At 50.6% G+C, this 57,671-nt stretch carries 56 protein-coding genes (1 of these 56 running past the window's edge); 25 read left to right on the top strand and 31 right to left on the bottom strand.

Annotation, left to right across the window (positions count from 1 at the left end; translation table 11 throughout):
- Nucleotides 1–818, bottom strand: the beginning of a protein-coding gene (locus tag B0I18_RS21955) for a tetratricopeptide repeat protein (RefSeq protein ID WP_181358577.1). Its footprint begins 976 nt before the window's first position; 818 of the gene's 1,794 nt are visible here — the first part of the coding sequence; the start codon lies at nt 816–818; its stop codon lies beyond the left edge, outside the window.
- Between the two features lie 29 nt (nt 819–847).
- Nucleotides 848–1,855 (bottom strand): sugar phosphate nucleotidyltransferase, encoded by a 1,008-nt coding sequence (locus tag B0I18_RS21950; protein WP_106524909.1) that lies wholly within the window; start codon nt 1,853–1,855, stop codon nt 848–850.
- A 209-nt stretch (nt 1,856–2,064) separates the two neighbouring features.
- Between B0I18_RS21950 and B0I18_RS21945 the strand changes: the two genes are divergently transcribed.
- Nucleotides 2,065–2,607 (top strand): NADPH-dependent FMN reductase, encoded by a 543-nt coding sequence (locus tag B0I18_RS21945; RefSeq protein WP_106524908.1) that lies wholly within the window; start codon nt 2,065–2,067, stop codon nt 2,605–2,607.
- Between the two features lie 78 nt (nt 2,608–2,685).
- Nucleotides 2,686–4,368: a hypothetical protein gene (locus tag B0I18_RS21940; RefSeq protein WP_106524907.1), complete on the top strand. Its 1,683-nt coding sequence runs from the start codon at nt 2,686–2,688 to the stop codon at nt 4,366–4,368.
- Between the two features lie 68 nt (nt 4,369–4,436).
- Here B0I18_RS21940 and yiaA read toward each other — a convergent pair whose 3' ends face one another.
- Together yiaA and B0I18_RS21930 are read right to left on the bottom strand one after the other, a co-directional pair.
- Entirely contained in the window at nt 4,437–4,883 is a 447-nt protein-coding gene (gene yiaA / locus B0I18_RS21935) for an inner membrane protein YiaA (RefSeq protein WP_106524906.1), read from the bottom strand.
- An 80-nt stretch (nt 4,884–4,963) separates the two neighbouring features.
- A complete protein-coding gene (locus B0I18_RS21930) occupies nt 4,964–5,527 on the bottom strand; it encodes a Crp/Fnr family transcriptional regulator (protein ID WP_106524905.1) in 564 nt (187 codons plus the stop codon).
- Between the two features lie 844 nt (nt 5,528–6,371).
- Here B0I18_RS21930 and B0I18_RS21925 point away from each other — a divergent pair.
- Nucleotides 6,372–8,723, top strand: coding sequence for a T9SS type A sorting domain-containing protein (locus tag B0I18_RS21925; protein WP_181358576.1), 2,352 nt, complete (start codon nt 6,372–6,374; stop codon nt 8,721–8,723).
- A 72-nt stretch (nt 8,724–8,795) separates the two neighbouring features.
- On the opposite strand, the gene ygiD is transcribed toward B0I18_RS21925, so the two are convergent.
- The 8 genes from ygiD to B0I18_RS21885 form a co-directional block, all read right to left on the bottom strand.
- A complete protein-coding gene (ygiD, locus tag B0I18_RS21920) occupies nt 8,796–9,653 on the bottom strand; it encodes a 4,5-DOPA-extradiol-dioxygenase (RefSeq protein WP_245882136.1) in 858 nt (285 codons plus the stop codon).
- A gap of 51 nt (nt 9,654–9,704) precedes the next feature.
- Nucleotides 9,705–10,655 (bottom strand): aldo/keto reductase, encoded by a 951-nt coding sequence (locus B0I18_RS21915; protein WP_106524902.1) that lies wholly within the window; start codon nt 10,653–10,655, stop codon nt 9,705–9,707.
- A gap of 40 nt (nt 10,656–10,695) precedes the next feature.
- Nucleotides 10,696–11,766 (bottom strand): NADH:flavin oxidoreductase/NADH oxidase, encoded by a 1,071-nt coding sequence (locus B0I18_RS21910; RefSeq protein WP_106524901.1) that lies wholly within the window; start codon nt 11,764–11,766, stop codon nt 10,696–10,698.
- A gap of 108 nt (nt 11,767–11,874) precedes the next feature.
- On the bottom strand, nt 11,875–12,501 hold the full coding sequence (locus tag B0I18_RS21905; protein ID WP_106524900.1) for an NAD(P)H-dependent oxidoreductase: 627 nt from the start codon (nt 12,499–12,501) through the stop codon (nt 11,875–11,877).
- A 47-nt stretch (nt 12,502–12,548) separates the two neighbouring features.
- Complete coding sequence (locus tag B0I18_RS21900; protein ID WP_106524899.1) at nt 12,549–13,121, bottom strand: YceI family protein; 573 nt, start codon at nt 13,119–13,121, stop codon at nt 12,549–12,551.
- A 58-nt stretch (nt 13,122–13,179) separates the two neighbouring features.
- On the bottom strand, nt 13,180–13,830 hold the full coding sequence (locus B0I18_RS21895) for an NAD(P)-dependent oxidoreductase (RefSeq protein ID WP_106524898.1): 651 nt from the start codon (nt 13,828–13,830) through the stop codon (nt 13,180–13,182).
- Nucleotides 13,831–13,903: 73 nt separating this feature from the next.
- A complete protein-coding gene (locus B0I18_RS21890; protein ID WP_106524897.1) occupies nt 13,904–14,305 on the bottom strand; it encodes an Rrf2 family transcriptional regulator in 402 nt (133 codons plus the stop codon).
- A gap of 59 nt (nt 14,306–14,364) precedes the next feature.
- Complete coding sequence (locus B0I18_RS21885; RefSeq protein WP_106524896.1) at nt 14,365–15,465, bottom strand: MFS transporter; 1,101 nt, start codon at nt 15,463–15,465, stop codon at nt 14,365–14,367.
- Between the two features lie 67 nt (nt 15,466–15,532).
- On the opposite strand from B0I18_RS21885, the gene B0I18_RS21880 reads away from it, so the two are divergent.
- Nucleotides 15,533–16,884 (top strand): IS3 family transposase gene (locus tag B0I18_RS21880; RefSeq protein WP_425444932.1). Its coding sequence is split into 2 segments (ribosomal slippage): nt 15,533–16,016 and nt 16,016–16,884, totalling 1,353 coding nucleotides; the frame shifts between segments, so codons are not numbered across the junction.
- A 64-nt stretch (nt 16,885–16,948) separates the two neighbouring features.
- On the opposite strand, the gene lon is transcribed toward B0I18_RS21880, so the two are convergent.
- Nucleotides 16,949–19,366 (bottom strand): endopeptidase La, encoded by a 2,418-nt coding sequence (gene lon / locus B0I18_RS21875; RefSeq protein ID WP_106524895.1) that lies wholly within the window; start codon nt 19,364–19,366, stop codon nt 16,949–16,951.
- Between the two features lie 209 nt (nt 19,367–19,575).
- Between lon and B0I18_RS21870 the strand changes: the two genes are divergently transcribed.
- Nucleotides 19,576–20,280: a porin family protein gene (locus B0I18_RS21870; RefSeq protein WP_146146839.1), complete on the top strand. Its 705-nt coding sequence runs from the start codon at nt 19,576–19,578 to the stop codon at nt 20,278–20,280.
- 54 nt (nt 20,281–20,334) lie between these two features.
- Here the strand turns inward: B0I18_RS21870 and B0I18_RS21865 are convergent, their stop codons facing one another.
- Nucleotides 20,335–20,994 carry a DUF2461 domain-containing protein gene (locus B0I18_RS21865; protein WP_106524893.1) on the bottom strand — a complete coding sequence of 220 codons (660 nt, stop codon included), beginning with the start codon at nt 20,992–20,994 and terminating at the stop codon, nt 20,335–20,337.
- A 137-nt stretch (nt 20,995–21,131) separates the two neighbouring features.
- On the opposite strand from B0I18_RS21865, the gene B0I18_RS21860 reads away from it, so the two are divergent.
- From B0I18_RS21860 to B0I18_RS21830, 7 genes are all read left to right on the top strand, one after another.
- Nucleotides 21,132–21,542 carry a DoxX family protein gene (locus B0I18_RS21860; protein WP_106524892.1) on the top strand — a complete coding sequence of 137 codons (411 nt, stop codon included), beginning with the start codon at nt 21,132–21,134 and terminating at the stop codon, nt 21,540–21,542.
- Nucleotides 21,543–21,595: 53 nt separating this feature from the next.
- Nucleotides 21,596–21,901 (top strand): DUF4286 family protein, encoded by a 306-nt coding sequence (locus tag B0I18_RS21855; RefSeq protein WP_106524891.1) that lies wholly within the window; start codon nt 21,596–21,598, stop codon nt 21,899–21,901.
- Between the two features lie 16 nt (nt 21,902–21,917).
- Nucleotides 21,918–22,616, top strand: coding sequence for a YjjG family noncanonical pyrimidine nucleotidase (locus B0I18_RS21850; RefSeq protein WP_106524890.1), 699 nt, complete (start codon nt 21,918–21,920; stop codon nt 22,614–22,616).
- 90 nt (nt 22,617–22,706) lie between these two features.
- Nucleotides 22,707–23,846, top strand: a complete 1,140-nt coding sequence (locus B0I18_RS21845; RefSeq protein ID WP_106524889.1) for a glycosyltransferase — start codon at nt 22,707–22,709, stop codon at nt 23,844–23,846.
- A 115-nt stretch (nt 23,847–23,961) separates the two neighbouring features.
- Nucleotides 23,962–24,747: a LiaF transmembrane domain-containing protein gene (locus B0I18_RS21840; protein ID WP_106524888.1), complete on the top strand. Its 786-nt coding sequence runs from the start codon at nt 23,962–23,964 to the stop codon at nt 24,745–24,747.
- A gap of 41 nt (nt 24,748–24,788) precedes the next feature.
- A complete protein-coding gene (locus B0I18_RS21835) occupies nt 24,789–25,895 on the top strand; it encodes a sensor histidine kinase (RefSeq protein WP_106524887.1) in 1,107 nt (368 codons plus the stop codon).
- Nucleotides 25,896–25,908: 13 nt separating this feature from the next.
- The gene (locus B0I18_RS21830; RefSeq protein WP_245882135.1) at nt 25,909–26,634 is read left to right on the top strand and encodes a LytR/AlgR family response regulator transcription factor; all 726 of its coding nucleotides are present in this window, start codon (nt 25,909–25,911) and stop codon (nt 26,632–26,634) included.
- A gap of 322 nt (nt 26,635–26,956) precedes the next feature.
- Here the strand turns inward: B0I18_RS21830 and B0I18_RS21825 are convergent, their stop codons facing one another.
- From B0I18_RS21825 to B0I18_RS21815, 3 genes are all read right to left on the bottom strand, one after another.
- Complete coding sequence (locus B0I18_RS21825; RefSeq protein WP_106524885.1) at nt 26,957–27,658, bottom strand: outer membrane beta-barrel protein; 702 nt, start codon at nt 27,656–27,658, stop codon at nt 26,957–26,959.
- A 147-nt stretch (nt 27,659–27,805) separates the two neighbouring features.
- Entirely contained in the window at nt 27,806–28,453 is a 648-nt protein-coding gene (locus B0I18_RS21820) for an ATP-binding cassette domain-containing protein (RefSeq protein WP_106524884.1), read from the bottom strand.
- A gap of 96 nt (nt 28,454–28,549) precedes the next feature.
- Nucleotides 28,550–29,188 (bottom strand): protein-L-isoaspartate(D-aspartate) O-methyltransferase, encoded by a 639-nt coding sequence (locus tag B0I18_RS21815; protein WP_245882134.1) that lies wholly within the window; start codon nt 29,186–29,188, stop codon nt 28,550–28,552.
- A gap of 300 nt (nt 29,189–29,488) precedes the next feature.
- Between B0I18_RS21815 and B0I18_RS21810 the strand changes: the two genes are divergently transcribed.
- Nucleotides 29,489–29,755 (top strand): class I lanthipeptide, encoded by a 267-nt coding sequence (locus B0I18_RS21810; RefSeq protein WP_106524882.1) that lies wholly within the window; start codon nt 29,489–29,491, stop codon nt 29,753–29,755.
- A 352-nt stretch (nt 29,756–30,107) separates the two neighbouring features.
- On the opposite strand, the gene B0I18_RS21805 is transcribed toward B0I18_RS21810, so the two are convergent.
- Together B0I18_RS21805 and B0I18_RS21800 are read right to left on the bottom strand one after the other, a co-directional pair.
- Nucleotides 30,108–32,738 carry a transglutaminase-like domain-containing protein gene (locus B0I18_RS21805; RefSeq protein WP_106524881.1) on the bottom strand — a complete coding sequence of 877 codons (2,631 nt, stop codon included), beginning with the start codon at nt 32,736–32,738 and terminating at the stop codon, nt 30,108–30,110.
- 45 nt (nt 32,739–32,783) lie between these two features.
- Nucleotides 32,784–33,119 carry a hypothetical protein gene (locus tag B0I18_RS21800; protein ID WP_146146838.1) on the bottom strand — a complete coding sequence of 112 codons (336 nt, stop codon included), beginning with the start codon at nt 33,117–33,119 and terminating at the stop codon, nt 32,784–32,786.
- Nucleotides 33,120–33,320: 201 nt separating this feature from the next.
- Here B0I18_RS21800 and B0I18_RS21795 point away from each other — a divergent pair, with 201 nt between their 5' ends.
- On the top strand, nt 33,321–34,694 hold the full coding sequence (locus tag B0I18_RS21795; protein ID WP_106524879.1) for an NAD-dependent succinate-semialdehyde dehydrogenase: 1,374 nt from the start codon (nt 33,321–33,323) through the stop codon (nt 34,692–34,694).
- Between the two features lie 35 nt (nt 34,695–34,729).
- On the top strand, nt 34,730–35,335 hold the full coding sequence (locus B0I18_RS21790; protein WP_106524878.1) for an SGNH/GDSL hydrolase family protein: 606 nt from the start codon (nt 34,730–34,732) through the stop codon (nt 35,333–35,335).
- A 51-nt stretch (nt 35,336–35,386) separates the two neighbouring features.
- Here the strand turns inward: B0I18_RS21790 and B0I18_RS21785 are convergent, their stop codons facing one another.
- From B0I18_RS21785 to B0I18_RS21745, 9 genes are all read right to left on the bottom strand, one after another.
- Nucleotides 35,387–35,800: a thiol-disulfide oxidoreductase DCC family protein gene (locus tag B0I18_RS21785; RefSeq protein WP_245882133.1), complete on the bottom strand. Its 414-nt coding sequence runs from the start codon at nt 35,798–35,800 to the stop codon at nt 35,387–35,389.
- A 156-nt stretch (nt 35,801–35,956) separates the two neighbouring features.
- A complete protein-coding gene (locus B0I18_RS21780) occupies nt 35,957–36,226 on the bottom strand; it encodes a class I lanthipeptide (RefSeq protein WP_106524877.1) in 270 nt (89 codons plus the stop codon).
- A gap of 251 nt (nt 36,227–36,477) precedes the next feature.
- Nucleotides 36,478–37,368, bottom strand: coding sequence for an FKBP-type peptidyl-prolyl cis-trans isomerase (locus B0I18_RS21775; RefSeq protein ID WP_106524876.1), 891 nt, complete (start codon nt 37,366–37,368; stop codon nt 36,478–36,480).
- Nucleotides 37,369–37,436: 68 nt separating this feature from the next.
- Nucleotides 37,437–38,435, bottom strand: a complete 999-nt coding sequence (locus tag B0I18_RS21770) for a DHH family phosphoesterase (protein ID WP_106524875.1) — start codon at nt 38,433–38,435, stop codon at nt 37,437–37,439.
- A 137-nt stretch (nt 38,436–38,572) separates the two neighbouring features.
- Nucleotides 38,573–39,070, bottom strand: coding sequence for a YkgJ family cysteine cluster protein (locus tag B0I18_RS21765; protein WP_245882132.1), 498 nt, complete (start codon nt 39,068–39,070; stop codon nt 38,573–38,575).
- Nucleotides 39,071–39,127: 57 nt separating this feature from the next.
- Complete coding sequence (locus B0I18_RS21760; RefSeq protein ID WP_106524874.1) at nt 39,128–39,772, bottom strand: DUF6563 family protein; 645 nt, start codon at nt 39,770–39,772, stop codon at nt 39,128–39,130.
- Between the two features lie 14 nt (nt 39,773–39,786).
- The gene (locus B0I18_RS21755; RefSeq protein ID WP_106524873.1) at nt 39,787–40,284 is read right to left on the bottom strand and encodes an asparaginase domain-containing protein; all 498 of its coding nucleotides are present in this window, start codon (nt 40,282–40,284) and stop codon (nt 39,787–39,789) included.
- A gap of 73 nt (nt 40,285–40,357) precedes the next feature.
- Entirely contained in the window at nt 40,358–41,281 is a 924-nt protein-coding gene (locus tag B0I18_RS21750; protein WP_106524872.1) for a phosphoribosylaminoimidazolesuccinocarboxamide synthase, read from the bottom strand.
- Nucleotides 41,282–41,337: 56 nt separating this feature from the next.
- Nucleotides 41,338–41,895, bottom strand: a complete 558-nt coding sequence (locus tag B0I18_RS21745) for a hypothetical protein (RefSeq protein ID WP_106524871.1) — start codon at nt 41,893–41,895, stop codon at nt 41,338–41,340.
- Between the two features lie 177 nt (nt 41,896–42,072).
- On the opposite strand from B0I18_RS21745, the gene thrS reads away from it, so the two are divergent.
- The 9 genes from thrS to B0I18_RS21700 all read left to right on the top strand — a co-directional run bounded on the left by thrS (nt 42,073) and on the right by B0I18_RS21700 (nt 51,256).
- On the top strand, nt 42,073–44,028 hold the full coding sequence (thrS, locus tag B0I18_RS21740; RefSeq protein ID WP_106524870.1) for a threonine--tRNA ligase: 1,956 nt from the start codon (nt 42,073–42,075) through the stop codon (nt 44,026–44,028).
- 78 nt (nt 44,029–44,106) lie between these two features.
- Nucleotides 44,107–45,243 (top strand): glycosyltransferase, encoded by a 1,137-nt coding sequence (locus B0I18_RS21735; protein ID WP_181358575.1) that lies wholly within the window; start codon nt 44,107–44,109, stop codon nt 45,241–45,243.
- The gene (gene rsmG / locus B0I18_RS21730; protein WP_106524868.1) at nt 45,234–45,857 is read left to right on the top strand and encodes a 16S rRNA (guanine(527)-N(7))-methyltransferase RsmG; all 624 of its coding nucleotides are present in this window, start codon (nt 45,234–45,236) and stop codon (nt 45,855–45,857) included. The genes B0I18_RS21735 and rsmG overlap by 10 nt, the downstream gene beginning before the upstream one ends.
- A gap of 74 nt (nt 45,858–45,931) precedes the next feature.
- On the top strand, nt 45,932–46,678 hold the full coding sequence (locus B0I18_RS21725) for an ABC transporter ATP-binding protein (RefSeq protein WP_106524867.1): 747 nt from the start codon (nt 45,932–45,934) through the stop codon (nt 46,676–46,678).
- A gap of 82 nt (nt 46,679–46,760) precedes the next feature.
- The gene (locus B0I18_RS21720; RefSeq protein WP_146146837.1) at nt 46,761–47,669 is read left to right on the top strand and encodes a YihY/virulence factor BrkB family protein; all 909 of its coding nucleotides are present in this window, start codon (nt 46,761–46,763) and stop codon (nt 47,667–47,669) included.
- An 86-nt stretch (nt 47,670–47,755) separates the two neighbouring features.
- Nucleotides 47,756–48,373 carry a redoxin family protein gene (locus B0I18_RS21715; RefSeq protein ID WP_106524865.1) on the top strand — a complete coding sequence of 206 codons (618 nt, stop codon included), beginning with the start codon at nt 47,756–47,758 and terminating at the stop codon, nt 48,371–48,373.
- 90 nt (nt 48,374–48,463) lie between these two features.
- Nucleotides 48,464–49,015, top strand: a complete 552-nt coding sequence (locus B0I18_RS21710) for an RNA polymerase sigma-70 factor (protein WP_146146836.1) — start codon at nt 48,464–48,466, stop codon at nt 49,013–49,015.
- Nucleotides 49,016–49,017: 2 nt separating this feature from the next.
- The gene (locus B0I18_RS21705; protein WP_106524863.1) at nt 49,018–49,989 is read left to right on the top strand and encodes a FecR family protein; all 972 of its coding nucleotides are present in this window, start codon (nt 49,018–49,020) and stop codon (nt 49,987–49,989) included.
- Between the two features lie 37 nt (nt 49,990–50,026).
- Nucleotides 50,027–51,256, top strand: a complete 1,230-nt coding sequence (locus tag B0I18_RS21700; RefSeq protein ID WP_146146835.1) for an STN domain-containing protein — start codon at nt 50,027–50,029, stop codon at nt 51,254–51,256.
- Between the two features lie 89 nt (nt 51,257–51,345).
- On the opposite strand, the gene darB is transcribed toward B0I18_RS21700, so the two are convergent.
- The 3 genes from darB to B0I18_RS21685 form a co-directional block, all read right to left on the bottom strand.
- Nucleotides 51,346–52,476: a dialkylresorcinol biosynthesis protein DarB gene (darB, locus tag B0I18_RS21695; RefSeq protein ID WP_106524861.1), complete on the bottom strand. Its 1,131-nt coding sequence runs from the start codon at nt 52,474–52,476 to the stop codon at nt 51,346–51,348.
- Between the two features lie 107 nt (nt 52,477–52,583).
- On the bottom strand, nt 52,584–55,982 hold the full coding sequence (locus B0I18_RS21690) for a DUF4175 family protein (RefSeq protein WP_106524860.1): 3,399 nt from the start codon (nt 55,980–55,982) through the stop codon (nt 52,584–52,586).
- Nucleotides 55,983–56,036: 54 nt separating this feature from the next.
- Nucleotides 56,037–56,519 (bottom strand): hypothetical protein, encoded by a 483-nt coding sequence (locus B0I18_RS21685; protein WP_106524859.1) that lies wholly within the window; start codon nt 56,517–56,519, stop codon nt 56,037–56,039.
- A gap of 20 nt (nt 56,520–56,539) precedes the next feature.
- Here B0I18_RS21685 and B0I18_RS21680 point away from each other — a divergent pair, with 20 nt between their 5' ends.
- Nucleotides 56,540–57,544 (top strand): acyl-CoA synthetase family protein, encoded by a 1,005-nt coding sequence (locus tag B0I18_RS21680; RefSeq protein ID WP_245882131.1) that lies wholly within the window; start codon nt 56,540–56,542, stop codon nt 57,542–57,544.
- Nucleotides 57,545–57,671 lie beyond the last annotated feature (127 nt).

The raw sequence follows: 57,671 nt of genomic DNA, 5'->3' as shown, positions 1-57,671 counted from the left end.
TACTGTACCAGTGCAAACTGGATATTGGAGTCGTCGGGAAACCGGGCTTCGGCATCTTTATAAGCTTTCAGGGCTTCTTTGTTCTTGCCGTTGTTATCATACAGTTCGCCTACAAGCAGCAGGTAGCGCGGCTCCTGGGGGTAAAAGCCCACCAGTTTGCGCACTTCGCGCACCGCGCCTTCCACATCATTCTGGCTCAGGTAGATCTGTTGTTTCTGTAGCAACAGTACTTCATCGTCCTGCCCTACATAGGTCGACAGCTTATCCAGCACGGTCAGCGCTTCTTTATCTTTCCCGGCCTTTTGCAGGAAGATGGCCTGGCGCTGGAGAAAGTCTTCGGGCGACTTTTCACGTGCCGCAAGCTGCCCCATAATACCGGCGGCCTTTGCATACTGGCCGTCTACATCCAGCAGGTTGGCATAACTGTTATAAAACCATTTATTGGTAGAGTCGCGTTGCAATGCGGCACGGATCTCCTCGATCGCTTTGGGAATGTTGCGCCGCTCGAGCCATATACGCGACAGCTCGAAATGGGCGGTGGCATTACCGGGATCGATGGCTGCAACGCGGGTAAACAGTTTGAAGGCATCCGGTTTGTTATCCGTTATCTTCGCCTTAACGGCATCTATAAATATGCCGTCGGTTGTTTCGCCTGCCCGTAATTTTTTGTCTATAATTACTGTTGTGGTACCCGTGTCTTTAGCAGGCGCTGCCTTTCCCGCCTGGCGCCGCGTTGCGGTACAGGAAGCGAACAGGAATATGCATAACGCGAAAATCAAAAACCTGTCCGGACGGTTCTGCCAGACAGGTTTTTTCAAATTTATCTTTAAAGACAAAAATAGGTCTATCATAAAATCACAGAAAAATCACCAAGGCTGAGCTCAGCGGCCTTGTCGCTGTAATTTACGTTTTTTCCCAACATGGAATTGGTTATGTGGGCATTTTTAACAGTTGTTTGCGCCTGGATAATACTATTGCTAATCAAAGCGTTTTCAACGGTTACACCGGCTTCGAGCGATACGTGCGGACCGACTACAGCATTGCTCACGCGTACGTTTTCGCCGATAAAACAAGGGGCGATGATTGTAGCATTTTCCAGCTTTGCAGAGGCGGCAACGAGTTGCTCTTTATCTTTCTTTATTTCCAGGATACGTTGGTTGGTATATACGGTAGCGTCTTTATTACCGCAATCCAGCCACTCTTCTACCTGGTCGCTGTAAAAGCCCAGGCCCTTATTGCGCATATTTTCCATAGCGGTAGTCAGCTGGAATTCGCCTTTATCGGTAATGTTGTTATCCAGCAGGTATTGCATTTCGGCACGCAGGTTCTCGCCGTCTTTGAAATAATACACGCCGATGATCGCCAGGTCGGAAACAAAAGTCTCCGGCTTTTCTACGAAAGCGGTAATGCGGCCGTCGTCTGCCAGCTGTACCACGCCGAAGGCCGAAGGATCGTCTACCTTTTGCGTCCAGATAATGGCGTCTTTGCTGGTATCGATCTTGAAATCGGCTTTAAACAGGGTATCTGCAAAGGCGATAAACACATTGCCCTTCAGGCTGTCTGCCGCACAAAGAATGGCGTGCGCAGTACCCAGGGCTTTCTCCTGGTAACAGATCTTACCTTTGGCGCCCAGGCTTTCTGCCACATTAACCAGCATTTCTTCGGTTTCTTTCCCGAAATGCGGCGCTATGATGAAAGCGATCTCTTCCACTTTCTCGTTAGCAGTGCCGATAATATCTTCTACCAGCCTTTGCACTACGGGCTTGCCGGCAATAGGGATCAGCGGTTTAGCGGTGGTCAGTGTGTGCGGGCGCATACGCTTGCCCATTCCGGCCATGGGTATAATAATGTTCATAGGGTACCTGTTTTTATTTGCGTCCTTTAGTTTTTTAAAGATTTGAGCGTGATCCGCGAAGCGCTCCCATACAGTATTGCCGGGCCGCTCCTGGAAAACCGGCGCGAAGTTATTCCATTTTTCATGATTTATACAGCAATTATAATTACTTTACAAATAACTTAAACAAAACAAAGAAACGCTTATACTTGCAGGCAGAAACAAGCATCATGAACATTGAAATCATAGCGGGCAGCCCCCGCAATCCGAGCCTGAACGCCCGTGTGGCGAAGTATCTTTACGAATACCTGCAATCGATAACCGCCCATCATGTAGGGCTGATCGAAATGAACAAAACCGTATTGCCTTTTATCCAGCAGGTATGGACCAGTGTAGACCATGCGCCCGAAGCTTTTAAACCGCTTGCCGAACGGATGTTTGCCGCCGATGCCTTCATTATCTGCTCCCCGGAGTACAATGGCGCTTACTCCCCGGCCATGAAAAACCTCTTCGACCATTTCCCGAAACAGAACAAAAAAGTGTTCGGCATCGTAACCTCTTCCGATGGTGTTATGGGCGGCATCAGGGCCTCACAACAGCTGCTGCAGCTGGTACCCGCGCTTTTCGGCATCGCCTCTCCGTTTATGCTGATCGTCCCCCAGGCCAATAAGAAATTTGACGAGGCGGCGCAACTGATCGCACCGGAATTCCAGAAAAACGTGGAAGATTTTGTCCGGGAGTTTCTCTGGCTCGCAGAAAAAATAAAAGGATAACCCCGGGCGCAGCGCCACGAAACCCGCAAGATTGCTTTCCCTTTCGTATTTTGCGGCCTTATTATATTCTAAAGGACCATGGGTAAACGTATATTCTTACTGTTATTGGGCTTATTTGTACTGCATCGTGCCGGTGCACAAAATACCTATTTACCTTTTGGCAGCGAGGAATACCATCTCCTGAACCGGCTGGAAGCCTTGTCGGGCTCACTTTCCAACGATCTGTTCCTGAATGTGCAGCCGGTATCCCGCCTGGATGCCGTGCATTTCCTGCGCGAAGAAAAATCAGATTTCTATAATGCCGGCTGGAGCAATACCGACCAGTACAATATAAACCGGGCGCTCTCCATAAGCGGCGAATGGCTGGGACAAAACAGCGACGGCGCCGCCGATTCGAAACACCCGGTTGGTATCTTTTACCGGAAGCAGCCCGACCTGGTGCATGTCAACAAAAATGATTTTTTCCTGGTGATCAACCCTGTATTGGGTTTCCAGGGTACCTACGAACGCGATAACGCGCGTAAACCACTCTGGAGCACCACCCAGGGCGCAGAGCTGCGGGGAAGGTTCAGGGACCGTGTAGGATTCTACTTTTTTGTTACGAATAATTATGAAGAGCCCGTATCCTATGCCCGCGACTGGATCGGCAAATGGGGTGCTATACCCGGCGCCGGTAAATATAACCGCTCTGGTAACGGTTACCAGTACCTGCAATTCCGCGGTTATGCCGATATCGCCCTCATCAAAGATCATATCAGTCTTACCCTGGGTTACGACAAGCATTTTATCGGGGATGGCTACCGCTCACTTTTTCTTTCCGACTTCTCGGAAGGCGCGGCCTTTGCCCGTATCAATACCCGTATCTGGAAGCTGAACTACCAGAACCTGTATACTGTACTGAAACCCCAGAATTCGGCATCGCAGGCCAATAAATACGCCACGGCGCATTACCTCAGCCTCAACCTGACCCGCTGGCTCAATATCGGCTTTTTCGAAACCGTTACGTTCTCGCGCGAAGGCCACTACGAGTTTGGTTATATGAATCCCATCATCTTCTACCGTGCTATCGAAAGAGGCATGGGTAGTCCGGATAAAGTAGCGCTGGGCTTCAATTTCAAGGCGCTTGCGCTGAAACGCCTGAGCCTTTACGGCCAGGTACTGATCAATGAATTTTCGACCAAGGAGATCTTTTCCGGTAAAGGCTATTGGGCCAATAAGTGGGGGCTTCAGGGCGGCATCAAATACTTTGATGCCTTTACGATACCCAACCTGGACCTGCAGGCCGAGGTGAATATCGTACGCCCTTACACCTACCAGCACTACCGGAGTCTTTCTGACACTGCTATTTCGAACAATACGCATTACAACCAACCGATGGCGCATCCCCTGGGCGCCGGCTTTGCCGAGTTACTGGTGCTGGCCCGTTACCAGCCTATGCCCCGCCTGGCGATCGATGCCAAGGCTATGTATTACAAACAGGGCGTGGATACCGGCGGCATTAACTACGGCAACAATATCTTCCTCGATTACCAGTCGCGGCCCGGCGACTATGGCGTAAGCCTGATCAATGGTCCGGAAGCCAGCTGCTTCCTGCTGAGTCTTAATGCATCTTATGAGCTGAGACCCCGCCTGTACTTCGACCTGGGCGGTACTTACCGTAAATACAAGGTGGAGCAGGATATCCTGCCCGGCAACAGCAACCTGTACTTCTCCGCCGGACTGCGGCTCAACCTGGCCCGCAGGGATTACACACAATTCTAATTGGGTTATATTAATCGCGCTGCCCGCTGCATATATGGTGAGGGTTTACAGGGGCTTTAAACAACAGGTCAGAAGGGCCTTGGCGATTCGGAGTTTGTTTTATGGGTTTCGCCCAGTGTGGCGATACGGGTGTCCCTGGTATTTTTCTGTACCGCAATAGCGGAGAATATACTCAGCACAAACGACATGGCATAAAAACCTTTTTCACTTTTGGTCAGCTCTGCATTCCAGAGTCCTACGGTCAGCAATACGATCGTTAAAACCATGGAAAACCAGGCCAGGCCATAATAGAGATTGGTAACCGGTATACCTTCCAACTGGTCCCTTACTGCCTTTTGTACAGAGATGGCGGCAAACAGGGCAAACATGAGTACGGTAAAATAATAGCCCTTTTCATTGAGTTGCATTTCGGCATTCCACAGGCCGATGATATACGCGCAAACACCTGCAAACAAAGACACCCAGGATGCTGCAACAAAGGCAGCGGACGGTTTTTGGATCTGATTCTGTTCCATAACATTGAATTTATGGTGTAAAAGTATTGCCCGTTGCCTGCAATAAATTTGACAATTATCAAATACCGCCAAAGGAAATGTTAACGCGGCTTACGGATGCGGCTGAGCGTTTCCTGCGTGATACCGAGATACGAAGAAATATACCCCAGGGGTACGCGCCCGATTATATGCGGCGATTGCTCCAGCAGGTTGTGATACAGTTCGGCCGCGGTTTTGAACTGCGCGTTTACATAACGTTCTTCCAGCCGGATATAATACTGTTCGTATACGATACGTACCAGCCGCTCTATTTCGTGGTATTGGTTAAAGAGGCCGTTCAGCCTTTCTTTCGATATGGCATATACGATACTGCCCTCTATAAACTGGAGATTTTCTACTGCCGGCTTTTCGGTAATAAAGCTATAGAACGAGGTCACAAAGTTGTCTTCGAAACCGAACCAATGGGTGATCGCTTTACCATCGGCATTATAATAACCCCGCAAGGCGCCCTGTTTCAGGAAGTACAGGTGCCTGCATATTTTCCCCTCTTTTAAAAGATAATCGTTCTTGGCAAATATTTTTTCTTCGAAGCAGGCCGATAACGCGTCGTAGGCTGCAGCGCTTAAATGATAGTAGTTTTTAAGATAGCGGGCGAGTTCTTCCATACAACGGCAAGATAGTGGAAAAATCAGATTAGATGGGAGATGTTAGATGTTAGATTTGAGATGTTAGATGGGAGATGGGAGATGTTAGATAGTAGGTGTTAGATATTAGATAGGAGATGTTAGATAGTAGGTGTTAGATATTAGATATTAGATATTAGATATTAGATATTAGATGTTAGATATTAGAGGTTAGATATTAGAGGTTAGATATTAGAGGTTAGAAGGTTGCTGTCCTGCTGAGCATAGCAGTTGCTTGCCGGCTTTGTTTTTCCTGGTAAGATCCTTGGCTGCGCTCAGGATGACAATTCGTTGCTTAAGCCCACGCCATCGCACCCTCAATACCCAATACTCAATACCCAATACCCAATACCCAAAATTCAAAATTTAAAATTTAAAATTCAAAATTTACCCACCATCTGCCCTTTAATCCCTGCTAAGCGGCAATTGATATCCAGTAAGTTGTCATTAACATAATAAATTTTGTATTACATAAAAACTTATCTTAAATTCGATTTTACATTCCAACCAAACATCTATGAAACAAATCGTTACACGTTTACCTGACTCCGTTTGCTACCCGCCCAGGCAGTTTTGCACCTGCCGCATAAGCTGATGCGCCCCGAATACCTGCGTCCTATATTTGAAAAGCATACCGTTCGTCCCGGATTTATCGCTCCCGGACAGGACTTGTAAAGCCCTGCATATCCCGTAGTCCTTCAGCACCTGTTACAGCTGGCCTCCTATTGTTCCTTTTGCAGTTATGCCCCATTTCCCGAACAGGGAAAATTACCCGATTCCAAACCGGCCCCTGCCGGATGTTACATTCACCTTTAAACAAATATTCATGTTCCAATCCAACCCGATCAAAAACCTGATCACCGCAGCACTGTTAGCTGTATCCCTGCCTGCAACGGCAACGATCTACATCAACACGAACACGACCTGGAATACTTCATTTGCACTGACGGATAAAGTAGAGATACAGCCTGGCGCTACACTTACGATTTCCGGCGCCAATACGGTTATCACCTGCTCGCCTGGTGTCTATATCAAGGTATTATCCAACCCCAGTAACCAGACTACCCCCGCAGGAGGCCGGCTGGTCATCAACGACGCCACACTTACCGGCACAGCCGGTAACAACGGCTGGGAAGGCATTTACACGGTAGGCAAGAAAACCCTGAGCCAGCAGGACACCCGCATGAGTAAAACCACGCTGAACAATGCACTGATCGAAAAATGCATCTACGGCGTCCGCAACTGGGACTTCCAGGCAGATTTCGGCGCCTTTAGCACCGGCGGCGGTATCGTTCAGATCAGCAACTCCAGGTTCCACAACAATACCTTCAGCGTATACCTGCACAGCTATGAGAATTTTTCCAAGACCACACCAACGATCAAACTCGCAGATTACAGCTTTATCAATAAGAGCCGGTTTTATTTCGATAACACGACCGATATACCAACAGGCGGCACGGCCCCCTGTATCAACATGCATCATGTGGAAGGTGTAAAAGTGCAGGGCAATACCTTCTACCGGGATCCGAACTTTATGTGGGGCGGACACACCGCTGTTTATCTCGAAAGTTCAGGCGCGGTTATACAACCCTATTGTAACGACAACATTATTGTATTCGGACAGGAGTGTACCAATGTTACGCCCAATACAGTATCGAACTTCGTCCGGGGTATCTATGCGCCTAACCAGGGCGAAGTACATGCGATAACGATCGACCGTACCCAGATCAACAATACGTACACCGGGATTTATATTACCGGCTACCAGAATACGAAAATCCTGCGCAACACCATCAACCTGGCGCCCGCCAACAGTTCGGGCATTACGCTGGAGGGCTGCAGCGGTTTCCGCGTAGAGCAAAATGTGATCCAGGGTTCCAGCACTACCAGTAATAACGGCACCTATGGCATTACCGTTAAAAATTCAGGAGAGAGCTATAACGAGATCTATAAAAACCAGATCACCAATGTAAGTTACGCCCTGCAGGCCAACGACAATAACCGGAGTACCATCAGCCCGGCCAATGGCCTTATGTTCTTATGTAATACCATGACCAATGCCATAGGCGACGCCTACGACATTACCGTTACCGGTGGCACCGCCAGTCTTACCAGCGGCATCGCCTATATGCAAGCCGGCTTCAATGGCAACCCGCTTACTGCCGGCAACACCTTCAGCAGTTTCAGCACCAGCACAGGCGCTCATAATTTAAACAACGCCGGCAATGGCATCCTTTACTATACCGATCCCGCGACCCCGGCGACTACGCCTGCCTATCATAACGTAACCCTGATGAATGGCGGCAGCAATACCTGTCCGACCAAGATCATCCCTCCCGGTAGCGCCGTAACGACCCTGCAGCAGCTGTCTGCATTCAAGGCCGAGCTGGAAGCGACCATCGATGGTAAAGTAAATTCGGGCGAAGACTATAGCGTAAACCTGGCCCAATACGCCTACCTGGTAAGGGAAATGCTGGACCGCCACCTCAGCGCCTCCAACGGAGAAGATGTAGAGATACACCCGGCCGAAATGATCTCTTTACTGGGAAGCGCCAAATACCTGTACGACTTCAAAGTAATGAAGGCCGGGATAGAAGCACAGCAAGGCAGCTTCGATGAGGCTATGGCTACCCTCGAAGCTATTCCCGATGAATTTGAATTAAACGAGCTGCAGCAAAGCCGCCTGCAACATGTGAAGGATATGATCGCCGTACAGCAGGGACTCGAAGAGGCCGGCAACAGCTGGAGTGATATGGATCCTGCATTACGTGATAAAGTATACACGATCGCTGCAGATGATGACTTTATCGCCCGGGAAATGGCCCGTTATTACCTGCTGGCCTATGAGGATGCGGTATACCAGCCGGATCTGCGCACCGTTTCGGACGCAGTAGTAGCAACACCTGTAGGTACGGCACGCGGCACCGCGAAAGTACCGGTATGGAATGGTATGCAGGTGTATCCTAACCCCGCATCAGACCGCCTACTCATCAGGATACCCGGCAATGAAACAGCAGTTGCGGTGGTAACCGACCTTGCGGGCCGTATCCTGCTGCAACCCATACTGACGGGAGGCCTTAACCAACTGGACATACGTTCGCTGAAACCAGGCCTGTATTTCGTAGCCGTATCGGGCCCCTGCGGTAAAACGACCAATTACAAAATAGTGAAGGAATAAGCACAGGGAGAAGCTCCTGTCCGGAAAGCGATGATCCCGGCAGCCTATGCTGCCGGGACTTTTATTTATGATTTACCCACCAATGCGAAAAGAGGTCATTGTCAGCGAGCCCATTACCGCTTTATCGTTAAAGAAGCTCAGGGCTTCGTCTTTACCCTGCAAAGCCAGGGTATAGAGCATCGGGAAATAGTGATCTGGCGTAGGAATGGCCAGGTCGAAAGCCCTGCCCTGCTTCCGGTAATCGATCAGCGCATCATGATCATGGTTAAGGATCATACGCTTCATCGACTCATTGGCTTCTGTAGCCCAATCGAAGGCAAAACCCGGGTCCTGTATTTTATCCCAGGCCACCATGCCCAGGTTATGCACCATATTACCGCTGCCCACAATCAGGACACCCTTTTTACGCAACGCCGCCAGTTGCCGGGCCAGGGCATAATGATAAGCTGCCGGCTGGTTGTAGTCGATGCTCAGCTGGATCACCGGCACATCAGCATCGGGATAGAGATGTTTGACTACGCTCCAGCAGCCGTGATCCAGGCCCCAACCTTCATCCAGCCCTACCCCGGTGCCATGCTCCAACAGGTGTTTTACTTCGCCGGCCAGTTGCGGACTACCCGGAGCCGGGTATTGTACGTCAAACAGCGCCTTCGGAAAACCACCGAAATCATGGATTGTTTTCGGGTGCGGCATCGCCGTCACGAAGGTGCCGCGGGTGAGCCAGTGCGCCGAGATGCACAGGATGGCATTCGGCTTCATTATGCTTTTACCGATACGCGCCCACTCCTCCGAAAATTCGTTTTGTTCGATGGCATTCATCGGGCTGCCATGCCCGAAAAAGAATACGGGCATCTGCTCCGTACTTTTAAGTTCATCCGTCAGCTTTTCCAGCGCATTCAAATTTTGCGCTGCACCGGTTAAAGGCATCATAGCTATTGTTTTTAAAAAGTCACTGCGTTTCATCACGATCTGTTAAACAGGTTACCAGGCGCTGGCTTCCGTCAGCAAAGCTATGGCTTTATCATCCAGCTGCAACTGTGCGGCCTTTACCAGGTCGCCGAGCTGGGCAATGGAGGTGGCGCTGGCAATAGGCGCCGTAACGGAAGGTCTTGCGATCAGCCAGGCGATAGCCACGCTTGCCGGCGTGCTGTTATACTCAGCCGCTACCTGGTCGAGGGCGGCCAGTATCTTAAAACCGCGATCGTTAAGGTAAGCCGCAACACCGCCGCCACGGGGACTTTTACCCAGGTCGGCCTCCGAACGGTACTTACCGGTAAGGAAGCCGCTGGCCAGCGAATAATAACTGATCACACCCAGGTCATGATCCTTTACGATCTGTTCCAGGTCCTGCTCGAACTCGTTGCGCACATAAAGGTTATAATGCGGCTGAAAACTTTCGTAACGCGGATAACCATGTTCGGCGCTGGCTTCGAGCGATGCGATAAGCCGTTCGGGCGACAGGTTGGAGGCGCCGATATACCGCACCTTACCTTCCTTGATCAACCCGGCATAGGTTTCCAGCGTCTCTTCTACGGGTGTGCCAGCATCATCCCAATGGGTCTGGTACAGGTCGATATGATCGGTCTGCAGCCTGCGCAGCGAATCTTCTACCGCTTTAACGATGTACTTCCGGGAGAGGTCTGTTTTGCCCTGCCCCATATCGGCGCCCACCTTGGTAGCCAGTACCACTTTATCGCGGTTGCCTCTTGCCTTCATCCATTTACCGATAATAGTTTCCGACTCACCACCGGTATTGCCCGGGGCCCAGCGGCTGTATACATCGGCCGTATCCACCAGGTTGAAACCCGCGCCTGTAAAGCCGTCCAGGATCTCGAACGAGCGGGCCTCGTCGATAGTCCAGCCAAATACATTGCCACCCAGGGTAAGGGGTGCAACCTGTAATGATGATTTTCCTAATTGTCTTTTTTCCACGATCTTGATTTTATAATGAACATTCGAATAGTAACCTGTATCAGGATTTGGGTTTAGCCCGCTCGTATTGCGGGGGGAACATATAATCTTCGCCCAGTTGCTGTGCCGCATGCATCGGGAAATAAGGATCGCGCAATAACTCGCGGGCCAGCAATACCACATCGGCTTTCCCCTCCTGCAACAGCGACTCTATATGCGTAGCTTCGGTAATGAGGCCTACAGCGCCGGTAAGCACACCGGTAGCTTGTTTGATCGCCGTGGCAAAAGGCGCCTGGTAGCCCGGCTCCAGCGGAATGCGCACACCCGTAACCAGGCCACCGGTAGACACATCGACGAGGTCTACCCCGTTGTCCTTCAGCAAAGCCGACAGCCGTATGGAATCCTCCAGCGTCCAGCCGCCATCAACCCAGTCGGTAGCAGATATGCGTACCCAGAGCGGCATTCCGGCTTTCAGCTCGCGGCGCACGCGGGCAACCAGCTCCAGCAATAGCTTTACCCGGTTTTCAAAACTACCGCCATAATCATCTTCCCGTTTATTGCTTAAGGGCGATAAGAACTGGTGGATGAGGTAACCATGTGCGGCGTGCAGCTCGACCACGTCGTAACCCGCAGCCACGGCTCTTTTAGCGGCGGCGCCAAAGTCTTCGGTCACTTGTGCGATACCGGCTTTGTCCAGGGCTACAGGCGGCACGTCGGCTTCGCGGAAGGCGATGGCCGAAGGCGCCAGGGTGGTCCAGCCGCCATCTGCAACAGCGATCTGGTGGTTACCTTTCCAGGGCGCGGCGGTACTGGCTTTACGACCGGCATGTGCCAGCTGTATGCCCGCATAGGCGCCCTGTGCTTTTATGAAGGTGGTGATCTGCCGTAGTTTTTCTATATGCGCATCCTGCCACAAGCCCAGGTCATCGGGCGATATACGGCCTTCGGGCGATACAGCGGTAGCCTCCTGGATGACCAGGGCCGCGCCCCCTACGGCACGACTGCCGAGGTGAACGAGATGCCAGTCGTTGGCAAATCCGTCTATGGCCGAGTACTGGCACATAGGCGATACGATGATCCTGTTGCGCAGGGTAATTCCCTGGATCGTAAGCGGGGCAAATGTCAATGCCATATCGGTTCTTCCGGTTTACAACAAGCCGGTCGCAGCATATCGTTTACCTGCCGGCCTGTTATGAAAAAAAATCCTGGCAGATGTAGATCTGCCAGGCTGCAAAAAAAACTATATCATTTCAAAAAGCTCCGCTTTCGTTCTCCTCACTTTCTTAAGCGGGGCCAGCCAGTCCTGCTCATCGTCCCGGTAGCCCAGGGTCAATATAGAAACACTTTTCAGACCCTTTTGTTGTAAGCCCAACAGCTCGTCCACAGCGGCATTATCAAAGCCCTCCATCGGCGTGGCATCGATCTCTTCTACCGCTGCTGCGATCAGGCCGGTACCCAGCGCGATGTAAGTTTGCCGGGAGGTCCAGGCGAACTGCTCCTCTGCAGGACGGCTCAGTATTTTACCGAAGTTGGCTTTAAAAGCATCGAGCGATTCCAGGCTTACACCGCGTTCGCTGGCTATATAAGCCATGTAGTCGTCGATATGCTGTTCGTTTACTTTATCCCAGGCTGCAAATACCAGTACTTCGGAAGCTTCGGTAATCTGGGGCTGGTTATAAGCCACTGCTTTCAGCTTCTCTTTGGTAGCCGCATCAGAGATCACCAGTACTTTATAGGGCTGCAGGCCTGCAGAAGATGCGGAAAGCCGGATGGCTTCGAGAATATGGTCCAGCTTTTCAGCGGGTATTTTTTTACCGTTCATGCGTTTGGCCGCATAACGCCAGTTTAATTTTTCTATCAGTTCCATTTCAAGTTTGGATTGAAGATGTTTAAAATTGATTAAGGGAAACGTACTTATTTAGCTTGCGCAAATTCCAGGTCGAGGGTAATGGCCACATCTTTGGCGATGCCTTGTCCGGAAGGATCGTATTTAATATTGTAGTCGAGGCGGTTGATGGTGCCTGTAGCGTGGAAACCGGCTTTGGTATTGCCCATATGGTCTTTAGCGGTACCACCGTAGATCACTTTAAATGTAACGGGTTTGGTTACATCGCGCAGGGTGAGGTTACCGGTAAGGGTATACTCGTTACCTTTTACTTTTTTGAACGCAGTGCTGACAAATTTCATTTCAGGAAACTTCTCGGTATTGAAAAAGTCGTCGCCCTGCAGGTGTTTATCACGGGGTTCCACCAGGGTATTCACGCTTGCGGTCTGCACGGTAAATGCGATCGCAGCATCGGTCAGGTCGGGCTTGGCTGCGGTAAAGTTGCCCTCATATTTATCGAAGTGACCGTTCAACAGGGATATGCCCATATGTTTTACGGTAAAGTTAACCGAAGAGTGCATGGGGTCTACCGCCCATTTGTTCTGAGCAAAAGCGGATAAGGACAGGAAGGCGGCAGCGGCGGCCAGTACGATTTTTTTCATTGTTTAAGCTGTGTTTGTTTTTTTTTTAATGGATTATAAAATGAGTTGATGCAAGCGGTTAATAAGCGGCAGTAAAGCGCTGGCGGCTGTGTTTAGGAGTTTCAGTCTCGTCGAGCAGGGCTACCGCCAGGTCCTCTACCGAGAGGCGGCTGTGTTGTGCGGCATCGAATACAGGACTATCCAATGCGGTACGGTACTGGCCGGTGCGGCCGGTAGTAATGCCCGGGTGCATTTCGATGGCAGGACTAAAGAAGGTCCAGTCGATTACCGGCTCCTGTTTCAGCAGGTCCAGGTAATCCCTTGCAGCTGTAGCGCCGGCCTTATAAGCTTCCGGAAAATCGGGGCTGTCTACCAATTGCTGACCGGGTGCGATATACAGGCTACCGGCGCCGCCCACTACGATCAGGCGTTGTACGCCTGCTTCCTTAACGGCCTGTTGTATGGCTTTGGAGCCGGCCAGGAAGTCGTTGTACAACTCTGGGTTCTGCCAGCCGGCATTGAAGGCGCTGAGTACGATATCGCTGCCTTTAAGGGCTGCAGCCAATGCAGGCACATCGGTAATATCGGCCTGTACCGGCGTTAAACCGTTGCCGGCTGTAAGTTGCGCCACGTTGCGGGCAATGGCTTTTACTTCGTGTCCGCGCTGCAGCGCTTCAGTTACCAGGTGCTGGCCTACGAAACCCGTAGCGCCTATGATGGCTATATTCATCTTTTTATTGTTTTAAAAGCTAAATGTTATTAAAATGTAATTTTTTTTGTTACAGTTTTGAATAAAAAAAAGGTCAGAGCTGGCTCCGGAACTTCTCGATCGAAATGCCGGACAGTTTTTTCAGCAAAGCGGCTTCGGCGGCTTCGTTCACTTCATCCATGATCTCGCCTATTCTTTTACCCATCGGGCAACGGGGATTAGGCTCGTTTTTGGAATGATTGAACAGCGGTTTTTCGTAAGTGGCTTTATATACATCGGCCAGGGTGATCTTGCGGGGTGAGCAGGACAGGAAAGCCCCGCCGTTCTTACCCTCCTTGGTATCGACCAGGCCGGCCTTACGCAAACGGCTCACCTCTTTACGCACCAGTACGGGATTGATATTGATACTCGAAGCGATATAGTCGGACGACAAACCCTCTTCCATGCTCAGCAAGGTAAGGATGTGTATCGATATGGCAAACCGTCCGTTGATCATTTCTGTAACTTTTATTATTACAGTACAAAGGTAAGGTCATTGCTTCCGAACCACCAAAATTATTTTTCCAATCGCGCTAAAAGTTTTGCTAATAATGTTGTGCCGAGACCCAGGAAAGCGATCACGGCAAAGGAAACCCGCAGGCTGGAAAGGCCTGCAATAAGGCCTATGACAGGCGGTCCCAGCAGGAAACCCAGGAAGCCGATGGTAGACACCAGCGCCAAAGCGATGCCCGGCGCTATCTTGCGCGACCGGCCAGCCAGGCTGTACACCAGGGGCACTACCGAGGAGGTACCGAAACCCACGAGCAGGAAACCCAGGGTTGCCGGCAATATATCCGGCAGGGCTACAGCCAGCAACATACCCGCTACGATCATTACACCGCTTAACTGCAGCACCGTCCTGCTGCCGAACCGGGTTACAAAGTAATCGGAAACAAAACGGCCGCCGGCCATGGTACACATAAAAGCGATATAACCCAGGCGGGTCCACTGTTTGGGCGCATGCACGATCTTTTCGAAATAAATACTGCTCCAGTCAAACATCGTGCCTTCGCAGATCATACAGGCAAAGGCGATGAGGCCAAGCGTCAGGATAAAGGCATCCGGTTTTACGAACCCGCTTTTCTTTTCGGTGGTAGTAACGGTACGGGCATCGCGGGGCACCACCGACCTGCGGGCCACAAACAGCAAGGCCAGCGCCAGCAGGGCGATGAACACGAAATGCCAGGAAGGCGATACATTGGCCGCCACCATGAGGGCGCCGACAATACCGCCCGTAAAACCGGCAAGGCTCCACAGGCCATGAAAGGAAGCCATAATGCTGCGGCCGTACAGCCGCTCCACGCCTACCCCCTGGGTATTGACCGCTATATTGCAGAGATTGCCGAATATGCCAAACAGCACCAGTGCAGCAAAGAGCTGCCACAGGGTAGCAACGCCACCCAACAGTACCAACCCTGCGGGGTACAGCAACGCACCGATAGAGAGCATGGTCTTGCTGCCAAACCGGTTGACCAGGTAACCCGAAAGCATGGTGGCCAGGAGCTGGCCTACCGGCAATGCAAACAGCACGGCGCCCAGCCCCGATTCGCTAAGCCCCAGCCGCTGCTGGATATCGGGTATCCTGCTGGCCCAGGAGGCGAATACGATACCTTGTATAAAGTAAAAGGTGCTGACGGCAACTGCACTGCCCCCAAAAAGTTAGACACTTCTTGGGGGCATTTTTATGGGTAAAAGGAAAAAATACGATTATGAATTTCGGCTTCAATGTGTAGAAGCAGTATTAAAAGGGCAAGGCTCTATAACGTCAATAGCCAAAGAAAATGGCATTGATCGTGCAAACCTTCGGCTATGGCTAAAGTTTTATGAAGCCTATGGAGAATCCGGACTTAAGACAAGGGCCAAGCGGCATTATGACTTATCGTTTAAGCTATCGATTTTAAAAGTTATTGAACAGGAACGACTATCTTTGAGGGAGGCCTGTGCCCGGTTCAATATTGGGAGCGAATCAGTCATTATCCACTGGCGCAGAGTATATGAATCGGAAGGGAAAGCAGGCCTTGTTCCGAAATCTAAAGGCCGTCCTGCAACGATGAAACTACCGATAAAGCGTAAAGCTAAAAGCCCGACCCGTCCACTGACCAGGGAAGAGGAACTGCTGAAGGAAAATGAGTACCTGAAAGCAGAAAATGAACTGCTAAAAAAGCTTCAAGCCTTAGTTCAAGCCGACAAAAAGCAAAAGCCATCATAGAATTAAGGCACAAGTACAATTTAGTATTATTACTAAATTGTATGGATATGGCAAGAAGCAGTTTCTATTACTATCAAAAACAACTGCAAGTTGTTGATAAGTATGAGGAACATAAATTGTTGATAAAGTCTATCTACCACAAGCATAAGGGCAGACTGGGATACAGGCGTATCACCTTATTGCTTCGTCAAGAGGGCATTATCGTCAATCATAAAACAGTTTTACGGCTAATGAAATCTCTTGGTCTGAAAAGTCTTATCAGGGTAAAGAAATATAAATCTTACAAAGGAGAGCAAGGTCAGATAGCCCCCAATGTATTAAGCCGGGCATTTAAGGCAGAGCGCCCCAACGAAAAATGGGCAACCGACATAACCGAATTTAAAGTGTCCGGAAAAAAGTTATATCTGTCACCAGTTATCGACTTGTTTAATCAGGAAATTATTAGCTATGAGTTATCTGAGCATCCGAGTTTCAACAGTGTTATCTCAATGCTCCATAAAGCGCTAAAAAAAACAGGCAAACCATTGTTGCTACACTCTGATCAGGGATGGCAGTACCAAATGAAGCAGTATCAACAGTTATTAAAGCAAAAAGGAATAACGCAAAGTATGTCTAGAAAGGGTAATTGCCTGGATAATGCGGTAATCGAAAACTTCTTTGGCATTCTCAAATCAGAATTGTTCTATCTGAAAAAATACAATTCTATTACTGAGCTTAAAAGCGAAATTGAACAGTATATCAGCTATTATAACAACGAAAGAATTAAACTAAATTTAAAAGGAATGAGCCCGATACAATATCGAGCTCATTATAAATCTAATCTTTAAATTAGTCTAATCTTTTGGGGGCACTCTATTGTTCCGGGCTTTAAGCATAACAAATCAATAAAGTTTAGCGCTTCAGCAGGGCCTTTTCCAATACCTCGTTCATATCCTGTACATAGGTAAACTTAAGGCCTTTGATAAAGTCGGGGTTAATATCTTCCACGTCTTTCTTATTCTGCACGCACATAATGATCTCCTTGATACCCGCACGTTTTGCAGCAAGTGCTTTCTCCTTGATACCACCCACGGGCAATACCTGGCCGCGCAGGGTAATCTCGCCGGTCATGGCCAGGAAGGGTTTCACCCTGCGGCCCGTAAAGGCCGAGGCCAGTGCGGTAAGCATCGTGATCCCCGCGCTGGGCCCGTCTTTCGGCACAGCGCCTTCGGGCACGTGGATATGGATATTGTTCTCTTCGAAACGGGCCGTATCGATCTTGTAATCTGCGGCATGTGCTTTGAGGTAAGACAAGGCGGTACTTGCTGATTCTTTCATCACATTGCCCAGGTTACCCGTCAGGGTCAGACCGCCTTTGCCCTTGCTCAGGCTGGTTTCTACAAACAGGATCTCGCCGCCTACATAGGTCCAGGCCAGCCCCACTACTACACCCGGCGGATTGGCTTTCTGGTAAAGCTCGTTGCTGTATTTGGGCTTGCCCAGCGCCTTCTCTACCAGTTCGGTTGTGAGCTGGGCGCTGCTGATCTCTTCCATAGCCACCTGTTTGGCCAGCGAACGCATCAGGCCGGCCAGCTGGCGGTCCAGCTCCCTTACGCCCGATTCGCGGGTATAACTTTTGATGATATGGTTAAGGATAGCAGGCGTATACTTGATCGGGAGACTTTCGAGACCATGCGCTTTCTTCTGTTTGGGGATCAGGTGCCGTTTGGCGATCTCTACTTTTTCCTCCACGCTGTAACCCGACAGCTGTATGATCTCGAGCCGGTCGCGCAGCGCGGGCTGGATATCGTTCAGGCTATTGGCTGTAGCGATAAACAATACCTTGGAGAGATCGTATTCCATCTCCAGGTAGTTATCGTAGAAAGAATTGTTTTGTTCGGGGTCGAGTATCTCGAGCAATGCCGAGCTCGGATCGCCGCGGAAGTCTTTGCCGATCTTATCGATCTCGTCGAGGATAAACACCGGGTTAGAGCTTTTTACTTTGCGCAGCGATTGGATAATACGGCCGGGCATAGCGCCGATATAGGTTTTGCGATGACCGCGCAGCTCGCTCTCGTCGTGCAGGCCACCCAGGCTCAACCTGATATATTTACGGTTAATAGCGTTGGCAATGCTTTGCCCCAGCGAGGTTTTACCGATACCCGGAGGGCCGACAAAGCACAATATGGGCGATTTCAGATCCCCTTTCAGTTTCAGCACGGCCAGGTATTCCAGGATACGCTCCTTGATCTTCTCCATACTGTAGTGATCAGCGTCGAGCACTTTCAGCGCCTTTTTCAGGTCATACTTATCTTCGGTAAACTCGCCCCAGGGCAGGTCCAGCATCAGGTCCAGGTGGTTGTACACGATCGAGAAATCGGGAGAACTGGGATGCATCCGCTCCAGTTTACCGATGCCTTTACGGAAGGCTTCTTTAGCCGTTTCGGTCCACTTCTTGCCTTCGGCGCGCTTTTGCAGGTCTTTGATCTCGCGGTCGCTGCCTTCGCCGCTGCCCAGTTCTTCGTTAATACTCTTCAGCTGTTGCTGCAGGAAGTACTCGCGCTGCTGCTTATCGATCTCGCCGCGGGTCTTGGTCGTAATCTCATTTTTGAGCTCGGCCATCTGCAGGTCGGTCTGCAACAGTTCGATCAGGCGGTGGGTACGCGCCTTTACATCGTTTTGTTCCAGCAGGGCTTGTTTCTCCGGCAATTTAGCCTCGAGGTTGGAGGCAATAAAATGCACGAGGAAGGAGTAGTTTTCGATATTACGCAACATCATGCCGGTCTCCACGGGAATATTGGGCGAGAGGGCGATGATGCGCTCCGCCATATCCTTTACCGAAGCGATCATGGCATCGAATTCTTTATCTTCTTTCGGGAAATGATCGTCCAGGTAATTTACGCCTGCTTTCAGGTAAGGATCTTCCTGGGTATATTTTTCGATCTCGAAACGCATACGGCCCATAATAAAGATCGTGGTATTACCGTCCGGCATTTTGATCTGTTTTACGATCTTGGCTACGGTGCCTATGTTGTGGATATCGGATACTGCAGGGTCTTCATTGCTCATATCTTTCTGAGCAAGCACTCCGATAAGGCCGCCGGCTTTGGTCGCTTCGGCTATGGCCTTTACCGATTTTTCGCGGGCTACGGTTATAGGCAGCACCACGTTGGGAAAAAGAACGGTATTACGCAGGGCGATCACGGGTATCTCTTTCGGCAGGTCTATCTTCTCCTGCTCTTCCATCTCCACCTCGCCCAGGGGTACGATAGGCATAAACTCCATATCGTTATCGCTGTTGGTATTAAAAATGAGTTCTCTGAAATTCATGTTTTATTACAGACATTTTGTCAACCGGGCGTCGATTACGTCCGGTTCCTGTAGATATAATAAGGTTCAAACAACATGCCAAAAGATTCATTCGGAAATATTTGCAGTCTCTTTGCTTCATTTGCAGCCCCGTATTACCCAAGAAAACTATTGTTTTATTTCTGCTTTGTTAATTACTTTTGAGCTTTATAAAAGAAAATAACCGTCCTATGAAATTAACGCTCCTTAAAATCTGTTCGATGGCCCTGTTGCTGTCGCCGCTGTTTGCTACTGCCCAGGAAAATACGGCCGGCGCCAAGCGGCCCAGGCGCGCCTACCTGAGCACCGGCATGGATGGTTATATCCTCAGCACATCGATCCTGCAGAAAAACGGGGGTGATGCCAAACTGACCACACCGCGCTTTACGGGCTTCTTCCATATCGGCCTTAATGTAAACTTCGATTTCAGTAACCACAGCGGTTTTTACACCGGTATCAATATTAAGAACATCGGGTTTATCGAGAAATATAATAATCCCGACTCTACCGTTAAACGCAGGGTCTACACCTTTGGTATCCCCCTGGGCTTTAAATTCGGGAATATAAAAGAAGGTAATTATTTCCTGGTCGGCGGCGGGGTCGATTTCCCCTTCAACTTCAAGGAAAAAGGTTTTATTAAACGCAGCGAGAAAGCGAAGTTCAACGAATGGTTCAGCGACCGCACCCCGGCCGTAATGCCCTATGTCTTTATCGGCGCGCATTTCAGACCTATGTTCTCGTTCAAACTGCAATACTACCCGGTTAATTTCCTCAATACGGATTACAGCACCACACCGGCAGGCGCTACGGCCCCTGTATACCCTTACCGGGGTTATAAAACGCAATTGGTTATGGCCACTTTTGCCTTCGATATCAATTTCAGGCCCAGGGACTAAACACGGCCTCGTAATAAGGATAAAAAAGATCCGCCGGTAAAGGCGGATCTTTTTTTAGGCGTCGACACCCCGGTTCAGGAAGTCGATAAAGGGCTTCATGACCTTAAAGGAGGCGGCCAGTTTTTTGGCAAAAGCCTTATCCGTAACGGCTTCATCAGTAAGCGGGCTGGTTACCGTAAAACTTTTAAACCGCAGGTATTCGATAGCCGGGTTATCGATCGCATAACCCTGCGGCGCTTTCTTCAATTGCTCGCCTTCGATACCGGTATATAATTTTTTGAATTGTTTCTCTTTAACGATCGCCTCGAAACCGGGCAGGTCGTAGTCTATTTCCTGGCGGATATTTTTCAGCATATCGGCGGGCGGCATCCAGGCGCCACCTGCCAGGAAACAGCCACCGGGCTGCAGGTGAAAGTAATAACCGGCATGGGGTCCTTTTTTACCGCCGATGCTAAAAAAGGCGCCGAAATGGGTTTTGTAGGGCGACTTATCTTCCGAAAAACGGACATCGCGGTTGAGGCGGAAAATACAGGATTTTGCCGGCACCCCGGCAAATGCAGGTTCAAAAGCGCTCATCTCTTGCAACAGGGCCGTAACCACTTCGAGATAGTTTTGCTTGGCAGCCTCATAGGCGCTGCGGTTAGCGTCCATCCACTCTTTATTGTTGTTGAGCGCCAGTTGTTTAAGAAATTTCAGGGTACTTGCTGTAATCATAAAACGGACAGGTTGAAGGGGTGAAAGCCGGAGATAGGATTTTTAGCCGTAAATTTGCGCGCCGGCAGGTACGGCGAATAACCTTATCGCAAAATAGCGAAGTTTCCGGGACACAAAAAAAACGAAAATATCACTTTGTGAAAAGATTATTTTACCACGGCTATTCCGACCTGGCCTTTAACCTGGCAACGCTGGTGCTGCGCCTGGGTTTTGGCTTGCTGATGATACCCAGTCACGGCTGGGCTAAGCTTTCGCATTTTGCAGAACGGAAAGACAAATTCATGAGCTTTATGGGTTTAAGCCCGGCGACATCGCTGGGACTTGCCACTTTTGCCGAATTTTTCTGTTCCCTGCTGCTTATCCTCGGGCTGTTTACCCGCCTGGCTACCATCCCGCTGCTCATTACGATCCTGGTGATCCTTAATGTGCACCACTGGCAGTTTTTCGGAGAGCATGAGCTGGCGCCGGCATTTTTATTCGGTTACCTGGCCATATTACTGCTGGGCCCGGGCAAATTCAGCCTGGATGCACGCATCAGCAAAAGATAAACAAGCCGCGGACCCTATACCGACACATTTTTGATTTTTATTTTAGTACCTCAATGATTATTTACAACGTTACCGTTAAAGTAGAACCCGGATCGGCCGAGAGCTGGGTAAAGTGGATGAAAGAAGAGCATATCAGGGATATGATGGATACCGGGCTCTTCAGCGATTACAGGCTTTGCCGCCTTATGGAGCAGGACGAAGCAGATGGCGTGACCTTTGTGATCCAGTACCACTGTGATGGCATCGAGAACTACCAGAGTTATGTAAACGAACATGCGCCGAAAATGCGGCAGAAAGGCCTCAGTAAATTCGGCAACAAATTTGCGGCCTTCCGTACCGTAATGGAGGCAATCAATTAATCGTAAACACAAAGCCATGAGCCCATACCGCCATATTTTTTTCGACCTGGACCATACCTTATGGGACTTCGAAGCCAACTCTGCCGCTACCCTCGAACAGCTTTACCGGGACTTTGACCTGGAACAGCGGGGCATTCCGGGTTTCGAGGCTTTCCGGAGCACCTATGAAATGCACAACGAAAAATTCTGGGAACGGTTCCGCAAAGGTTTTGTACGGCGCGAAGAGCTGCGCTGGAAAAGGATGTGGCATACCCTGCTCGACTTCCGCATCGGCGATACGGTAATGGCCAACGAGATGAGCCGCATCTACCTCGATATCCTGCCCCAGCAGGGCAAACTGATGCCGCATGCCCAGGACGTGCTGGAATACTGCATCAACCGCAACTATAAGCTGCATCTCATTACCAATGGTTTTGAAACCACGCAATGGCAGAAAATGCGCACCTCGGGCATCGATCATTACTTTGCCGAAGTGATTACCTCGGAACGCAGCAACAGCATGAAACCCAAGGCCGGCATATTCGACTTTGCCCTGGCCACGACCGGCGCCACACTGAACGAAAGCATCATGATCGGCGATTCGCTCGAAGCCGATATCGACGGGGCCATGAATTACGGCATGGATTATATCTATTATAACCCCTTGAAAAAGCCGCATACCCGTACGCTGACCCACGAGATCGATTGCCTGAGCCGGATCAAGGACCTGCTGTAATAAGGACCGCGGCCAGGGGCTGCAATCCGGCCGCCGCAACACAAAAAATTATTCTTCATTATTTTAGAAAATGCTTCAAATTTGTGTCGCATGAAAATTCTGATCATCGGCACAGCATACCCGTTGAAAGGCGGGCTGGCCTCTTTTAATGAAAGACTGGCTTATGCCCTGCAGGAACAGGGCCACGAGGTCGAGTTATATACCTTTACCCTTCAATACCCCGGCTTTCTTTTTCCCGGCAAGACCCAATATTCCGACGAACCTGCACCGGAAGGCTTACGGATCACACCGATGATCAATTCCGTGAATCCTTTAAGCTGGTGGAAAACAGGGCGCAAAGCGGCCCGCAGCAAACCCGACCTGATCCTGGTTAAATACTGGCTGCCCTTTATGGGCCCCTGCTTCGGTACGATACTGCGCCTGGCCCGTAAAAACGGGCATACCCGCGTTATCAGCATCCTGGATAATGTAATCCCGCATGAAAAACGCCCCGGCGACGTGCCCTTTACCCGGTACTTCCTGAAACCGGTCGATGCTTTTATCAGCATGAGCCACGAGGTACTGCGCGACCTGCGCACCTTTACCAAAGATAAACCGGCACTGTTCTCCCCCCACCCTGTTTACGACAACTATGGCGATGCCTTGCCCAAAGCTGAAGCCCGCGAATTCCTGAAACTCAATACCGGCGGACGCTACATCCTGTTTTTCGGCTATATCCGCAAATACAAGGGCCTGGACCTGCTGTTCGAAGCCATGGCCGACGAACGCATAACCCGCGCCGGCATACGCCTGATCGTGGCCGGCGAATACTACGGCGATAAAGAATATTACGAACAACTGGCCGACAAGCTGGGCATACGCGACCGCCTCGATCTCTTTACCGACTTTATCCCCAATTCGGAAGTGCGGTATTATTTCAGTGCGGCCGACTGCGTGGTACAACCCTACAGGACGGCCACCCAGAGCGGCATTTCGCAGATCGCTTATCATTTCGAAAAACCGATGATCGTGACCAATGTGGGCGGTCTGCCCGAAATCGTGGCCGATGGCAAGGTAGGCTTCGTAGTGCCTCCCGAGGTACCGGCGATTACCGGTAGCATCCTGCGCTTTTACGACGAAGAACGCGAAGGCGTATTTGCCGCCAACCTGGCCGAAGAGAAGAAAAAATACAGCTGGCACTATTTTACAGGCAATATCATGAAGCTCCTGGAAGCAAAAGGAACCAGGTAGCTCCTCCTTCCGCGCCACGATAAAGCACGTTTACCGAAAATATAACCTGCTTTATCGAAAGAAGATTTTGATTATCTTGTCGGCGCTTTACTTTTGGGATATAATTACAAGAGCAATGGATCAAGAATTTAGAAAACGCTGGCATCCTCATAATCATCGCCATCCGCATCATCCCCGTCATCCGCATCATAATAACCGGACCGGGGGGATAGTGCTGATCATCATAGGTATTCTCTTTTTATTACACCGCATACCCCAAACCGCGGCCCTTATACCGCATTGGTTCTTTTCCTGGCCGGTACTTCTGATCGCCATCGGTATCTTTGTCGGGATCAAAAACGGCTTCCGCAGCTTCGGCTGGGTGATTCCTATCCTGATCGGCGCCTATGCCCTGTTGTACGAGCATAACCTGATCTCCCTCAACCTGCGGCCTTACGCCCTGCCTATAGGTCTGATCGTGATCGGTATCTGTGTAGTGCTGAAAAGAAACCGGAAATCCTACCTCCGTAAATTTTACGAAGAACAGCGGGCCAGTCCCCAGGAAGAAGTAGACCCGACGGATAACAGTATCAATATCAGTTCGATATTCGGCAGTGTAGAAAAAAATGTATTTACCAAGGATTTTAAAGGCGGCACCATTACCAGTGTATTCGGCGGCTCGCAGATCAACCTTACCCAAAGCGATATCCAGGGCGGCGTAGCCGTAATCGACGTATCGATCATTTTTGGTGGCGTAGACATCGTGATCCCCGCCAACTGGACCCTGAAAAACGAAATATCCGTTGTATTCGGCGGAATAGAAGACGGCCGCACCACGGCGCCCAACCAGGCCGACTCGGGCAAAACCCTGATCCTCAAAGGTAATATCCTGTTTGGCGGCATCGAGATCAAAAGTTATTAACCGGTGGCCTGCCCCGGCAACTCCTGTAAAACCTGTAGCTTATGTCGCAACCCTTTAAGACTGCCAATATCAAGGTAAGCTCCGCAATATTGCTGCTGCTGATCAGTATCGGACAGTTTTACTGGTTATGGACCCGCAAGGACTTCTCCCTGGAAATAGCGCTCGTAGACGCTTTGGGCAGTAACGCCCTGTTGTACGGCATCTTTATCTTTCTCGAATACGGCTTTAATTATTACCTGCCGCCGGTAGCCCGCCTGGGTGTGATCGGCGTACAGAGTATGATTTTTGCCGCAGCCTGGATCCTGATCTGCCAGTGGACATTACACACCTTATACCCCGATAATGTACGCTACCAGGAGTTCTGGACCGAAACGATCTATATCCGCGGACTGATCGGCTGGATCCTGCTTTGCGATTACAATATCATCAACTATTTCCTGGGGCGGCTTACCAAGCAGGAGTTTATATCCGAACAGGAACAAAACAGTATCCAGTTGCGTAAGGAAGCCGAGCTGTTCAAGCTGCGCCAGCAGTTGCACCCGCATTTCCTGTTCAACAGCCTGAACTCGATCAACGCATTGATCGGTAAGGAGCCGAAACATGCGCGTACCATGGTCCAGCAGTTGTCCGAGTTTTTGCGGCATACCCTTAAAAAAGAAGATAACGAACTGATCACTTTCCGCGAGGAAATGGATGATCTGCATATTTACCTCAGTATCGAACAGGTGCGGTTTGGCCACCGGCTTACCATAGCCGAAGACATCGACGTAGGTTGTATGGATATCCGTACACCGCCCTTCCTGTTCCAGCCCCTGGTGGAGAATGCGATCAAGTATGGGCTGTACGGCACCACCGGCCCGGTAAAGATCCTGATCAAAGCCCGGGTGGAAGACCAGCAGCTGGTGTTCAGCATCATCAACCCTTACGACCCGGATGCGGTAACGACCAAGGGGACGGGTTTCGGACTGGAATCGGTACGCCGCAGGCTGTACCTCTTGTTTGCCCGCAACGACCTGTTAAGCGTTCGCATGGAAAAAGCACCCGAAGCCTTGGCAGCGGAGGCCGGTGCAGATGCCAGTCATCATTTTACCGCAATACTCAAAATACCCTTACACCTTGAAAAGACCGGTACGGAACCGGCTGATTAAAAATTGAATGCTTATGAAGACCATCCTGATCGATGATGAACCCCTGGCCCGGTCCATGCTTGCCGAATTGCTGGAAGAGGAAAAAGATATCGAGATCGTAGCCTCCTGCAACGACGGGTTCGAAGGCCTGAAAGCCATACAGGAACATCAGCCCGACCTGATCTTCCTCGATATACAAATGCCCAAGATTACCGGTTTCGAATTGCTGGAGCTGCTGGAAAACCCGCCCAGCGTCATTTTCACGACCGCGTATGATGAGTATGCACTTAAAGCCTTTGAAGTAAATGCCCTGGACTACCTGCTCAAACCGATCAACCCCGATCGCCTGAAAAAGGCGCTGGAAAAGGTGCGTGGCCAGGTGCGGCAACCCGAAACACATGCCGAGGGCAAGATCCTGCAATTACCGGAACAGTCGCAGCGGATCGTGGTAAAGGATGCCGGTCATATCAAGATCATTCCCCTGCCCGATGTATTGTATATAGAAGCGGCCGACGATTATGTAAAGGTAACCACATCCGATAAGTATTACCTGAAACACCAGCGTATGGCGCATTTCGAGGCACAGCTGCCGGCCCACCAGTTTGTGCGCATACACCGTTCGTATATCGTTAATGTGCAGCATATTCATAAGGTCGAGTTGTACGAAAAAGAGCAATACTGCGTGATCCTGCGCAACAATGCAAAACTGCCGGTAAGCCGCAACGGTTATACCAAGCTAAAACAGGTATTGGGTATATAAGGACCAAAAAATTTAAAGCGGCTGCATCGCTGATGCAGCCGCTTTTGTATAACAGCTACCGGGGGAAATGCCCCGGGGAATTATAATGCTGTTTGACCGGTATTTTCTTTACTTCCTGCAAAGGAACGCTTTAGAGGAACAGGCAAAGCCCGGCCGTTCTCTACACATCCTCCGGACCTCTAACTCCCGTTACTTACCGCCCTTACCCAGTTCGATTTTCAGACCGGGATCGTTGTCCCCGCAGCGTCTCCTGCAAAGGGACGCTGCGGGGAGCAACCAAAGCCGGGCCGTTCTCTGCACATCCCCTGACCTTTATCCTGTATTACTTACCGCCCTTACCCAGTTCGATTTTCAGGCCGAGGTTAAAGTTCAGGTTATAAGTGCCCGGCTCATTGCCATAGCCGGTAGTACGCAGCCGGTAGTTGACCGCGGGACCGCCATAAAGCGACAACCTGTTGTTCAGTTTATATTCCAGTTGCATACCGGCTGTACCCCAAAGCGAAAACCGGCCATAGTCCTTTAACCCCGCGTCGGAAATACCCGTACTCTGGACCTCTTTCCCCACCTGGTGTTCCGCATTACCGGAAACAGTATAGGCAAGCAGCAGGCCGGCATAAGGCACCAGTGTGAGTCTTTTACTTAAGGGTATTGCATAACCGGCCTGTAAGGGAATAGCCAGTTGATTAAAGGTAAGCTTATACGATCCCTCTCCCCGTATCGTTGACGGACCGAAGTAAGAGTCGGAACCAAAATTTACCCCATGCACCCGGAACCCGCTCCTGATGTACTGCAGACCGGTTTGGAAACGCCAATGCTTGTATTGGTATCCCAACCCTAACTGGAAATTACCGGAGAGCACCGGGCTTCTATCCGGGGTCATTTCGTAAGCGGTAGAAGCAATATAGACCGGGTTGCCGAAATTGCTAAGCCCCGCGCCGACAGAACCGCTGGTATAAAAACCATTTTGCGCATAAGCCGGGGAAAGGGCCAACCCGGTAAGCAGTAAGGCTGACAAGTGTTTCATATCATAAGGATTTATATCAAAACGTGGCCCTGTTTTTTTTATTATGCCGGATAAATGCCAACGGCCAGGGGTATTTTTTAGTATCCCCCTCAAAAACAAAAGTCACCCGAAGGTGACTTATATCCCGCTTCCGGAACACGGCAAATATCATAATAACATCTTCCGCGTATAAGGAAACCAATCGTTATGTTCGAGATCGACTACCAGCATACCGGCTTTGTTGACCTGTACCTGTTGCCAGATAAGCTTTGCAGCCCTGCCAGCATTTTCATCATCCAGGTGGCTGAAGGGTTCGTCGAGCAGCAGCCACTGAAAGGGCTGCAACAGGCAACGTACAATAGCCACGCGTTGCCGCTCGCCGTAGGAAAGGGTTTCCGCCTTTTGCTCCCATTTGCCTTCGAGGCCCAGCAGTTGCAGCCAGGCCCGGGCCTGGTCCATAGTAACGGTATGGGTAAGCGATTGTTTGATCTCGAGGTTCTCGGCTACACTCAGATCGCCAAACAGGCGCAGATCCTGGAATACGATACTCAGCTCGCGGCTGCGCAGGGCTGCCCATTGGCTGTCGCCCAGTTTACCGATCTCCTTGCCATCCCAGAAGGCCTTGCCTTCATAGTCGCCGCGCAGGCCGTAAAGAATATGCATAAACGTGGACTTGCCTTTTCCTGAAGGCGCCCGTAAAAAAACCGTTTCGCCCGGCGTTATGGTCTGCCGGCAATTCCAGACTTCGGAGTCCTGCTGGCCTACACGGCCTTTAAGCGGCTCCGGTATGATATGATCGAGCTCCAATTGCATCATGTAAAACCGAATAAACTGCAATATATACCATTACCGCCAAAAAGAGCGCCCGGGGCTGGACGGCCCCGGGCTGCAATAACCCCGTACGGATAGGCGCTACCGGTTTTCTTTACCGCCAAGCATCGGTACAAAGCTGAAGTTATCCAGCATTTCCTCGGTATAACCATCGGCTGTCTTTACGATACGGCGCATCTGCTGCATACTGCCGTCTTCATTATCTACCGGTATGATCATGATAGCGCCGGTTTTCATTTGCGCTACCAGCTTGGGCGGTACGAAGGGCGCCGCTGCTGTTATTATTACTTTATCGAAAGGAGCAAAGGAAGGTAAGCCTTCGAAACCATCGCCATAGAAGCGTTTCAGGCTGGGGTAATTCTTCAGGTAAAAAAAGTTGTTGTTGTGTTCAAACAGCTGGCGCTGCCGCTCGATCGTATATACCATGGCGCCCATTTCGGCCAGAACACAGGCCTGGTAAGCGCTTCCGGTACCGATCTCCAGTACCTTATCAAACTTACGCAGCTCCAGGAACTGTGTCTGGTAGGCTACGGTATAAGGCTGGGAAATGGTTTGACCGGCTACGATCGGGAAAGCCCGGTCTTCGTAGGCTATCCGTTCAAAAGCGGGATCTAAAAAAAAGTGTCTCGGAATTTTTATCATGGCATCAAGTACCCTTTCATCGGTAATTCCTTTTTCGCGTAGTTCGTCCATGAGCTTGCGGCGCAGCCCTTTGTGCATGTAACTGTCTGTTTTTTCCTGTCTGTGTAACATCCTGCAAAGATAACAATCCGTTTACGCGATCCCTAAATTTAAACAATTGCGTTCTAATTTTTTATAGATAAATGCTATCCTTTTTCCATGTGTTTTCAACCCTATGATTATCAAAAATCAGTATTAAAACGTATTGGCGGCATCTGTATACCGCCCTAGCTTTGCAACATGAAAATAAAATAACCGTACCCGGAAACCCGGCCTGACCTGCCCGATCCCGGTTACAAAAACCCTTCCCTTTATTTTTTAACTATAAATTCAATGATCATGAAAAAGAAAAATCTGAATGCCAAACTGCAACTCACCCGCAAAACCATTGCGCAACTGAACGACAATGCCATGATGGACATCCAGGGCGGTGCTACATTGCCCAATTGCATCAATGTTCAAACCAACCCCATTGTATGCAGGGTAATCCCTGTTACGACAACCCGCACTATCTTAACTACCACAACTGTGTCGTACGCAGGCTGCCCTACCGATACCAGCGGCACCAGTGTGATCAATCCCGGTGGTAGCATCCAGCAACACTAAAAGCGCAGGCCTTCCCGGCCAGGCCCCAGGATCAAAGCATGAAGAAAAAGCAGCAGTCCCTGAAGTTATACAGGACAACCATTGCATGGCTTAATGATCCTCATAGGGCCGGAGTGCAGGGTGGGTAGGAACCGCTATACTATTCCAAACGCAATGCCTACTGCGGTTATATCCGCGATACGGCAACGGTACCGACAATTACACAGGCTGAAACCTGCGCCGGCAGCCCGGATACACACCCGGGCCGGGATGGCAAATCTTATACGCTGTAGCAAAAAAATCTACAAACCATTAAGCAGTCAACAGAACGGCAGGGATCGCTCCCTGCCGTTTCTTTTTATTTATACTTTGATCAGGCCTCGTCCTCGCCTACGCCGAAGAAGGCGATAGCCCGGAATACCTGGAAGAAGCGGGCGAAGCGCTTACCGAAAGGCACCTGTTGCCTTACCTGCCGCAACAACGGCGACAGCGCTTGTAACAAAGCCTGCTCTTCTGAAGCATCGAGTGCCTGACCGGCATACTTCAGTTTAAGATAAGGGATCATAAAGGCGGTAAAACGGGTGTGCAGCGCCTGGTCTACCTGCTGCGCATGTTGCAAAGCCGTCTGGCTGCCCTTTACATAACCCAGCTGGTGCAGGTAGAAGCCCGCCGTACGATAGGCCCAGTAAGCCCTGGCGCCGGTAGCCTTAGCTGCCGCATACCGCAGCCGGTAATAGGTATAGATCAGGCGTGGCAATAACAGCAGCAACAACAGGATTACCGCGATACTGATCGCAGCGGTCCATAAAACGGCTTTCCAGTTGGTGCCCTTGTTTTCTTCCTGCTGCAGGGCATCCTGTTCTTTTTTATCTTTATACACCGCTTTTACATACACCTCGTCTATGGGCGCGGGATCGGGGAAGCGGTCCACCAGGCTCATTGCCTGTTCCCCGGCGGAGGGTTTCAGGTTTTTAAATACCTCGGCATAAGACACTGCGGTAGCGCTATCGCCCACGTGCAGCTGGCTTAGCGGTATATCCATACTGTCTTTACGGATAGCGGCAACGCTCACATCCAGTTTCAGCTCCTTAGTTTCGGGCAGTTTGTATTCCTTGTCGTGGTACACCATGCGCGACATACGCAAGCCTACTATTTTTTTAACCGTATCTACACTGGATACCAGGCCATCGCCTGCCAGGAAGGCCTTGGGCGGCTGCATAGGCGGTGTACCATCCGGTTTGGGACTTTCGCGCGCATCGTCGTTGCCCACTGTGGTATCGAAGTCGAGCCAGCCGTAACCCGGGAAGTAAACCTGTACCCAGGCATGCGCCTGGTCGGCATAATACCAGTACCAGCCTTTATTTTTATTACTACGCTCCACGGTCATAAACCCTACCGTAATACGTGAAGGTATACCCAGCGAACGCAACATGAATAAGGTAGCGCCGGCATAGTAAGCACAATAGCCTTTACGGTTTTCGAACAGGAAGTATTGCAGCTTGGAAGCATCGGGTATATCCGGCACACCGGGGTTATCGGTATAGGAGAACAAAGGTTCGCCGTTTTCATCTTTAGACAGGAAGTAATCCCGGATAGCAATAATCTTATCCACCGGTGTGGTCTTGCCTTTCGTAACCTCTGCCGCAAGACTGCGTATGCGATTGAACTTGGCATCGGCAGGCATGAACGTATAATACTTCATCAGCTGCGGCGATACGCCATCGTAACCGGTTACTTTACGCAGAACCTCGAAGCGCTGTTCCTGGAACAGGCGGATCTGCGGATCGTCGGCATTATACACGAAGTAGGCGCTGTTCAGTTCGGATACATAACTTTTAGCCCGGTAAGCCGATTTGAACTCCTGCTGGAAGTCACGCTCGATCGTGATCGGCTGTACGAAGAATGCGGTACTGGGCGCGATATAGGTTGCGGGCGACAGTTGTTTTTTATACACTTCGATCTCTACCGTTTTGCGCAGCCGCTCCTTTAAAGCATAAGCCAGCACCGAGGAGTCGTAACGGGGAGAGAACAGGGGTACCTTACCGGGATCGGGTTCAAACAGGTCGTTGGCCGGGATCAGGGAATCGCGTTCAAAAGTTTCGGTAAGGGTATCGAATTTGGAATAATAAAATGCCGTAAGGTACAGGGGGTTGGGCACATCCGAATCGGGAAAGAAGTTTTCGATATGCGCGGCAAACAGCAATTCGTTGCTGCGCCCCAGGTTGCCCCGCAAGCGGGTATACTGCTGCAGGTCGAAGGTATTATCCTTGTTCTTCTTCAGCATGCTGATCTTGCCTTCCTGGCCACCACCGCCAAACTCGGCAATCGTCTCTTTGATCTGGCTGCGCATAAAATAAATAACGCCGCCCAGCAGGACTACGGCCAGACCTGCAAAGAGCAACAGCCTGCGGGTGAGGAACCACCAGAACTTCTGGCTCTTATCCTTGTAGTTACGGATAAGCTCCGCAGTAAAAATGATATAAACCGCGTACAGCACGATAGGACCAAACACGGCTGCAAAGTTGAGCAGCGCATCCTGCCCGTTTTCGGCGAAGAATACCTGGCTTTGTTTCGATACCAGCCAGATACAGCAGGTAAGGAACAGCGCCGCAATAAATACGGAGAAGAACCGGAGCCTTACGAAGCCCCAACCGGACAGCCAGCCGGCAATAAAAGTGATGGAAAAAACCTTGAACTGTATCGACAGGAAAAAAGTGTCGAACTCGCCTACTGCCGAGGCATCGATGCCCCGGTACACGGCATATAGTATGCCGGCAAGGAGCAGGAACGAAGGCAGGAAGCGGAAACGGAAAGAATAGAACAGGGCTGCACCAAGCATACCTGCGGCCACATATACCGTTTGCTGGACCGCCTGGCTTCTTAATATGGCGTAATACTGGTTGGCATTCCAGATCAGGAAATAACAGACCAGCAGAGTAGGCAACAGTAAAAACAGCACCTTCGCCAGCAGTTCATTGACAGGGGTAGCCCTTTGGATTCTCATAAACCAAATGTAAGAAGTTCCCCCCTTTCAAAAAAGTATTCGTACTTATCCGTTAACAGCATCGAGTAAGGCGTACACCTCGAGCAGGGCAAAGGCCTGGGCAAGCAGGTCGTTAAAGGCTTCCAGCTCCCGCATGGTGAGGCACAGCATGGTGGTCTGCGTAATGGGCAGCGTTACCGACTTCAGATCGGGCTCGAAGGTGCCTGCGCTCCGGCACAGCAGCTCCAGGTCGGCACGTTCCTTTATTTTCTTCAATTGTTTTTCTTTGGTAACCACGGCTACGGTACCGAAAGCCAGTTGTATACGGAGGCATTGCGGGCACCGGATAATATACCCCTCGCCGGTGTAGGCCAATGTTTGCGTTTCGCACATATGTTCCAAGCTTATTCCTTTTTTATTGATACAGGAAAAAACAAATGTATCGATCCCGCAGCGGGCAGGCTTTCAAAATCGGGAAAATCCTGCAGCCGCCTTTAAAATATGACCTGCAGCTGACATTAACTTTAACCTATGGTTAAATAGAAACAAATACAACCTTTTATTCCCCCGCACGTTTATACCTTTATCAAAAAAGAGGTAATTATGAGCGATACATTGATTTCCGTCAATCCCTTTACAGGTAAGGAAATTGCCAGTTTTAAAACAGACACACCCACTATTGTAAAATATAAGCTGGAACAGGCGCATAAGGCATTTGAGAAATGGAGCAAGGTTTCGATACGGCAACGGGCAGCTTACCTGAAAGCCCTGGCAGACTACCTGCAGAAGAATAAGAAGAACATGGCCGAGACCGCTACCCTTGAAATGGGTAAGCCTTATATCCAGAGCATTACCGAAATAGAAAAGAGCGCCACTACCCTCGCCTTTTATGCGGAGAACGGGCCCCGGTTCCTGGAACCGGAAGCCGTAGCGACCGAAGCAGAAAAAAGTTTCGTAACCTTTCAGCCCCTGGGTACCGTGCTGGCTATTATGCCCTGGAACTTCCCGTACTGGCAGGTGTTCCGCGCTATGGGGCCCATATTGATGGCGGGCAATACCATGCTGCTGAAACATGCATCCAATGTTACCGGTTGCGCCCTGATTATTGAAAAAGTACTGGAGGAAGCAGGCCTGCCCGAACATATCTTCCAGACCCTGGTACTGCCCTCTTCGGCTATAGAACCGGTAATCGCACACCGTTATGTACAAGCTGTAACCTTTACCGGCAGCAGCAGCGCAGGCAGCAAGGTAGCAGCCACAGCCGGCAGCCACCTGAAGAAGCAGGTGCTCGAACTGGGGGGCAGCGACGCCTATGTGGTGCTGGCCGACGCCGATCTGAAACGCGCTGTGGAAGTATGTGTTACCTCCCGCCTCAACAATACAGGACAGAGCTGCATATCGGCCAAGCGATTCGTGGTAGACCAGAAAGTGATCTCTACCTTTACCAGCCAGATGGTAGAACAGATGCAGCAACGCAGTTTTGGCGACCCGATGCATATGACCACACAACTGGGCCCGCTGGCCCGGCACGACCTGCGCGATACCCTGCACAAACAAGTGCTGGAAAGCGTGGAGAAAGGCGCCAAACTCTTATGCGGCGGCTTTATACCCGAAGGCGATGGCGCCTTCTACCCGCCAACCGTATTGAGCGGTGTTAAAAAAGGCATGCCGGCCTACGACGAAGAACTCTTCGGACCGGTTGCCGCCATTATCGAAGCAAAAGATGAAGCAGATGCGATCCGTATCGCCAATGATTCCATTTACGGGTTGGGTGGCGCTATCTTTTCAAGAGATACCAAACGTGCCGAAAAAATTGCGGAAGAACAATTGCAGGCAGGCAGTATATTTGTCAACGATTTTGTGAGAAGCGATGCCCGCCTTCCATTCGGCGGTATCAAACAAAGCGGTTATGGCAGGGAACTGAGCAGCTACGGCCTCAGGGAATTTGTCAATATCAAAACCGTATTTGTGCGTTGATCTTATACAGTACCCTTTAAAGCAAACACGACAACATGCTGACCTATCTTGCCCTTGGCGATTCCTATACGATCGGAGAACAGGTGCCCGCAGAAGACAACTTCCCGCACCAGGCCGCGAAGCTATTGCGGGAACAATACCATACCCCGGTAAGCGACCCGAAAATAATAGCAGTTACCGGCTGGACCACCGACGAACTGGAGGCCGGCATCAAGGCGGAACAACTACAGGACACTTATGATTTCGTGACCCTGCTGATCGGGGTTAATAACCAGTACCGCAACCGCGATACGGCCAATTACCGCGAAGAGTTTACCGCACTGCTGGACAAAGCCATCCGCTTTGCCAACGGGCATCCCGCCAAAGTATTTGTACTATCGATCCCCGACTGGGGCGTAACGCCCTTTGCAGAAGGCAAAGACCGCAGGGAGATCGCTACGCAGATAGACCGGTACAATGACGTGAACCGGGAAATTGCCGCGGCGCATCATTGTCCGTATATCGATATTACACCGGTATCCCGGCAACAGGGTACGGATCTGTCCTTCCTTGTAGAAGACAAATTGCATTATTCCGGTAAGGCCTATAAAGTTTGGGCGGAGCTGCTGGCGCCGCTGGTGGCGAATGCCTTCAAAGATTAGCCTGTTTTATAACATTGCAGATGGCCGGCCGTTCAGGCTGGCCATTTTTTATTATTCCAGGAATCGGGCTTTGAGCGCGGCGGTAGGCAACATACAATGATCCTGCCGGCCAAACCAGCGGTAACGGTTGCGGGCAATAAACCGGTAGATGGGATTGCGGATAAAACGGGGCACCACTACAGCGGCATAGGCCAGCGGCCAGGCCCCGTCCAGCCGGCGGGCAATCTGTAGCACCGCATCGGAAAAGCGCCATACGCGGTCTTTAGCGACCAGGATAATACTGTCGGGCGTGCCGGGCAGCGCTACCGGTAATTGTGCCAGCAAAGCCTTGCCTGTATCGGATTGCAGGGGCGCAAAAAGAAAGGCGCCCTTAGGGTCGTGGCGTATGATAAACTGTACCGACCGGTTGCAAAGGTTGCAAACCCCGTCGAACAGTACGATCAGTTTATCTTCAGGAACAATCACACCAGGTAATTAAAAAAACACAAAAGACTGCCTGTTCGGGGGAACCGGCAGTCTCGTTATCGGTTATGATACAATAATACGAATAAAAAATAATCCGCAAGCCAGGGCTACTACCCGTTCTTTACGCGCAGGCAGCTAACCGGTACCGTTCCGGGCTTATTGTGCAGGCGAATCGCCCCCGGGTTGAGCAACCATGCCGGCAGGTTGGAATACATCGTTGCCACAGTTGATCCAGGTTCTCCAACCGCATTTGTAAAAATAGGAGTAGCAGTTCATTTCAGACATCGGCCAGCCGGTATCTGTGTTTTCGAGGCAAGGCGTAAGGCCCGATCCCCCGCCTTGAACCTGGCGCTGGTCCGTTGCCGATAAGGTGGCAACCGTTGATTTAGCCAGGTGCAGTTTGGATTGTAACTTGATCTTTTTCATAAACAGGATAAATTAGAATGTCGGCAAAATTATAAACAACGATAGAAGCTATCGTGCGAATTTGTAAAAGAAATCAAAATGTAAATATACCAAATATATAAACCTAAACAGGAAACCCGGGTAAATACCCCCAAAATTTAATGGAAATATAAAAAAAGCCTACCGGGATCATAAAATCCGGGTAAGCTTTTAACAAAATACAGTACTCAAAGTTTAATGCCGAAGCATTTATTTTTTTCCTTCTGAATAGTTTATTGGAAATCTACCAGTTCGATATCGAACACCAGGATCGCGTTTGGTGGAATTTTAGGGCCGGCACCACGCTCGCCATAACCCATAGTAGAAGGCAGGAAGAAAGTGGCTTTGGTACCTTTTTTCATTACGGCTACGCCTTCGTCCCAGCCGCGGATTACCTGGTGTTTGCCCAGGGGGAATTTAAAGGGCTCTACGTGGTTGAAAGCCGGATCTACATTGGAATCGAACTTTTCGCCGGACAGGCTCTGGCCGGTATAGTTTACGGTTACGCTCTGGCCTTCTTTAGGACTTTCGCCGGCGCCTTCGGAGTGTACTACATAATACAGGCCGGAAGCTGTTTTCCTGGCATTGGTAATGCCTTTGGCTTTCAGGTGTTCCTGGATCAGTTTATCATCTGTTGCAGCCTGTGTTTTTTCTTTTTCAGCATTTTCTTTTTCCAGCTGCTCTTTGGTTTTTACACTTACCATTTTCACTTCCCAGGTAGCATAGTCGCCTTTCTTGGCCCACTCCGGCTTAGGCTGGTTGGCCCTGGCCGCCAGGGTATCCATAGGGATACGGAAAATGGCGCTGTCGCCGGCCTTCATCAGCATCAGGCCTTCCATCAGGTCGCCTTTCATGGTTGGCTTCTGGATCAGTTGGGAAACGGGTTTACCCTGGTTCATTTCGAGGGTATTGATCAGGGTACTGTCGCCGATCTTGAATTTCACATTCATTTCGCCGAAGGTGCCTTCTGTAGCGAGCACGGTACCGGTACCTTTTGTAATAAATTTGTATTCCAGCCCGTTGGCATTTTTGGTAAATGCGACCGGCTTTTTCTTAGCCTGTGCATTACAACCTACAGACAGGAAGATAGCGCACCCCGCAAGCAGTAGTGAAGTGTGTTTCATTGTGTTTCTATGATTTTTATTAAAATTCCGGGGTTAAAGATTCAAAAATTATTCCAAATATCATGGATTTATTTTACCGGGATGCCCAATAATTTCTTTAAACGCTGCAAAGTATCGGCAAGGCTCTCGGTAGATCGTCCGCCGGCGGCATTAAAATGCCCCCCGCCGTTGAAATTGGCTGCTGCGAATGTACTCACATCGATGTCGCCTTTACTGCGGAAGGACATCCGTACCTCTTCTTTCTTTTCGGTAAGCAATACCGCGGTATTGATGCCTTCGATACTCAAGGGGTAGTTGACCATGCCTTCGGTATCGCCGGTGGCAATGCGGAATTGCTGCATATCGGCCAGCGACAGGGCAATAATGCCGGCATGCTGTTCGGGGAATATCTCCATTTTTTCGTAAAGCACATAACCCAGGAAGCGCATACGCTCGGCACTCCAGCTGTCGTAAATATGCTGGTGGATAATGGCATGCTCCAGTCCGCGGTGTTTCAGATCGGCCAGCATTTCGTGCACCGATGCCGTAGTAGCCGGGAAACGGAAGGAGCCGGTATCGGTCATGACACCGGTATACAGGCAGGCTGCAATATCGTTATTGATCAATTCAGCGCCCCCGTCGATCCGTATAAAGTCGTAGATCATTTCGCAGGTCGAGCTTTTATCCGGGTCGCTCATGCCATAGGCAAACACTGCCGCATCGGGATGCAGGTGGTGGTCGATAAGGATACGCGGCTGCAATGCTGCGCCCAATTGCTCGGTAAACGATTTGACGCGGTCGAGCCGGTTAAAGTCGAGGCAGAAGATGAGATCGGCCTGGTCCAGTTCCTTCTGGCATTGCCGGGGTTCCGATTCGAAGTTCAGTACAGTATTGATACCGGGCATCCAGGCCAGGAAGTCGGGCACCTCGGAGGGCGATACGACTACGGGTTGATGACCTTTTTGCACCAGGTAATGGTATAAACCCAGCGTAGAACCCATGGCATCGCCATCGGGCTTATGATGCGTGGTAATGAATATCTTTTTCGGTTCCTGTAAGAGCGGCAATACCGCTTCAATATTTTTCATATATAAATTAAGCCTGCCGGAACAGGTAGGGGTAACGTACCGGCCTGGTAAAGACACAAATGTAAAACAAAAATGACGGGGAAATTGGGTTCGTAAAGACAAAAAGACGCAAAGGGCGGTCCACAGGGCCTTTACGGTTATTGTCCTTCCAAAAGTTTTTCCATAACATAGAATACCGCCGGGCATACGGTCGCATTTTTTTGCGTGAGCCGGGGTTGTTTCAGCAGTACGTCCTCGTCGGTGTAGGGGAAGCGGGCGCAGTCCCTGGGACGGTCTTCGTATATGCTGCAGTAGTTATCGTCGCCCAGGAAGGGGCAGGGATGGCCCGTTACGACATAGTCGCCGTCTTCATCCATTTTGAGATAGGTATCGATAAACACCGGCTCCTTCATACGCAGGCGCCGGGCAATGCGTTTGATGTCCGGCATTTTAAAGCGCGGAGAATAATTTTTACAGCAATTGGCACATTGCAGGCAATCTATTTTTTCGAATGCCTCTTCGTGCAGGCCGGGCAGTCTGGCCAGTGTTTTTGTGCGGTTGGCCCGCTTCAGGAAATCGCCATAGGCTTTCTGATGCTCTTTGGCGGTTTTCTCATAAGTATTCATGATACCGGCGCCGTCCATATCTTTCATCATACCGTTTCGCTTCAGATAATAGTCAAAAATACAGGAAATTGCTTTTCCTATAGGCAGTTAAAGGGCGTTGAGCTTGCGTATATAAAGCAGCATCATTTCTTCCGCACCTTTTTCCTTCTCGTTGATAAAAGCTTCCTTAAGCTCGGCATGCGACTCCAGCAGTTTGAGCATGCCACCATAGGTCAGTACCATGGCACGGCCGCTGTGGATATCCAGTGTCCAGAGAAAAGGGAACTGTACTGTATTGTAATCGTACCGGCGCATATCGGGATAGGACATAACCGGCATAAAACCGAACAGGGCGCCATAACCGGCTACATCGTCCACATAATGCTGTGGCAGGTAGGCCTTAAACGCCAGGTAGCGGCCGGAGGCCAGCACATCGGTAAACCCGAACCCGATGCCCAGTTTGCGGCAGTTCAGGAATAAGGTCTTACCATCGGAGACCGCGAAGTATTTCTTCCCGATCTTACGGACGCTGGCGGAATCGCCTTTAATAAAGATGTTGTAATTGTTGCCGCCAAACTTATCGATCTGCTCCTGCGAGCGGTGAATGATGGCCAGGTCGGGCGTGGCAAACGGAACATTGCCCTTCAACTCCTTGATATTGCTATAGACGCCTTCGGTGTATACAGCGCGCTGGCCATATAAGGCAACCTGGTATAAGCAGCAAAGCAGGAAGAGCCGGATCCGTGTTTTCATGTCCGTATAAGGGGTTATACCGTGCTGTTGATTTCCTCGAAATAGCCGGTCTTTTTGTTTTTACGGACATTATCCCAATTATAGTAGCGGCCGTTCATAGCTACATATACGCCGTGCGGCAGGGTTTGCAGGAAGGCCAGGGCAGCGCCCAGGTTAAAGAAGCCGTCGGAGCTGCCAAACTTATACGGTATCATAGCGCCGGTAATCACGATGGTTTTATCCAATTGCTCCTTGGCCAGGTAAGCCGCCGTAAGCGCCATCGTATCGGTGCCGTGGGTAATAAGGATGCGGTCTTCGGCCGCCGACCGGCAGGAATGCAGGATCAGCTCGCGGTCATTGTCGGTCATCTCCAGGCTATCTACCATCATCAGGGTTCTGATCTCCGTATCTACTGTGCAGCGGCCCAGCTTGAGCATTTCGGGCACATGTGTTTCCTCAAAATCCAGTTTACCGTTGAGCATATCATACTCTTTGTCGAAGGTGCCGCCGGTAATTAAAATGCGAATAGCCATGGTATTGTATTGTATAAGCAGGAGCGCCGGGGCGCTAAGCTCCGGCTGCTCCTGCGGGTATTGTTGATCCGGTTTAGTTCAGTGTGCTTACGATAGCAGCGATCTTTTCCTGGAGCTCAGCTTCAGAGATTGCCTGTTTTTCGAATTTCTTACCGGTAATGTGGTCATACAGTTCGGCATAACGGTCGGTTACGCTGTTGATGAACTCGTCGGTCATTTCAGGAACCTGCTGTCCTTCTTTGCCCTGGAAACCGTTCTCCATCAGCCATTCGCGTACAAACTCTTTGGAGAGCTGCTTTTGCTGCTCGCCGCGGGCCTGGCGCTCTTCGAAACCTTCCATGTAGAAGTAACGGGAAGAATCCGGGGTATGGATCTCGTCGATCAGGTAAATGGTATCGCCGATTTTACCGAATTCATATTTGGTGTCCACCAGGATCAGGCCACGTTCGTTGGCCATCTGGCGGCCTCTTTCAAACAGGGCTTTGGTATAGGCTTCCAGCTGCACGTAATCGCTTTCGGAAACCAGTCCCTGGGCGATAATTTCCTCGCGGGAAATGTCTTCGTCGTGTCCTTCATGCGCCTTGGTAGTAGGGGTGATGATGGGGTTCACGAAGTAGTCGTTTTCACGCATACCGTCGGGCAGTTGTACTCCGCACAGTTCGCGGGCGCCGGTTTTGTACGTACGCCATGCATGGCCGGTAAGATTACCGCGGATCACCATTTCAACCGGGAAAGTCTCGCATTTCAGACCGATGGTTGCATTGGGCAGCGAAGTGCCGTCGATCACCCAGTTAGGCACGATGTCTTTGGTCGCTTCCAGGAAGTAGGCGGCGATCTGGTTCAACACTTGTCCTTTGTATGGAATAGGACGGGGCAATACGACGTCGAAAGCAGAGATACGGTCGCTTACTACCATAGCCAGGTGTTTTTCACCCAGGGTATACACGTCGCGTACTTTTCCTTTGTAAAAGGCTGTTTGATTCGGTAATTGTAACATATTTAAACGGGTATTTTTTTCTTATGAGTTGCAAAAGTAGTAATAATAAGGGTTATTTATGGCAGAAGCTGCTGCAGCAACAGCAGTACTACACCAATAAGCAGGCCCGAAGCCGCTCCCGCCCATTTAAACAGGCGCCATTCGCGGGCAAGCCCGGTATGCAGCACCTCATCTACACGTTCCGGTGCGATGCCCGCCAGTCCTTTTGTTACGGCAGCCCCTATATCCAGTCGCTCTTTTATAGACCCCATATACTGCTGCAGCAGGTTGGGTAAGAGCAGCTCTATTTCTTCCATCAGGCCCTTTTTCATCATCTCGATGGTCTTTTCGCCCACGAACATGGCAATGGCCGGCATTTTTTCCTTCAGCTTTTCTTTAAGGAAAACATCGATATGCTGCTCGATGAAGGGATGCAGGCTTTTCAACTTTTCGGGATCGGCCAGTTTAGCGGCCAGTTCATCGGTATTGATCAGGGTAGCGGCATAGGCGCCGGCCTGCCCCGCCAATGCAGGCATACGCTGCGGGATGGCTTGACGGGTAATATAACGGACAATAACACTGTTGATCCCGTAACCCAGGATAGCGGCGGCAAGCGGGAAAAGAATTAGAAACATCCTGCAAAAATAATGATGGATTTGGTTTTTCCATAAAATCGCTTCGTATCTTTCAGCGGTTGGCAACAAGCGGGCAGCAAGCCGATTCAACAAGGGAATACAGGCACTTAAAAATCAGTCCATCCTGCACAAAATATTATTAACTTTGCCATTCTATTAAAAAACAAGACAACTTAGATGATACGTATCACTTTACCCGATGGAGCCGTGCGCGAATATGAAGCCGGCGTATCGGCACTGGATATTGCCAAATCCATCAGCGATGGGCTTGCACGCAAGGTGCTGGCTGCCGAAGTGGACGGAGAAGTGGTTGACGCTTTCCGCCCGATTGAAAAAGATGCATCATTAAAGCTGCTGACCTGGGACGACAAAGGAGGAAAATCAACATTCTGGCATTCCTCGGCCCACTTAATGGCAGAAGCGATCGAAGATATATTTCCCGGCACCAAATTCGGTATCGGTCCTGCAATCGAAACGGGTTTCTACTATGATATAGACCTGGGCGACCGCAGCATTACCGAAGAAGACCTGCAAAAGATCGAGAAAAAAGTAAAAGAACTGGCCAACCAGAAAGAAAGATATACGCGTACCCAGGTAAGCAAAGCCGACGCCATTCAATACTTTACCGACAAAGGTGACCAGTACAAACTGGAGCTGATCGAGGGCCTGGAAGACGGTAAAATTACCTTCTACCAGCAGGGCAGCTTTACCGACCTCTGCCGCGGACCGCATATCCCGCATACCGGCTTTATCAAAGCCGTAAAGCTGACCAATATTGCCGGTGCGTACTGGAGGGGTAATGAAAAAAACAAAATGCTGACCCGCATTTACGGAGTTACTTTCCCGGCCCAGAAAGAGCTGGACGACTACCTGGTACTGATGGAAGAAGCCAAAAAACGCGACCACCGCAAGCTGGGCCGCGAGCTCGACCTCTTTACCTTCTCCGAAAAAGTAGGTAGCGGCCTGCCGCTTTGGCTGCCCAAAGGCGCTATGCTGCGCGAACGCCTGCAACAGTTCCTGCAAAAGATACAGCTCGACGGCGGCTACCTGCCGGTAGTTACCCCGCATATCGGTTCCAAGCAACTGTATATTACCTCGGGCCACTGGGAAAAGTATGGCGCAGATTCGTTCCGCCCCATTACCACCCCCCAGGAAGGCGAAGAGTTTATGCTGAAACCCATGAACTGCCCGCACCACTGCGAGATCTATAAATCCTCGCCGCACTCCTATAAAGAGCTGCCACTGCGTTATGCAGAGTTCGGTACCGTATACCGTTACGAGCAAAGCGGCGAGCTGCACGGCCTTACCCGTGTACGCGGCTTTACCCAGGACGATGCGCACCTGTTCTGCCGTCCCGACCAGGTAAAAGATGAGTTTAAAAAAGTGATCGACCTGGTGATGCATGTATTCAGCTCGCTGGACTTCCACAATTATACCGCCCAGGTATCGCTGCGGGATAAGGAGAACAGGGCTAAATATATCGGTACCGACGAAAACTGGGATATCGCTGAAAACGCGATCCGCGAAGCGGCTGCCGAAAAAGGCCTCGTTACCGTTGAAGAATATGGCGAAGCGGCCTTCTACGGCCCCAAGCTCGACTTTATGGTGAAGGATGCGCTGGGTCGCAGCTGGCAGCTGGGTACCATCCAGGTGGACTATAACCTGCCCGAACGTTTCGAACTCGAATACGTAGACAGCGACAACTCGCGTAAACGCCCGGTAATGATCCACCGCGCGCCATTCGGTTCGCTGGAACGCTTTATCGCCGTACTGCTCGAGCACTGCGCCGGCAAACTGCCCCTGTGGCTGGCCCCGGTACAGGTAAAGATCCTGCCTATCTCCGACAAATTCAGCGCTTATGCGCATGAGATCGCCGGTATGATGAAAGGCAAGGACCTGCGTGCCGAAGTAGACGACCGTAACGAGAAAATAGGCAAGAAGATACGCGATACCGAACTGGAGAAAGTACCGTACATGCTGGTGATCGGTGAAAAAGAGATGAACGAACAAACCGTAGCGGTACGCCGCCAGGGTAAAGGCGATCTCGGTTCCCAATCCCTGCCCGAGTTTATGGATACCATTATTAAAGAAGTGCTGGAAAAAACAGTACAACGGGAACAGGAGCCGGCTTAAGTCGTCCCTGAACCTTCAAGATAACAAAGACCTGGCTGGCGTCATTACCTGCCAGGTCTTTTTTTAACCTTAACCCGTTTGCTGTACCCCCTGCTCATAACGCTTTTTGTTATTGCCGTGCTGCTGCAGTGCGGTTATGCCCTGCTGTTTTACAAAGGGGCCGCGATAAAGCCCGCAGCATCCCTCCCGGTACTGCCCGGGTTAAGCGTCGTGATCTGTGCCAAAAACGAGGCTTCCCAACTGGAACGGTTCCTGCCGGCTGTGCTGGAGCAGGACTACCCTGCCCCGGGTTTTGAAGTGATCGTGGTTAACGACGGCTCGACCGATGCATCGGCAGCGCTGCTCGAGACATTCAGCGCGCGTTACCCGCAGCTGCGCGTCATTACCCTGAGCCCCGGAACACCCCGTACATGGCCCGGCAAAAAATTTGCTTTGCAACAAGGCATAGCAGCTGCAAAGCAGGACCTGGTGCTGCTTACCGACGCCGATTGCCAGCCGGCCGGTCCCTTGTGGGCCCGTACTATGGTTGCTGCGCAGGAGAACGGCAGCGGCAAACCCTTACTGGTACTGGGTTATGGCGCTTATGAATATCGGCCCGGCCTGCTCAACCGCTTTATACACTGGGAGACGGCCCATACCCTTATGCAATACGCCAGTTATGCCCGCGCCGGCAAGACCTATATGGGCGTAGGCCGCAACATGCTGTACAGCAAAAGCCTGCCCGCTATGGCTTTCGGCGATCCAGGCTTTAGCGCCACCTATGCCGCTACGCCCTCGGGCGACGACGACCTGCTGGTATCGGCCATAGCGCCGCATGCCGCTGTAGCCTGTTGCCTGGCCGGCGAGGCCCATACCGTATCCGTAGCCCAGGATACCTGGCGCAAATGGTGGCGACAAAAGACCAGGCATGCCAGCACGGGTAAATATTACCGCAAAGACATCCGGCAAATGCTGGGGCTCTATGGCCTTAGCCATAGCCTGTATTGGTTTATGGGCCTGCTGTTGCTGATCCTGGGCGGACCGGCCGCTGCAGTAGTCCTGGCACTGTTTTTGTTTCGCTTAATGATCTACTGGATGTTGGCGGGAAAATGGTACCGGGTATTGAACGAAAAAAAACTTTTAATTTTTTATCCGCTGGGCGACCTGGGCTGGGCAATCTATAATGTATTTTTGTCGCCGTTTATCTTCTGGAAAAACAAACAAACATGGAAGTAATTCTTAAATATTTTGACGATTTCAGCGCTACGCAACTGGACCAGTTTGGCCAGTTGCAGGCCCTGTACAGCGAATGGAACGAAAAGATCAATGTGATCTCGCGCAAAGACACCGACGCTTTATATACCAACCACGTATTGCATTCGCTGAGTATTGCCGCCGTATGCCCGTTTAACGACGGTATGCGGGTGTTCGATATCGGCACCGGCGGCGGTTTTCCAGGCATACCGCTGGCTATTTTCTACCCCGAAGTCGAGTTCCTGCTTGTAGACTCGATCGGCAAAAAACTGAAAGTGGTGCAGGCTGTGGCCGATGCCATAGGACTGAAGAATGTGAAGGTATTGCATGCGCGCGTCGAAAATATTCCGCAGCAGGAATTCGACTTTGCCGTATCGCGGGCCGTAGCGCCTTTAAAAGAGCTTTGGCAATGGGGCCGGCCCTTTATCAAAAAAAGAAAATCGACCACATTGGCCAACGGGCTGATCTGCCTGAAAGGCGGCGACCTGGCCCAGGAGATCAGCGAATCGGGCCTCAGGCCTTCGCTCTGGCCGGTAGACGATATTTTCCCCGAACCGCATTTCAAAGATAAATACGTGGTATGGGTGGGCAAGTAAGCATGCTTTGCGCCCGTTTAACGCCTGTTTTACACGATCCGCTGTATTTTTGACCCGATATTAAAACACGAGCTTTGTCCAACGCCATAGAGATCGATCAATTACGCAAACATTATCCCGGCGCCGAGAATACGGCCTTGCAGGGCCTGAACCTGCGTTTCAAAAAAGGAATTATTGCCGGCCTGCTTGGTCCCAACGGGGCCGGTAAGACCACGACTATTTCCATTCTTTGCGGCCTCGTGCACCAGGACCAGGGTACCGCCAGGGTTTTCGGCCTCGATTCGCGTCAGGATATTATCGAGATCAAAAAGAAGATCGGTATCGTGCCGCAACAGATTGCCCTTTACCCGCAACTGTCGGCACAGGAAAACCTGGAATACATCGGCAGGCTGTACCGCATACCGTTAAGGGTATTGCGGATGCGTATCGCCTTCCTGCTCGAACGGTTCGGACTTACGGCCAATGCCCATAAACGCATACACCAGTACAGCGGCGGCATGAAGCGCAGGGCCAACATTATAGCCGGCCTGCTGCACGAACCCGAGATGCTGGTGCTCGACGAGCCCACCGCGGGCGTGGACGTACAGTCGCGCACCATGATACTCGACTTCCTGAAATTATATAACGAAGAAGGCAAGACTATTATTTATACCTCCCACCTGCTCGAAGAAGCCGAACGCATCTGCAGCGATGTCGCCATTATCGACGAGGGGCGGCTGATTGCCCAGGACAGCCCCGGCAACCTGGTGCGGCAGGCCGAAGGCTGCAACAACCTGGAGGAGGTATTCCTGTATTATACCGGCCGCACCGTCCGGGAGTGATCATGACCTTAAAACAGTTCATCCTGCTTTGGCAAAAAAACGTAACCTTTTCAAATGGCCTGCACGCTTGTTTTTTTCAAGCATGAAGAAGACCAATATACCGGGGGCGGAAGGCGCATCGGTATACGATATCACCACTTTATTCTTTAAAGGGGTGAAGGATATACGCCTGAGCGAAAGAGCTGCGGCGATGTCGTTCAACTTCCTGATGGCCATACCGCCCTCGCTCATCTTCCTCTTCTCGCTGGTGCCCTACTTACCACTGGATACGGTAGAGACGACCATCCTTAACTCGATCAGGCTGCTGTCGCCCAACGAGCGCCTGTTTAATTCGGTGCAGGGTATCGTTACCGATTTTATGCAGACCAAACGCCGCGAGCTGTTGTCGCTGGGTTTCCTGTTTACCCTCTTTGTATCTTCCAACGGCGTAATGGGCCTGCTGCGCGGCTTCGACCGCGACTCGCCCGCCCATGTAAAACGTACCGGTATGGCGCGGCGCAAAAAGGCCATCCTGCTCACGCTCGGCCTTATGATGGTGCTGCTGGTCTCCATCGCCCTGCTGATCATACAGACCAGTGTGCTGGATAAATACCTGGCCGACCTCGCCGGTAATGCCTCGGTACTTAAAATGATCAGCGGACTTACCCTGGTGGGCATCATTTATATCACCATGTGCATCCTTTACAAATACGGCCCCTCGCTGGAAGACAAGTTCCGCTTCTTTTCCCCGGGCGCCTTCCTGGCTACTGTCCTGTTTGTAGGCGTGTCTTACCTGTTCTTTTATATTGCCAACCATTTTATCAATTACAACAAAGTATATGGCTCTATCGGCACCCTGCTTATGTTTATGGCCTGGATGTTTATTACCGGCATGGTGATCCTGATCGGTTTCGAGCTGAACCTTTCGATCATGATGCACCATAAACTGGCGGCAGCGGCCCGGGATAAAAACCGGCACCCCCCCGAACAGCCTGCAGGACAGGTAAATTAACAATCATTTTCCAACGGGCGCCCCCTGCTGCCGGTCTATAATTGCGTACCTTTCCAAACTGTACAAAACCACACAAGCATTTACTTATGAAAAAAATAACCGCCTTCCTCCTGTCTGCCCTGCTGGTTGGCCAGGCTTTTGCCCAACAGGCCAAACCGGCCTCCCTGGCCATCGGTTCTGCATTTCCCGATATTGATTATACGGCACAGGATGTGCTCCACGATAAACAGGTAAGCCACCAGGACCTGAAAACAGATAAAGGCCTGCTCGTTATCTTCAGTTGCAATACCTGCCCTTTCGTACTGCGTAATATAGACCGGACCCAATCGATCCTGGCTACTGCAAAACAAAAAGGAATCGGCGTCATGATCCTTAACTCCAACGAAGCCCAGCGCGACGATGCCGATGCCGCCGATAAAATGGTAACCTTTGGTAAGGCCCAGCATTATCCCAACTACTGCCTCGACAACGGCGCCGTACTGGCCGATGCCTTCGGTGCATCCCATACACCCGAAGTTTATTTATTCGACGGCAAGACCGGAAAGCTGGTATACAAAGGCGCTATGGACGACAATCCCTCTGAACCCTCGGCAGCTAAGGTAATGTTCCTGAAAAATGCCATGGACAATATGGTTGCCGGTAAAAAAATAAGCCCGGATGAGACCAAATCCGTTGGCTGCAGTATCAAAAGAGTAAAAAAATAAGCACGTTCCTACAGAAAAATATACCGGCAGAAAAAGAAAAACCTCGAAATCCGTTCCGGGGCTTTTCTTTTTTGAAAAATTTAAGGACTTTTGCCGCAGTTGGACCAACCTACTGACATACAATCTCTATTCCTGATGCACTACGAGGCCCTGCATCGTTATGCTTTTACCCTGGTAAAAGACAACGACGAGGCCAAAGACGTTGTACAGGCTGTTTTTCTCCAGATGCTGGAGAAAAACATACCGCTGCATACAATCGAACACCCCAAGGCCTACCTCTACCGGAGCGTCTATAATCTCAGCATTAACAACCTCAAGAAAACGGAACTGCAGGAAAGGCATCATATGCTGATCCGCAAAGAGTCGTCGTATACCGATACCTATACACCGGGCCAGGACGCGGAGGAAATACTGGGGCTGAAACAACAGGTAGACAGGGTACTGGACCAGTTGCCGCCGCAATGCAGGGAAGTGTTTGTACAAAGCAGGGCCAACCAGAAAAAATATACAGAAATAGCTTCTGAAATGGGCATCTCGGTGAAGACCGTAGAAGCTCATATGAGCAAAGCTTTAAAACTAGTGCGCCAGATAGTAAGGGTTTTTATAGGTATTATTTGTCTTTGCTTTGAGTTGAATGGGTAAACATGATCGAATTTGAATTATTTATAAAATATTTTGCCGGCAATGCCAGCCCGGAAGAAGCGATGCTCATCGATGAATGGGTGTCGGCTTCGGAGGACCGTCGTGCCTTTTTCCGATCATTGCACCAATCCTGGCTCGAAGCAGGCGACGAAGCCTATCATACACCCGATATACATCTCGAATGGGAGCGGCTGAGCGGCAGCAAGCCGGTACAAACCACGCTGCCCCTGCAGCAGCCGCAGCGCAGCAAAAATATATGGCTGAGGCGCATTGCCGCAGCAGCCGCTATTATACTGGCCGCTACGGGCAGCTATTTCCTGTTCAACAATGACGTAACCAACGGCGACACCATTACCAAAAATGCAGCAACGCAGCAAGACAGCCTGCACCTGAGCGACGGAACGATGGTAGCCTTAAAACAAGGTGCCGAAATATCCTATCCCGAAAGATTTACCGGCAACAAACGCGATGTGCAGCTTACCGGCGATGCATTTTTTAAGGTAACGCATAACCCGGAAAAGCCGTTCCTGGTACATTTCGACGATCTGAATGTAAAAGTGCTGGGCACTGCCTTCGAAATTGTACAACACCCGGGCAAGGTTACCGTACGGGTATTTGAAGGCAAGGTAGCCTTCTACAACAGGGTCGATACCCTGGTGATTACCACAGGCGGCAGCGGTCAGTTCGACCGGAAAGGCCGGAAATTTACCGTGCTTTCCGAAACGACCATGGCGCCGGCAACTGCCTTTTTCGATTTTAAAGATGTACCTATGCAGGAAGTAGTTACCCGGTTGGGCAGCCACTTTAAAGTAGATATCATACTACAGAATGCATCTCTTAAAAATTGCAGGCTGAGCGCTGTTTTCGAGCACAAAACGCTGGAAGAAATACTCACTGCCATTTCGGAAACCTTTAATCTGACCTATAAAATTGAACAGCAACATATCTATATCAACGGGGAAGGCTGCGAATAGCCTTTTAGCTTTCCTGCTTTTCCTGCTGTGTACCTGCATGGCCGGCCGGGCTATGGCCCAGAGCCCATCGCCCATGTTCTACAAGGAAGTCCTGCTGAACCATAAGCCTTATACCCTGCACAGCCTGACCCGGGAAATGCAGCGGCAAAGCGGCATTACCTTTTCCTACAACGCTGCCCGCATCAGGCCCAACCAGAAAATAAAAGTCAGGGACGGGAAAATGACCGTGGAGCGGTTACTGGCGCTGCTCAAAAAACGATCGGGAATCGCTTATAAGATCGTCAGCAGCAATCATATTGTTTATGTAGAAGGCCCTAAAGAAAAGAAGAAGGGTCTTTTTGCGCGTAAAAAAGAACCCAAAAAACCACAGCCGAGAAAGGTAGTCCCCGCCACATTACCGGCGACTGCAGCATCGGCTCCGCAACTCGCTAAAGCACCGGCGATAGATAGTTCCCTGCTCCCCCCGGGCGGACGGCTTGTAATCGTAGGCGACTCCTCGGTGGCTATGGGTTATTACTTTTCGGGCGGCAGTAACAGCGGTGGCGCTTATGCCGGCTCCGGTGCGCCTAAAGTCCCCGGCGAAGAATGGAAAGACCCTTATCTCGACCTTAATGCCACGGCTGACACCAAAGGCGAGAACGATAGTAAAACGGTTCGTTTCTTAAAAAATCACCTGCTCGTGGCCGGCGGCGTTTCGGTCGACGAGATTAACTATTTCAATCCAGGCCTGCGCGTGGGGTTCGACTTCCTCTACGGCACCCTGTCGTATGACATGGGCGGCGCTACGCAGGTGCGTTATGGCCTGGGTACTTCGTTGAAGCTCGACGACAAATGGAATTTGCACCTGAATGTAAATACCGGCAAAAGCCTGTCCGGCAACGGTAGTCTTTTTACCCGCGATACCATACCACCGGCATTTCCCGACTCTATCGACAACCCGACCTATATCAACAAGACGTATGCCATTGTAACGACCTCCAGGCTGAGCCGCATTTCGCTCATCCTGGAATACCAGCTTACCCGCGGCCTCACCGTTTCGGCGGGCGCCACGCTCAATTACCTGACGACCAAGTATTCGAGCGAAGGCCTGCCGGTATCGTTCAACACTTATGCCCATAAGACGATCGACGACCCGGACAAGGAATTCAGGGTATTCAAACCGCCCTACCTGCTGAGCAACTCCTATAGCGGAGAGAACCCGGACAACACCAAGTTATGGATCGGTTTCCAGCTCTCGCTCTACTACCGGATTCCCTTTACCCGGTAAATAACACGATATAAAACAAGACGCGCCATCTTACGATGGCGCGTCTTGTTTTTATGTTATGTACAGGGAACTCATGCTCCCGTAAAGCATTATACTACGGTAAGCAAGGCGTAGGTATAGGAGAAGCGGGCGCTTTCCGGCACCATCAGGAACACCTTCTGGCCTTTCTTCAGCTTACCCTCGTTCATCAGCTCCTCCAGCATAAAATAAGGGGAAGCCGAACCTACATTACCCAAACGGGAAAGATTGGTATACCATACTTCGAGCGGCAGTTCTATATTTCTGCGACCCAGTTCTTCGTGGATCTTCTGGCGGAAGAACTCGGAAGACAGGTGCGGCAGGAACCAGTCTACGCTTTTGGTATCGAAATTTCTTTTCTTGATTACGGTTTCCAGGAAGTCTACACCACGCGGAACGATGTTCTCGCCCAGCAGACGCGTATCCTGTTTGAGCGAAAATGCGCTCTGGTTCAGCCATTCCTCGGCCGTCATATCGGTATAACCGATCAGTTCCGAACCTTCTTTTACACCACCGCCATACATGCAGGTTTCCAGGCTTCCGGCAAAGGAGGTCATATCGATCCACTCTACCTTCAGCGAAACGCCGTCGGGGTTGGGCTTGTCCTGGAATAAAGCGGCACCGGCGCCATCGCTCAGCATCCAGCGCAGGAAATCTTTTTCAAAGGCTATAAAACCATTGGATTCGATCTCGTTCACCTTATCGATCTCGGGTTGGAATTTATCGGCGGTAAGCAGTTTGGACATACGCTCCGAGCCCGTGGCCACGGCGTTTTTGGTATCGCCCGAGGCTACGGAAAGGTAAGCGTATTTAAAGGCCTGCATACCGGTATTGCAGGCGCCCGAAAAGGAGGCGATCTCTACCGGGTCTATACCCAGTGCGCCGTGCACCATGGAGGCGTGCGAAGGCAGCACCTGGTCGGGCGATGTGGTACCGCAGGACAGTAGCTCCATCTCCTTCAGTTCTTCCTTGTCCTTATACAGAATCTCGATCGCTTTGGCGGTAAGCTGGGCATTGGTAAGGGTCTCTTTTCCTGCTCCGAATGCGTAGTGTCTTGTTTTGATTCCGTTATTCCTTAAAATGATCGGGCGTACTTTCGAAGGTTTGCCGTTTACCAATCCCAATACAGATTCCATCTCGTCGTTGCTCACTGGCTCGTAAGGCAAAAATTTTGCCATACGGGTAATATATACTTCTTGCATTATGATGATTTTTTTTTCATTTTTTCGGGGCCTCTCCCGGGTGCACGGTGGTGCTTATTTTATTCCCCGGGGAGGGCGCAAAGATAAGGCATTTGACAGGTACAAAACTAACTGCCCTGTTTGACCTGCTTCAGGTAATCTTCTGCCATTTTTTTATAATATGGTTTTAAAGCCGGCGGTACCGTCTTGTACATATCGAGCAGGGCCTGCCTGCTTTGCAGGTATTGCTGCAGCTCCGGCGGCATTGGCCGTTGCTCGTCCCTGCCACTGTTGGCGTTGCGTTTATTATCTTCTTCCTGGTCCCTGATCGACTTTTCCGCTTCCAATAACCGCGACATAATCTCTTTCTGGCGCATCAGGAGTTCCGCATTCAGTCTGCGGTTCACCATATCCGTTTCATTCTTATCCATTTGCTCCTGGATAGCGCGCAACTCTTTGGAGTTGCCGTTCTGCCCTTTACTGTTCAGCATACTCGACAGCTCCTGGATCTGCCTGCGCAGGGCAGCCTGTTGCTGTGCCAGCCGGGCCATCTCTTCCGCATCGCTTTCCCCCTCGCCCGAGCCGCCCTGGCCTTTACCACCCGGGCTCGAACCGCCGCTTTTGCCGCCTTCCTGTTTGCCTTTACCCTGCTGCATACCCTTGCCCAGTTCCTGCTGGCCCGTTATGATATCTTTCATCATTTGGCCTGCATTACCTTTCCCGGGTTTAGGATTCTTGCCTCCCGGTTTGCTGCAACTGCCGTTACCCTGCGATTGCTGGGCCTGGGATTGTTGCTGGATCAGGTTTTCAAGCAATTCATTCAGCAACAGCGCCAGGTTGTTGGCATTGGTCATGGCATATTGCTGGCGCACAGTGGCTTCGTTGACCAGCCTGTTTTCCAGTGCCGATATCGTATTCTGGATATTCTGTTCCAGTCCCGACGACTCTTTGTTTACCGTGGCTGCGATCTGGAATACTCTTTTACTCAAGGTAAAGAGGCTATCCTTGATCATCCGGGCATTGCCCCGCAGGCGGCTTTGTTCGCGGGTATTCAGTACATAGTTGGGACTGGCTGCGGGCGTGCTCCTCACCTTGTTCATCAATTGCTCCTGGTCAAAGGAGAAACGGATCAGGTTGGTCAGGATCTGCCGGGTTGCCTTGATATCGATATCGATCTGCTCGGCATCCATCCCGGAGGCCTTCTTACGCATATCGGCAGCCATTTGCCTCAGGTTCTGTTCTGCTTTTTGCTGGGCCTCGCTGGCTTTTTTAGGTTGTCCGCTCTGCAACTGGTCGCTGCTCTGCTCCATATTATCGCCGGCCTCTTTACCTTTATCCTTTACATCGTCGAGCTTTTCGGGCTGCTTTTGCCCATTATTCATTTTATCCAGTTCCTTCATATCCTGTTGCATCACCTTGTTCAGGTCCTTACGGATCTGTTGCTGGTCGCTGTTCAGGTCGTTCTTATCTTTTTTACCGCCATCGGTCTCCTTTTGCAGGCTGTTTTCCCGGTTAGCCAGGTCTTCTACCCGGTTAGCCACATCTTCCATCTTCATCTGCATCTCCAGCTTCTTCATCAGCTCCTGGATCCGCTCCATATCCATATTGAACAGCTTATTCTGTTGTTCCATCTGCTGCAGCTGCTGGAAAGCATTGTCCTTGTTCATCTGCTTCATCATCTCCTGCAGCTTTCTCAATTGCTCCGCCAGCTGCTTATTCAGCAGGTTGTCGAGCTGCTTCTGTACCGCCTCTTGTTTTTCCTTAATGTCTTCGCTGTAATTTTTCTGTTCGCTTTGTTTGCGTTGCTCTTCAAAACGTTTCTTGATCGCCTCCACCTTGTTTTTCAACTGCTCCTGTTTGTCTGCCAGCGATTTCATATTTTGCTGTTTCTCCCAGCTCATGCTTTCCGATTGCAGCAACTGGTTCTGGATTTCTTTCATATCCTGCTGCAACTGTTTGGCCTGCTCGGCGCTGGAACTGAGGCCCTGGTTGATCTGCCGGGCATTCTGGTTCATGGCCGAATCCAGTTGTTTGCTATCGGGCATACTGTAGGTATACACATTGCTACGACCACTTTTGCTGCCGCGCACGCCATCGTTATCCCAGGCCTCTACATAATAGTTGACTTGCTGACCGGGCAAAAGGTTTAATGCCGCAAAATCCATATAATACTGAAACGGCGTTACATTGCCTGCAGCGCGTTTAATCGGGATATTTTTTTCGGCGCGTACCGTTTTACCGGCATCGAGCACAGTGTAGTGAAAATAGAGTTGGGTCAGACCGTAGTCGTCGCTGGCATTACCGGTAAGCAATACTTGCTGCCCGGTTATACTGTCCTTCACTTCCTGGGCCTGCACCTGCGGCGCGGCATCGGCAATCACCTTTACCTGGTAGCGGAAGGAATCGCCGCCGGGAATCTGCCGGTTAGACAGGAAAAGAGCATAAGCCGTATCCTGCATAAAACGGGCGGCGGCCGACCAGTACCCATCCCCATTTTTACGAAGCGGGGTACGCGTTGCACTGTTGCCAAAGGCCAGGTCTACCTGGTCGGTATGTTTCGCCTCCAGGTACCAGGTCAGTACGGTACCCTCGGGCAGGGTCATATCGCTGAGGCTTTGCAGTTCCTCTTCTTTTTTACCGGTATGCGCCGGGTAGCGTACCTGTACCCGGAAAGCCATAAGCTGCGGTTTTTCGATCACGGCTATACGATAAGGCTGCGACGTATAACCCGCAGCGGTAAACCGGAAGTCCAGCGACTGATGTACCCGGCTAAACGTATAGCTGAAGCGGTTCTTACCGTTTTTCTGCATTTCCAGCTGCTCATCACCCGCCAGTATATAGACCTTATCCGGCAGCTTATCGCCCCTGATTTCGGCCTCCAGGGTATAATCGCCGTTAAGCGGCACCCGTAAATCTTTATTCAATACGACAAAAGAAAAGGGCGCAGGCGGACTGAAGTTCTTATCCGGCTGCATCAACCTGGCACCGGCATCGCGGAAAATATTGGGAGCTGCGATAAAAATAAATAAAACGATCAGGGCCGGCGGCAATACATAAGGCAGGTATTTCCGGTTTTTACGCAGGTCTACGGCTTGTGTAAAGGGCACTACGGATATCTGTGCCGCTTTCTGGCTGATACTGGCTTCAATCAGTTCCCGGCTTTCGGCCTGGTTATTTTGCTGGTGCAGTTGCAGCACATTCAGCAGTTTGTCGCTTACCTCGGGAAAATGGACGCCGATAATTCTTGCCGCCTCCTCGTGCGAAATGATTTTACCCAGCTTCCGTATTTTAAGCAGCGGTACCAGTACCCAGGCTATAAGGGCCAGCAGGCCCGCGCCGAGCAACAGGGCGATCATGATTATTTTAAGCCAGGCGGGGAAATAGAAATAGTACTCACCCAGCCCCATCAGGAGCAGGTAAATAAGCAGGCAGGCCGCGAATATAAGTCCACCCCGCAATAACTGGTTCAGGTAGTACTTACGGATAAACGCATCCAGTCTTTCTATCAGTAAATTATAGTTGTTCATTATCCCGCTGCGTTACCCGGTACCTGGCAAACAGATACGATTAAAATAATGCTGCTATTTCCTTACAAAAATAGAGTCTGTTGTGATGATATTGCTCATATTGTCGGCTTCGTCCTTTATATAAATGTTAAAAACCACGGTATCGCCGCCATAAACCCGGTGAAGCGAATCGAGCGTAAAGAACTGGTTGCCTAAATTGAGGTAGGCGTCGCCGGTAAGCCCGCCTTTCCTGGGGCGCATATTATCGGGTACATTAGGGAAAGGGAATGCAAAAGTATCGCGCCGGCGGGTGGTATCTTTCGGATCGAATACATTATAAGCAAAAATAGCCATCCTGTTTTCGTCCCAGCCTATATTGCCATCTCCATCGGTAAATCCAAACAAGATTTTGATAACGGTCGTGTCTTCGATACCGATTGTTCGGGGTGTCGTGTTCTTATAGTAAATTTGCGGCTCATCCGGGTATTGATCGGGTTGCTTTTCGCAGGCAGCGAAAAGGAGCAGCGCAAACAGGGTTAAAATTATCCGGCTTTTCATATTGCTATCAAATTTAGTGAATGTCCCTCAATATTGAACATATTATTCAGCAGGAAAACTGGCTTTCGGGTGTAAACGGGCAAAATTTCGAACAATATGCATTAGCCCTCTTCCAGCACCAGTTCCAGGGCAACGAAGTCTACCGGGATTTTGTTATCGCTATCGGTCGCAAGCCGGCTTCGGTAACCAGCCTGACAGAGATTCCCTTCCTCCCGATATCGCTTTTTAAAACCCACGAAGTGCTTACCGGCGCCAGTGCGGCCGATGTGCCCCTGGTGTTCGAAAGCAGCGGTACCACCGGCATGCAGAACAGCCGGCATTTTGTAAAAGACCCGGAACTGTATAAAGCAAGTTTCCTGCAAACGTTCCGGCAGTTTTACGGCGAGCCCGGCGATTATGTGTTCCTTTGCCTGCTTCCTTCTTATCTTGAACGTAATAACTCCTCTTTAGTGTATATGGCCGCCGAATTAATCCGGCTGAGCCGGCAACCGGAAAGCGGGTTCTACCTCAATGAATGGACACAACTGGCCGGTAACCTTAAGACGCTCAGCACTTCGGGCCGGAAGGTGATGCTGTTGGGCGTAACGTTTGCGCTGCTCGACTTTGCGGACCAATACCCGATGGATCTCAGCGCGATAACCGTAATGGAAACCGGGGGCATGAAGGGCCGGCGCGAAGAATGGACCCGCGACCAGGTGCACGATTTCCTGAAAAAGCAATGGCAGCTCCCCGCGGTACATTCCGAATATGGCATGACGGAACTCCTGTCGCAGGCTTACTCCAAAGGAGACGGCCTGTTCGAATGCCCGCCCGTAATGCGGGTACTGGTAAGAGACGAAAACGACCCCTTCGATCTTAAACTTAGGGGTAACGGTTGTATCAATGTTATCGACCTTGCCAATGTGCATTCCTGCGCTTTTATTGCTACCGACGATATTGCCCGCATCGGCACCGACGGCAGTTTTGCCGTTACCGGCCGCCTCGACAACTCAGCCCTGCGGGGCTGCAGCCTGATGGTGGTGTAGGTTATTGGTTATTGGATGTTAGATATGAGATATTAGATGTTAGATGTTAGATGTTAGATGTTAGATGTTAGATGTTAGATGTTAGATGTTAGATGTTAGATGTTAGATGTTAGATGTTAGATGTTAG

The organism is Taibaiella chishuiensis (assembly GCF_003014535.1).
Taxonomy (GTDB): Bacteria; Bacteroidota; Bacteroidia; order Chitinophagales; family Chitinophagaceae; genus Taibaiella; species Taibaiella chishuiensis.
This window is presented reverse-complemented; position numbering and strand designations above follow the sequence as displayed.

Excerpts from the sequence above, each read along its gene's own strand:
- B0I18_RS21700 (WP_146146835.1), top strand. The coding sequence starts at position 50,027 with ATGGCCGGCCGGGCTATGGCCCAGAGCCCATCGCCCATGTTCTACAAG.
- thrS (WP_106524870.1), top strand. The coding sequence starts at position 42,073 with ATGATACGTATCACTTTACCCGATGGAGCCGTGCGCGAATATGAAGCC.
- rsmG (WP_106524868.1), top strand. The coding sequence starts at position 45,234 with ATGGAAGTAATTCTTAAATATTTTGACGATTTCAGCGCTACGCAACTG.
- B0I18_RS21945 (WP_106524908.1), top strand. The coding sequence starts at position 2,065 with ATGAACATTGAAATCATAGCGGGCAGCCCCCGCAATCCGAGCCTGAAC.
- B0I18_RS21720 (WP_146146837.1), top strand. The coding sequence starts at position 46,761 with ATGAAGAAGACCAATATACCGGGGGCGGAAGGCGCATCGGTATACGAT.
- B0I18_RS21680 (WP_245882131.1), top strand. The coding sequence starts at position 56,540 with ATGTCCCTCAATATTGAACATATTATTCAGCAGGAAAACTGGCTTTCG.
- B0I18_RS21810 (WP_106524882.1), top strand. The coding sequence starts at position 29,489 with ATGAAAAAGAAAAATCTGAATGCCAAACTGCAACTCACCCGCAAAACC.
- B0I18_RS21830 (WP_245882135.1), top strand. The coding sequence starts at position 25,909 with ATGAAGACCATCCTGATCGATGATGAACCCCTGGCCCGGTCCATGCTT.
- B0I18_RS21790 (WP_106524878.1), top strand. The coding sequence starts at position 34,730 with ATGCTGACCTATCTTGCCCTTGGCGATTCCTATACGATCGGAGAACAG.
- B0I18_RS21835 (WP_106524887.1), top strand. The coding sequence starts at position 24,789 with ATGTCGCAACCCTTTAAGACTGCCAATATCAAGGTAAGCTCCGCAATA.
- B0I18_RS21765 (WP_245882132.1), bottom strand. The coding sequence starts at position 39,070 with ATGATGAAAGATATGGACGGCGCCGGTATCATGAATACTTATGAGAAA.
- B0I18_RS21930 (WP_106524905.1), bottom strand. The coding sequence starts at position 5,527 with ATGGAAGAACTCGCCCGCTATCTTAAAAACTACTATCATTTAAGCGCT.
- darB (WP_106524861.1), bottom strand. The coding sequence starts at position 52,476 with ATGCAAGAAGTATATATTACCCGTATGGCAAAATTTTTGCCTTACGAG.
- B0I18_RS21705 (WP_106524863.1), top strand. The coding sequence starts at position 49,018 with ATGATCGAATTTGAATTATTTATAAAATATTTTGCCGGCAATGCCAGC.
- B0I18_RS21750 (WP_106524872.1), bottom strand. The coding sequence starts at position 41,281 with ATGTTACAATTACCGAATCAAACAGCCTTTTACAAAGGAAAAGTACGC.
- B0I18_RS21905 (WP_106524900.1), bottom strand. The coding sequence starts at position 12,501 with ATGGAACTGATAGAAAAATTAAACTGGCGTTATGCGGCCAAACGCATG.
- B0I18_RS21870 (WP_146146839.1), top strand. The coding sequence starts at position 19,576 with ATGAAATTAACGCTCCTTAAAATCTGTTCGATGGCCCTGTTGCTGTCG.
- B0I18_RS21820 (WP_106524884.1), bottom strand. The coding sequence starts at position 28,453 with ATGATGCAATTGGAGCTCGATCATATCATACCGGAGCCGCTTAAAGGC.
- B0I18_RS21780 (WP_106524877.1), bottom strand. The coding sequence starts at position 36,226 with ATGAAAAAGATCAAGTTACAATCCAAACTGCACCTGGCTAAATCAACG.
- B0I18_RS21715 (WP_106524865.1), top strand. The coding sequence starts at position 47,756 with ATGAAAAAAATAACCGCCTTCCTCCTGTCTGCCCTGCTGGTTGGCCAG.
- B0I18_RS21840 (WP_106524888.1), top strand. The coding sequence starts at position 23,962 with ATGGATCAAGAATTTAGAAAACGCTGGCATCCTCATAATCATCGCCAT.
- B0I18_RS21865 (WP_106524893.1), bottom strand. The coding sequence starts at position 20,994 with ATGATTACAGCAAGTACCCTGAAATTTCTTAAACAACTGGCGCTCAAC.
- ygiD (WP_245882136.1), bottom strand. The coding sequence starts at position 9,653 with ATGATGCCTTTAACCGGTGCAGCGCAAAATTTGAATGCGCTGGAAAAG.
- B0I18_RS21685 (WP_106524859.1), bottom strand. The coding sequence starts at position 56,519 with ATGAAAAGCCGGATAATTTTAACCCTGTTTGCGCTGCTCCTTTTCGCT.
- B0I18_RS21795 (WP_106524879.1), top strand. The coding sequence starts at position 33,321 with ATGAGCGATACATTGATTTCCGTCAATCCCTTTACAGGTAAGGAAATT.
- B0I18_RS21925 (WP_181358576.1), top strand. The coding sequence starts at position 6,372 with ATGTTCCAATCCAACCCGATCAAAAACCTGATCACCGCAGCACTGTTA.
- B0I18_RS21760 (WP_106524874.1), bottom strand. The coding sequence starts at position 39,772 with ATGAAAACACGGATCCGGCTCTTCCTGCTTTGCTGCTTATACCAGGTT.
- yiaA (WP_106524906.1), bottom strand. The coding sequence starts at position 4,883 with ATGGAACAGAATCAGATCCAAAAACCGTCCGCTGCCTTTGTTGCAGCA.
- B0I18_RS21755 (WP_106524873.1), bottom strand. The coding sequence starts at position 40,284 with ATGGCTATTCGCATTTTAATTACCGGCGGCACCTTCGACAAAGAGTAT.
- B0I18_RS21775 (WP_106524876.1), bottom strand. The coding sequence starts at position 37,368 with ATGAAACACACTTCACTACTGCTTGCGGGGTGCGCTATCTTCCTGTCT.
- B0I18_RS21825 (WP_106524885.1), bottom strand. The coding sequence starts at position 27,658 with ATGAAACACTTGTCAGCCTTACTGCTTACCGGGTTGGCCCTTTCCCCG.
- lon (WP_106524895.1), bottom strand. The coding sequence starts at position 19,366 with ATGAATTTCAGAGAACTCATTTTTAATACCAACAGCGATAACGATATG.
- B0I18_RS21890 (WP_106524897.1), bottom strand. The coding sequence starts at position 14,305 with ATGATCAACGGACGGTTTGCCATATCGATACACATCCTTACCTTGCTG.
- B0I18_RS21855 (WP_106524891.1), top strand. The coding sequence starts at position 21,596 with ATGATTATTTACAACGTTACCGTTAAAGTAGAACCCGGATCGGCCGAG.
- B0I18_RS21745 (WP_106524871.1), bottom strand. The coding sequence starts at position 41,895 with ATGTTTCTAATTCTTTTCCCGCTTGCCGCCGCTATCCTGGGTTACGGG.
- B0I18_RS21850 (WP_106524890.1), top strand. The coding sequence starts at position 21,918 with ATGAGCCCATACCGCCATATTTTTTTCGACCTGGACCATACCTTATGG.
- B0I18_RS21940 (WP_106524907.1), top strand. The coding sequence starts at position 2,686 with ATGGGTAAACGTATATTCTTACTGTTATTGGGCTTATTTGTACTGCAT.
- B0I18_RS21950 (WP_106524909.1), bottom strand. The coding sequence starts at position 1,855 with ATGAACATTATTATACCCATGGCCGGAATGGGCAAGCGTATGCGCCCG.
- B0I18_RS21900 (WP_106524899.1), bottom strand. The coding sequence starts at position 13,121 with ATGAAAAAAATCGTACTGGCCGCCGCTGCCGCCTTCCTGTCCTTATCC.
- B0I18_RS21895 (WP_106524898.1), bottom strand. The coding sequence starts at position 13,830 with ATGAATATAGCCATCATAGGCGCTACGGGTTTCGTAGGCCAGCACCTG.
- B0I18_RS21805 (WP_106524881.1), bottom strand. The coding sequence starts at position 32,738 with ATGAGAATCCAAAGGGCTACCCCTGTCAATGAACTGCTGGCGAAGGTG.
- B0I18_RS21910 (WP_106524901.1), bottom strand. The coding sequence starts at position 11,766 with ATGGCATTGACATTTGCCCCGCTTACGATCCAGGGAATTACCCTGCGC.
- B0I18_RS21845 (WP_106524889.1), top strand. The coding sequence starts at position 22,707 with ATGAAAATTCTGATCATCGGCACAGCATACCCGTTGAAAGGCGGGCTG.
- B0I18_RS21690 (WP_106524860.1), bottom strand. The coding sequence starts at position 55,982 with ATGAACAACTATAATTTACTGATAGAAAGACTGGATGCGTTTATCCGT.
- B0I18_RS21815 (WP_245882134.1), bottom strand. The coding sequence starts at position 29,188 with ATGCACAAAGGGCTGCGCCGCAAGCTCATGGACGAACTACGCGAAAAA.
- B0I18_RS21770 (WP_106524875.1), bottom strand. The coding sequence starts at position 38,435 with ATGAAAAATATTGAAGCGGTATTGCCGCTCTTACAGGAACCGAAAAAG.